Source organism: Niveibacterium sp. (genome assembly GCF_041909475.1).
In the GTDB taxonomy this organism is placed as follows: Bacteria; Pseudomonadota; Gammaproteobacteria; order Burkholderiales; family Rhodocyclaceae; genus Niveibacterium.
Genome location: NZ_JAYRDJ010000034.1, coordinates 1 through 42,849 on the forward strand (window position 1 = coordinate 1; position 42,849 = coordinate 42,849).

General features: G+C 65.0%; 33 protein-coding genes, 2 tRNA genes and 2 pseudogenes. 19 read left to right on the forward strand and 18 right to left on the reverse strand.

Annotated elements, in window-relative coordinates; translation table 11 throughout:
- Positions 1 to 233: 233 nt before the first annotated feature.
- Genes ACE3P0_RS17495 through ACE3P0_RS17505 form a run of 3 tightly spaced genes read right to left on the reverse strand, consistent with a single transcriptional unit; the run spans position 234 to position 5,966 of the window.
- Positions 234 to 1,661: an efflux transporter outer membrane subunit gene (locus tag ACE3P0_RS17495; protein ID WP_374404030.1), complete on the reverse strand. Its 1,428-nt coding sequence runs from the start codon at positions 1,659 to 1,661 to the stop codon at positions 234 to 236.
- The gene (locus tag ACE3P0_RS17500) at positions 1,658 to 4,771 is read right to left on the reverse strand and encodes an efflux RND transporter permease subunit (protein ID WP_374404031.1); all 3,114 of its coding nucleotides are present in this window, start codon (positions 4,769 to 4,771) and stop codon (positions 1,658 to 1,660) included. Before ACE3P0_RS17500 ends, ACE3P0_RS17495 begins: the two co-directional genes overlap by 4 nt.
- A gap of 10 nt (positions 4,772 to 4,781) precedes the next feature.
- Positions 4,782 to 5,966 (reverse strand): efflux RND transporter periplasmic adaptor subunit, encoded by a 1,185-nt coding sequence (locus ACE3P0_RS17505; RefSeq protein WP_374404032.1) that lies wholly within the window; start codon positions 5,964 to 5,966, stop codon positions 4,782 to 4,784.
- Between the two features lie 185 nt (positions 5,967 to 6,151).
- Between ACE3P0_RS17505 and ACE3P0_RS17510 the strand changes: the two genes are divergently transcribed.
- Together ACE3P0_RS17510 and ACE3P0_RS17515 are read left to right on the forward strand one after the other, a co-directional pair.
- Complete coding sequence (locus tag ACE3P0_RS17510) at positions 6,152 to 6,769, forward strand: TetR family transcriptional regulator (RefSeq protein WP_374404034.1); 618 nt, start codon at positions 6,152 to 6,154, stop codon at positions 6,767 to 6,769.
- Positions 6,770 to 7,015: 246 nt separating this feature from the next.
- The gene (locus tag ACE3P0_RS17515; RefSeq protein WP_374404035.1) at positions 7,016 to 8,047 is read left to right on the forward strand and encodes an ethylbenzene dehydrogenase-related protein; all 1,032 of its coding nucleotides are present in this window, start codon (positions 7,016 to 7,018) and stop codon (positions 8,045 to 8,047) included.
- 163 nt (positions 8,048 to 8,210) lie between these two features.
- Here ACE3P0_RS17515 and ACE3P0_RS17520 read toward each other — a convergent pair whose 3' ends face one another.
- Positions 8,211 to 9,089 (reverse strand): LysR family transcriptional regulator, encoded by an 879-nt coding sequence (locus tag ACE3P0_RS17520; RefSeq protein WP_374404036.1) that lies wholly within the window; start codon positions 9,087 to 9,089, stop codon positions 8,211 to 8,213.
- 99 nt (positions 9,090 to 9,188) lie between these two features.
- Between ACE3P0_RS17520 and ACE3P0_RS17525 the strand changes: the two genes are divergently transcribed.
- The 7 genes and pseudogenes from ACE3P0_RS17525 (at position 9,189) to ACE3P0_RS17555 (ending at position 18,843) form a co-directional block, all read left to right on the forward strand.
- The gene (locus ACE3P0_RS17525; RefSeq protein WP_374404037.1) at positions 9,189 to 10,760 is read left to right on the forward strand and encodes an NADH-quinone oxidoreductase subunit L; all 1,572 of its coding nucleotides are present in this window, start codon (positions 9,189 to 9,191) and stop codon (positions 10,758 to 10,760) included.
- Positions 10,761 to 10,786: 26 nt separating this feature from the next.
- Positions 10,787 to 13,357: a YbcC family protein gene (locus ACE3P0_RS17530; protein WP_374404038.1), complete on the forward strand. Its 2,571-nt coding sequence runs from the start codon at positions 10,787 to 10,789 to the stop codon at positions 13,355 to 13,357.
- On the forward strand, positions 13,357 to 14,199 hold the full coding sequence (locus tag ACE3P0_RS17535; protein WP_374404039.1) for a DUF6671 family protein: 843 nt from the start codon (positions 13,357 to 13,359) through the stop codon (positions 14,197 to 14,199). The genes ACE3P0_RS17530 and ACE3P0_RS17535 overlap by 1 nt, the downstream gene beginning before the upstream one ends.
- Positions 14,200 to 14,327: 128 nt before the next feature.
- Positions 14,328 to 15,860: a deoxyribodipyrimidine photo-lyase/cryptochrome family protein gene (locus tag ACE3P0_RS17540; RefSeq protein ID WP_374404040.1), complete on the forward strand. Its 1,533-nt coding sequence runs from the start codon at positions 14,328 to 14,330 to the stop codon at positions 15,858 to 15,860.
- 3 nt (positions 15,861 to 15,863) lie between these two features.
- A complete protein-coding gene (locus ACE3P0_RS17545) occupies positions 15,864 to 16,013 on the forward strand; it encodes a DUF2256 domain-containing protein (RefSeq protein ID WP_374404041.1) in 150 nt (49 codons plus the stop codon).
- On the forward strand, positions 16,010 to 17,305 hold the full coding sequence (locus ACE3P0_RS17550; protein ID WP_374404042.1) for a DASH family cryptochrome: 1,296 nt from the start codon (positions 16,010 to 16,012) through the stop codon (positions 17,303 to 17,305). The genes ACE3P0_RS17545 and ACE3P0_RS17550 overlap by 4 nt, the downstream gene beginning before the upstream one ends.
- Positions 17,302 to 18,843: pseudogene (locus ACE3P0_RS17555) on the forward strand (cryptochrome/photolyase family protein). The gene ACE3P0_RS17550 and the pseudogene ACE3P0_RS17555 overlap by 4 nt, the downstream one beginning before the upstream one ends.
- Before the next feature lie 90 nt (positions 18,844 to 18,933).
- Here the strand turns inward: ACE3P0_RS17555 and ACE3P0_RS17560 are convergent.
- A complete protein-coding gene (locus ACE3P0_RS17560) occupies positions 18,934 to 19,554 on the reverse strand; it encodes a TetR/AcrR family transcriptional regulator (protein WP_374404043.1) in 621 nt (206 codons plus the stop codon).
- A 183-nt stretch (positions 19,555 to 19,737) separates the two neighbouring features.
- On the opposite strand from ACE3P0_RS17560, the gene ACE3P0_RS17565 reads away from it, so the two are divergent.
- On the forward strand, positions 19,738 to 21,054 hold the full coding sequence (locus ACE3P0_RS17565; RefSeq protein ID WP_374404044.1) for a DUF4397 domain-containing protein: 1,317 nt from the start codon (positions 19,738 to 19,740) through the stop codon (positions 21,052 to 21,054).
- Positions 21,055 to 21,925: 871 nt separating this feature from the next.
- Here ACE3P0_RS17565 and bla read toward each other — a convergent pair.
- The 8 genes from bla to rsxA form a co-directional block, all read right to left on the reverse strand.
- Positions 21,926 to 22,837, reverse strand: coding sequence for a class A beta-lactamase (bla, locus tag ACE3P0_RS17570; protein WP_374404045.1), 912 nt, complete (start codon positions 22,835 to 22,837; stop codon positions 21,926 to 21,928).
- A 112-nt stretch (positions 22,838 to 22,949) separates the two neighbouring features.
- The gene (locus ACE3P0_RS17575; protein WP_374404046.1) at positions 22,950 to 23,231 is read right to left on the reverse strand and encodes an RnfH family protein; all 282 of its coding nucleotides are present in this window, start codon (positions 23,229 to 23,231) and stop codon (positions 22,950 to 22,952) included.
- A 13-nt stretch (positions 23,232 to 23,244) separates the two neighbouring features.
- Positions 23,245 to 23,952 carry an electron transport complex subunit E gene (locus ACE3P0_RS17580; protein WP_374404047.1) on the reverse strand — a complete coding sequence of 236 codons (708 nt, stop codon included), beginning with the start codon at positions 23,950 to 23,952 and terminating at the stop codon, positions 23,245 to 23,247.
- A complete protein-coding gene (gene rsxG, locus ACE3P0_RS17585; protein WP_374404048.1) occupies positions 23,949 to 24,566 on the reverse strand; it encodes an electron transport complex subunit RsxG in 618 nt (205 codons plus the stop codon). Before rsxG ends, ACE3P0_RS17580 begins: the two co-directional genes overlap by 4 nt.
- Positions 24,563 to 25,654, reverse strand: coding sequence for an RnfABCDGE type electron transport complex subunit D (locus ACE3P0_RS17590; RefSeq protein WP_374404049.1), 1,092 nt, complete (start codon positions 25,652 to 25,654; stop codon positions 24,563 to 24,565). Before ACE3P0_RS17590 ends, rsxG begins: the two co-directional genes overlap by 4 nt.
- Positions 25,651 to 27,138, reverse strand: coding sequence for an electron transport complex subunit RsxC (gene rsxC / locus ACE3P0_RS17595; RefSeq protein WP_374404050.1), 1,488 nt, complete (start codon positions 27,136 to 27,138; stop codon positions 25,651 to 25,653). The genes ACE3P0_RS17590 and rsxC overlap by 4 nt, the downstream gene beginning before the upstream one ends.
- Before the next feature lie 11 nt (positions 27,139 to 27,149).
- Positions 27,150 to 27,677, reverse strand: a complete 528-nt coding sequence (locus ACE3P0_RS17600; RefSeq protein WP_374404051.1) for an RnfABCDGE type electron transport complex subunit B — start codon at positions 27,675 to 27,677, stop codon at positions 27,150 to 27,152.
- An 11-nt stretch (positions 27,678 to 27,688) separates the two neighbouring features.
- Complete coding sequence (gene rsxA, locus ACE3P0_RS17605; RefSeq protein WP_374404052.1) at positions 27,689 to 28,270, reverse strand: electron transport complex subunit RsxA; 582 nt, start codon at positions 28,268 to 28,270, stop codon at positions 27,689 to 27,691.
- Positions 28,271 to 28,563: 293 nt separating this feature from the next.
- On the opposite strand from rsxA, the gene nifL reads away from it, so the two are divergent.
- On the forward strand, positions 28,564 to 30,144 hold the full coding sequence (gene nifL / locus ACE3P0_RS17610) for a nitrogen fixation negative regulator NifL (protein WP_374404055.1): 1,581 nt from the start codon (positions 28,564 to 28,566) through the stop codon (positions 30,142 to 30,144).
- 3 nt (positions 30,145 to 30,147) lie between these two features.
- On the forward strand, positions 30,148 to 31,668 hold the full coding sequence (gene nifA, locus ACE3P0_RS17615; RefSeq protein WP_374404056.1) for a nif-specific transcriptional activator NifA: 1,521 nt from the start codon (positions 30,148 to 30,150) through the stop codon (positions 31,666 to 31,668).
- Positions 31,669 to 31,736: 68 nt separating this feature from the next.
- Here the strand turns inward: nifA and ACE3P0_RS17620 are convergent, their stop codons facing one another.
- The 3 genes from ACE3P0_RS17620 to ACE3P0_RS17630 all read right to left on the reverse strand — a co-directional run bounded on the left by ACE3P0_RS17620 (position 31,737) and on the right by ACE3P0_RS17630 (position 34,871).
- On the reverse strand, positions 31,737 to 32,495 hold the full coding sequence (locus tag ACE3P0_RS17620; protein WP_374404057.1) for a hypothetical protein: 759 nt from the start codon (positions 32,493 to 32,495) through the stop codon (positions 31,737 to 31,739).
- A gap of 147 nt (positions 32,496 to 32,642) precedes the next feature.
- Complete coding sequence (ybaL, locus tag ACE3P0_RS17625) at positions 32,643 to 34,364, reverse strand: YbaL family putative K(+) efflux transporter (RefSeq protein WP_374404058.1); 1,722 nt, start codon at positions 34,362 to 34,364, stop codon at positions 32,643 to 32,645.
- Between the two features lie 138 nt (positions 34,365 to 34,502).
- Positions 34,503 to 34,871: a VOC family protein gene (locus ACE3P0_RS17630; RefSeq protein WP_374404059.1), complete on the reverse strand. Its 369-nt coding sequence runs from the start codon at positions 34,869 to 34,871 to the stop codon at positions 34,503 to 34,505.
- A gap of 252 nt (positions 34,872 to 35,123) precedes the next feature.
- Here ACE3P0_RS17630 and trmA point away from each other — a divergent pair, with 252 nt between their 5' ends.
- The 4 genes from trmA to draG all read left to right on the forward strand — a co-directional run bounded on the left by trmA (position 35,124) and on the right by draG (position 39,076).
- Positions 35,124 to 36,215, forward strand: coding sequence for a tRNA (uridine(54)-C5)-methyltransferase TrmA (trmA, locus tag ACE3P0_RS17635; protein ID WP_374404060.1), 1,092 nt, complete (start codon positions 35,124 to 35,126; stop codon positions 36,213 to 36,215).
- A 153-nt stretch (positions 36,216 to 36,368) separates the two neighbouring features.
- A complete protein-coding gene (gene nifB, locus ACE3P0_RS17640; protein ID WP_374404061.1) occupies positions 36,369 to 37,865 on the forward strand; it encodes a nitrogenase cofactor biosynthesis protein NifB in 1,497 nt (498 codons plus the stop codon).
- Between the two features lie 14 nt (positions 37,866 to 37,879).
- Entirely contained in the window at positions 37,880 to 38,125 is a 246-nt protein-coding gene (locus tag ACE3P0_RS17645; RefSeq protein WP_374404062.1) for a ferredoxin, read from the forward strand.
- Between the two features lie 9 nt (positions 38,126 to 38,134).
- Positions 38,135 to 39,076: an ADP-ribosyl-[dinitrogen reductase] hydrolase gene (gene draG / locus ACE3P0_RS17650; RefSeq protein WP_374404063.1), complete on the forward strand. Its 942-nt coding sequence runs from the start codon at positions 38,135 to 38,137 to the stop codon at positions 39,074 to 39,076.
- Positions 39,077 to 39,173: 97 nt separating this feature from the next.
- Here the strand turns inward: draG and ACE3P0_RS17655 are convergent.
- Positions 39,174 to 39,250: transfer RNA gene (locus tag ACE3P0_RS17655), tRNA-Met, on the reverse strand.
- A gap of 64 nt (positions 39,251 to 39,314) precedes the next feature.
- A tRNA-Thr gene (locus ACE3P0_RS17660) sits at positions 39,315 to 39,390 on the reverse strand.
- Between the two features lie 109 nt (positions 39,391 to 39,499).
- Between ACE3P0_RS17660 and ACE3P0_RS17665 the strand changes: the two genes are divergently transcribed.
- The 3 genes and pseudogenes from ACE3P0_RS17665 to ACE3P0_RS17675 form a co-directional block, all read left to right on the forward strand.
- On the forward strand, positions 39,500 to 41,002 hold the full coding sequence (locus ACE3P0_RS17665; protein WP_374404064.1) for a response regulator: 1,503 nt from the start codon (positions 39,500 to 39,502) through the stop codon (positions 41,000 to 41,002).
- Between the two features lie 2 nt (positions 41,003 to 41,004).
- On the forward strand, positions 41,005 to 41,646 hold the full coding sequence (locus tag ACE3P0_RS17670; protein ID WP_374404065.1) for a response regulator: 642 nt from the start codon (positions 41,005 to 41,007) through the stop codon (positions 41,644 to 41,646).
- A 73-nt stretch (positions 41,647 to 41,719) separates the two neighbouring features.
- Positions 41,720 to 42,849, forward strand: a pseudogene (locus ACE3P0_RS17675) (GGDEF domain-containing protein); the annotation flags it as partial.

Sequence of the window (42,849 nt, forward strand, 5' to 3'; positions counted from 1 at the left end):
CTGCCGGTCCGTTCTAACAGTGCAGTCAACCGGACACCAAACTGCTGCGCAGTTTGGTTCCCTCCGCCGCGCTCCGGTGCCGGTTACTTTCAACGTTAGCCACTTGCTGAATTTCCGTTCGTTCATGCTGCGGCCGCACCGTCAAAGCACAAAGCAAGCAAGGGGAGCCACGCGAGCGCCGCCGACAGGAAATAAATCGTGCTACAGCCCAGTTTTTGGGATTGCCGCCGCCTCTACTTCTGCACCACAGCCAGAGCAACGTTGCCCCATCCCCCGCCCAGCGCCTTGAAGAACGCGACGGATGCGTCAAGCCGTGCCTCACGCGCCTGGATGAATGCGATCTGTGCATCGTTGCTCGAACGTTGTGCGTCGAGCAACTCGAGGAACGCCGCCGAGCCCGCTTCGTAGCGGGCGCGCGAGATCCGTTCGGCGTTCGCGGCGGCCTTCATCTGTGCTTCGCGAGCTTGCTCGGTGACGCTGGTCTGACGCAGGCTCACCAAGGCGTCGAGAACTTCGCGGTAGGCCGTCTGTGCGGTTTTGCGGTACTGCTCAAGCGCCTCTTTCTGTACCGCCGTCGCCTGGTCGAGTTTGCCAAGGCGATAGCCTGCGTCGAACACCGGCAGGTTGACGACGGCGCTGGCCGACCACAGGCTGGAACTTGACTTGAACAGATTGGAGAGATCCGAACTCTCCCCGCCGAAGAGGCCGGTCAACGAGATGCTCGGGAACAGCGCCGCCTTGGCGACGCCGATCTGCGCGTTGTAGGAGATCAGCGATTGTTCGGCCTGGCGGACATCCGGCCGGCGATCGAGCAGATCTGCGGGCAGGCCAGCCGGAGGCACGGGCGGCAGCGGAAGGGTTCGCAGATCGTCGCGCGGCGCGATGTCGAGTTCGGGCGCGCCGACGAGCAGTCCCAGCTGATGCAACTGCAATTCGCGTTGCTGCGTCAGCACCGACACCTGAGCTTCCAGTGCAGCGCGCGCACTTTCAGCCTGCTGCACGTCGAGCGCGGAAACCTTGCCGGCTTCGTAGCGGTGCTGCGCAATCGCCACCGCCGCTTCACGCGTTTTCAGGCTCGCGCGGCTGCTGGCGAGTTGGGTATCAAGGCTGCGCAGGCTGACATAGCCGCTGGCGACGCTGCCGGCGAGCGTCAGCCTCACCGTATCGCGATAGAGCCGGCTGCCGCTCGCCTGCGCAATCGCCGCTTCGCGTGCGCGGCGGAACTTGCCCCAGAAGTCCAGCTCGTAGGCCACCATCAGGCCGTTGAGCTTGAAGTCGTTGTACGGGCGCGGGGTGAGTTTGTTGGACGTCCAGGTGCCGCGGCTTGGCGAGATGCGCGAGGCATTGCCGTTGAGATCGATCTCGGGGAACAGCGCGGCGCCGGCCTGCTGCATCACCGCATCGGCCTGTTCGATGCGAGCCAGAGCGATCCGCACATCGGCCGAATCCTTCAGCGCGCGTTCGACCAGCGCATTGAGTTCGGCGTCGCCGAAGGCCTGCCACCAACCGTCCGCGAGCGTCGGGGCATCATTGCCCTGTGCGGTCGGCGGCGTCGCGAACTGATCGGGCAACACGCCCTGCGGGCGCTGATAGTCTGGGCCAACGGCGCAGCCGGCAAGGCCAAGCAGCGCCGCTGCAATCACGGTCATCCGGGCGCTCATGCGTTGTCTCCGGCGTTGCGGGCGACCACCTTGTGACGGGCGGTCAGCCAGATGAAGAAAAGCGGCACAAATAGCGTCGCGATGAAGGTGGCGGCGATCATGCCGCCGAACACGCCAGTACCCATCGATCGGCGCGCCGCGGCGCCGGCACCGGTCGCGAAGACCAGCGGCACCATGCCAAGCACGAAAGCGAGCGAGGTCATCACGATTGGCCGGAAGCGCAGGCGGGCCGCTTCCAGCGCAGCGTCGATCGCGTTCATGCCGGCTTCCATCTGTTGTGAGGCGAACTCGACGATCAGAATCGCGTTCTTCGCCGCGAGGCCCACCAGTACGACGAGACCAATCTGGAAGTAGATGTCGTTCGGGAAGCCGCGCACCAGAATCGCGACCAGCGCACCGAGCATCGCGAACGGAATCGCCATCACGACGCCGAGCGGCAGCGACCAGCGCTCGAACTGCGCCGCGAGGATCAGGAACACCATGATCAGGCCGAACGCGAACGCGGCGATCGAGGTGGAGCCGGTGCGCTTCTCCTGGTAGGCCTGCCCGGTCCAGGCAAGCTGGTAGCCCTCCGGCAGCACCTTCGCGGCGGTGGCCTCGACGATGCGGATCGCTTCGCCGGAACTCACGCCCGGCGCGCCATTGCCCAGCACCTTGGCGGCGAGGTAACCGTTGAAGCGGTCCAGCGTTTCGGCACCGGTCATCCGCGTGGTGCGCGTCAGCGCGGAGAGCGGAATCATGTTGCCGTTATTCGCACGCACCCAGGCTTTGCCAACGTCTTCCGGCTTCATGCGGTACGGCGCATCGGCCTGCATCTGCACCCGGTAGGTGCGGCCGAATTTGTTGAAGTCGTTCACGTAGTAGGTGCCGATCGTGCTCTGCAGCGCGACAAACACCTCACCCACCGGCACGCCCAGTGCGAGCGCCTTGTCTTCGTCCACCTCCACATGCAACTGCGGCGAGGTCGGACGGAAGAAGGTGTTGATGCCGGTGAGCTGCTTGTTCTGCTTGAGCGCCTCGACGAACGCGCCCATCACCTCCTGCAGCCTCTTCGGGTCGTCCGAGCCGCGGCTCTGCACGTAGGCCTCGAAACCGCCTGCGGCGCCAAGACCACGAATGGCCGGCGGGTTGAAGGCGATCGCCATGCCGTCTTTCTGCATCATGCCGGCGCCGAAGATCGTCTTGACGATGTCGTCGGACGTTGCAGTACGGTCGTCCCACGGTTTCAGGCGAACGAACACGGTGGCCGTGTTGCTCTTGTTGCCGCCGCCGATCAGGTCGAAACCATTCACGACAAACACATGCTCAACGGCCGGATGCTTCTGCAGCGTCTGCCGCAGCGCCTCACCGGTTTTGGCGGTGCGCTCCAGCGATGCGCCATCGGGCAGGATCACCGAACCGAACACATAGCCCTGATCCTCCGGCGGCACGAAGCTGCCTGGGATACGGGCGAGCAGCAGCCCAGCGATCACGATCACCGCGAGGTAGCCCGCAACCGAGGCCACGCGGTGCCGCAGCGTGAAGGACACGGTATCGGTGTAGCTGCGCGTGAAGCGCGTGAAGAAGTGGTTGAAGCCGGCGAAGAAACCGCGCGTTTCCTCGTGCATGGGCTTGAGCAGCAAGGCGCACAGCGCGGGGGTAAGCGTCAGCGCAACCAGGCCCGAGATCACCACCGACACCGCCACCGTCACCGCGAACTGCTTGTACAGCTGGCCCGCGATACCACCAAGGAAGGCCACCGGCACGAACACCGAGCACAGCACCAGCACGATCGCGACAACCGCGCTGGCTACTTCGCGCATCGCTTCCGCGGCCGCCTCGCGGGGCGAAAGCCCCTTCTCGATCATCAGGCGCTCGACGTTTTCCAGCACCACGATCGCATCGTCCACGACGATACCGATCGCCAGCACCATCGCGAACAAGGTCAGCGTGTTGATCGAAAAGTTGAAGATCCACAAACCGGCAAACGCGCCGATCAGCGACACCGGCACCGCCAGCATCGGAATCAGCGTGGCGCGCCAGCTTTGCAGGAATACGAAGACCACCACGATCACCAGCAGGCTCGCCTCAAGCAGCGTCATCACGACTTCGTGAATCGATGCCTGCACGAACACCGTGGTGTCGTACGGAATCATGTAGGCGACGCCCTTCGGCAGCGTCTTCTCGAACTCCGACATCTTCGCCTTCACGGCGTTGCCGACATCCAGCGCGTTGGCGCCGGTCTGCAGGAAGATTGCCATGCCGATCGAGGGGTTGCCGTCGAGCGTCGTGAAGGCGTCGTAGTTCTGCGCGGCAAGTTCCACGCGCGCCACGTCCTTCAGGCGCAGGTAGCCGTCAGGCCCGCCGGCACGCAGGATGATGTTGCCGAACTGCGCGGGTTCCAGCAGGCGGCCGCGCGCGGTGACGGTGTAGGCGAGCTGCTGCCCTGGCACGGCAGGCGCTGCGCCGATCTTGCCGGCCGAGTACTGCGCGTTCTGCGCGGCCAGTGCCGCGGCAATGTCTGCGGTGGTCACACCCAGTTGCGCCATGCGGTCCGGCTTCAGCCACACGCGCATCGAGTAATCCTGCGCGCCGAAGATCGTGACGCTGCCGACACCCGGCGTACGCTTGAGTTCATCAACAATGTTCAACGACGCATAGTTGGACAGGAACAGCGCATCACGCGACTTGTCCGGCGACACCAGCGAAGCGACGAGCAGGATCTCGGTCGAGCTCTTCTGCACGATCACGCCGTTGCGGCGCACGTCGTCCGGCAAGCGCGGCAGCACCGCGTTGACCTTGTTGTTCGTGTTGATCGTTGCGTAGTCGGGATTGGTGCCGACCTCGAAGGTCGCGGTGATCGTCAGCGACCCGCTCGAACTCGCGCTCGAGGTGTAGTAGACGAGCCCTTCGACCCCGTTGAGTTGCTCCTCGATCGGCGCTGCGACGGTGCGCGCAAGCGTCTCGGCTGACGCGCCCGGGTAGGAAGCGATGATCTGTACGGTCGGCGGCGTGATCGCCGGATACTGCGAAATCGGCAGCGCGCGCGCCGCCACGATGCCCGCAATGACGATGACCAAGGAGATCACCGTTGCGAAAATGGGCCTTCGAATGAAGAACTGAGCAAACATCGATCAGCCCTCAGCCTTGCTTCTTGCCGGCGGCAGCACCGGGCGCCGCCGGAGGCATCGCACCAGGAGGCATCGGCTTCACCGGCATGCCGGGGCGCAGCTTGATCAGGTTATCCACGATCACCTTGTCGCCCGCTTTCAGGCCGCCGGTGATGATCCAGTCCTTGCCCTCCCAACTGCCCACCTGCACTGGCCGCGGCGCAACCTTGTCGCCCTCGCCCGCCGTCATCACGATGAAGCCCTGATCCGTCTGCACCACCGCCGACTGCGGCACGCGGAACACCCCGTCGCGGGTACCGACCTGCAGCTTCACGCGCACGAACTGGCCCGGCAGTACGGCTGCATCAGGGTTCGGGAAGGCTGCACGCAGGGAACGCGTGCCGAGCTTCGGGTCGATCTGGGTCGCCGCGAAGTCCAACGAACCTTTGCCGCCATAGAGGCTGCCGTCCGGCAACACGATCTGCACACCTTGCACCTTGCGCGGGTCGAAACGGCCGCCAGGGAAGCCCGCCTGATCCGAGTCGGACAAGGCAAAACGCACCTTGATCGGATCGAGTTGCACAACCGTCGTCAGGCTGTCGCCGACCGCCACGAGGTTGCCTTCAGATTTCAAGGCTCGCCCGCTGATACCGGACACCGGTGCCGGCACGGCCGCATAGCCGAGATTGAGTTCCGCGGTACGCAAGCTCGCCTGCGCTGCCTGTTGCTGCGCACGGGCAGTGGCTTCGGCGGTGACGGCGTCGTCCAGTTCCTTGCGCGCCACGGCATCCTGCGAGGAAAGGCCACGGGTCCGGGCCAGCTCACGCGTCGCCTGCTCCAGCTTGTTGGCCGCATCGGCGGCCTGCGCACGGGCGCTGGACAGGGTTGCCTCAAGCGGTGCGCGGTCGATCTCGAAGAGCGACTGGCCCTCACGGACGGCCACACCTTCCTCGTAACCGCGTTTGACGAGCACGCCGCCAACGCGCGCGCGCACCTCTACTTCGCGCGCACCTTCGGTCTGGCCAACCGCCTCCACCCATACCGGTGCGCTGGTCGCTTCCACTGCAATGGCGCCGACCGGCAACGGCCCCTGCGGCGGCCCACCGGCCTGGTCCTTAGGGGCGCAGGCCGACATCGTGAGCGCGAGCAAAACAGCGGAGAAAGCGGGTAGCGGCGTGCCGCGACGCTGCGGCGAAATCGTGCGACGGACGGACATCCGGAGCTCCTCGAGGGGTTTTATGCTTCAGGCCGCCCCGCGGGGGCTGAGCGATAGCTTCAGCCTAGCGGGTCAGATGCGGCGTTGCCGGCCCTTTGCGGGGTAGCGCATGGGCCGATCTGGAAAAGGCGAATTTATACATTCACGGATGTATAATTACAAGCAATCTCATCGGTGAGTCACACATGGCACGCAAGACCAAGGAAGACATGCAGCAAACGCGGCGCGACATCATCAACGCCGCGCGCAACGTGTTTTCCGAACGCGGCGTCAGCCGCACATCGCTGGAACAGATCGCGGCCGCTGCGGGCGTTACGCGCGGCGCGGTCTACTGGCACTTCGAGAACAAGGCGCAACTCTTCGTCGCACTGCGAGACGACGTGGCGATGCCGCTGATGGACGTGCTCGAAGCAGCGCTGCAGGTCGATGCCGGCTCCGATCCGCTCGGCGCCATCGAGTGCTTCCTGATGACCTACGTCGAGCGCCTGGAATCGGACCTGACCACGCGGCAAACGCTTGAAGTGCTGATCAATAAGTGCGAATACACCGGCGAACTCGGCGAAGCGCTCAAATGCGTGATGCGCCGCTCGCACGATCTGAGCGAACGCCTGCACATCGCTTATCAGAGAGCCGCTGATAAGGGCTGCCTGCGCCCCGGGCTTGCGCCAGATGCGATGGCGCGCGACACCTATGCGTTTCTGTTCGGTCTGGTTCGGCTGTGGATCGTCGACCGTGAAGACAACGAGTTCCGCACCTCGGCGCGCGACATGATCCGCACGCATATCGCGATGCGCCGGGCCTGACCGCCCCGCCGCTACGACAGCACAACTCGGGCTGCGTCTTGGCCGGCGTCAGCGCCTTCAGGCACCCCGCGATGTGCTGACGCATCAGTACTTTGCGTTGAACGACGCTCTGGTGCAGGCCCTACGTCACACGCAAACGCGCAAGCACATTGTCGTGCTCGTGACAATTGATGCCGCTCAACGTTCCGGTTCGACAAGGGCATAGCCTTGGCTGATCAGACTTCTCAGCCGACCGGACATTTCCAAATGAAAACGCTCCTCAAGCATTCCCTGGTTGCGGCATCTTTACTGATTTCTCTGGACGCCAGCGCAGAACGCTTCCTGCTTGCCCAGAAGGTCGAACAAGGCCCTGTTCTCGAACGGCTGGCTGCTGACCCCGCGTGGTCAGCGGCCAAGCCGGTGACGATTCACATGCACAGCGGATCGGGCTTTGCGGATGGCAAGACCACCGCGAACATCAAGGCGGTCTACACAAGCGACACGCTGTATCTGATGTTCACCTACGACGATCCGAGCCAGTCCTATCGCTACAGCCCTTACCAGAAGCAAAGCGATGGTTCATGGAAGCGCCTGACCGATCCGAACGACAAGGGCGGTGACAACAACCGCTACTACGAGGATAAGTGGGCCATCTTCTGGAACATCGACGAGTCGTCGATCAGGGGCTTCAAGAAGCGCGGCTGCTACGCCGCCTGCCACGACGAGGTGACGACGAAGCCCTACGGCAACAAGTACACGAAGAACGCCGGGGAGATCGGCGACATCTGGCAGATGCGCAGCGTCCGTGGCGGCGTGTCGCTCGGCCAGCCGGACAACCAGTATGTCGACAGCACCCGCTACGACAAGGACAAGGCACCCGACTCGGGCCGCAAGTCCGACGCCAGCACTGGCGGCGGCTATGACGAGGTCAAACTCGTCAACGGCAAACCGGAGTTCATGAACAAGGACGGCAAGGCAGCCAACAAGGGCGGCAGCTACTGGATCCGGCTTGAAGACCGCGTGCCGTTCGACGACGCGAAGTTTGTGGCCGGAGATGAAGTCGCGTCGGTCGTCGTCAGCAAATTCACCGGCGACCGCGGCAATCTGACCGGCGCCGGCGCGTGGGCGGACGGAAAATGGACCTATGTCGTCGCGCGCAAGCTGACCACTGCCTCGCCTTACGATGTTCAGTTCAAGGATCTCGATGCGGCCTACTACTTTGGTTTCGCCGCTTTCGACAATTCGCAGGTACGGCACGCGATCCACAAAGGGCCGGTCATCCTGCGGTTTGCCCGCTAGCCCGCGCCGGCAAACACAGCCTGAATCAAACACGGGGGCGGAGTGCAATCTCCGCCCCTTTTTGCTGGCGCTCGACTGGTACGCACCACCGCATTCGCGTGCGCGGCTGAGCGCGCCGAGCGGGTGACGATGCGGCATTGCCTCCCCCCTCTGCGTACAGCGCCTACTGGGCGAGCAGGCGCTCCAGGGCCTCGATGCGGTGTCGGCGCGGCGTGGTGATCGCGTAAAAGCGCTCCTGCAACTGCGTCGATTGGCCGACCGTTACCAGCACGCCAGCCCGCAGTTCATCCTGCACCACCACTTCCGGCAGCACCGTCAGCCATCCGCTGTCGCGCGCGATCAGTCGCAGCATCGCCATGTCGTCCACTTCCGCACGCAGCCGCGGCCTCGCGCCAGCAGAGGCACACAGCGCGTCGAACTGCGTGCGTAAAGCGTGTCGTGGCCCCGGCAGTGCGATATCGAGGCCATCGAGATCGTCCGGGATGCGCAGGGTGCGGCCTTTCCAGACGCTCGCGGGCCCGACCAGCGAGATCGATTGGCTGCCGAGAAAGCGGCAATGCAACGGCCGATCGGCATCCGAGGGCACGGTCTCGTTTGCCAGTACTACATCAAGCTGATGCTGCAGAAGACGAGTCAGCAGACCTTCCAGCACGCCCGACTCAAGCGTCAGCACAACCGTTGGATCAGCAAGCGCGGGGCGGATCCAGTTCTCCTGATAGTTCCGCGACAAGGTCGCCACGCTGCCCACGCGCAAGCGGATCAGCCCTTCGCTCCGCCCATCCAACCTGCCCAGCATCTCCTGGCCCAGGCCGAAGATGTCTTCCGCGTACGAAAGCACCAGCTGCCCGGTGTCGGTGAGCTGCAGGCGCCGCCCCTGACGTATGAACAAGGGTTCGCCGAGCCGGTCCTCGAACTGGCGGATCTGCGCCGACAGCGCGGACTGCGAGGTGTGGAGCTCAGCCGCCGCACGTGTCAGATGCCCCAGCCGCGCCACGCGCCAGAAGTAGAAGAGATGATGGAAGTTCAGCAGCTCAAGCTTCATTGTTCTGTTTTATCGATTATTTCGTTCGGATCATTGTAATTTACAGAACAACAACCACAACGCAAGATTCGGCAACGTTTTGGATCAAGAGACGCTGCCATGGAACTCCTCCCCCAAGTATTCATCTTCTGCCTGCTGTCGCCCCTCGCGCTGATGGTGCTGGGCATCGCGCTGCCCCTGCTGCCAAGCGTGTCTCGCGTGCGGGCATGGCAAGGGTTTCTCGCACTGTGCGCAACAGCATTGCTCGCCGCGGGCTGCGGGCTCGCGCTGCGCGGCATCGCAAGCACAAGCGCGGCAGCGTCGCCCCTGCCCTGGCTGGCTGCGCCATTGCTGGGGGGCTGGCTCGCTGTACTGGTGCAACTCCTCGGCACACTGATCGGTGCGTTCTCGTTCCGCTACCTGCAGGGTGAGTCGGGTCAGCAGCGCTATCTGGCCGCGCTCGCGGGCGTACTGGCGGCCGTGCATATGCTGTTGCTGGCGGATCACTGGATCGTCTTGATCCTGGCCTGGGCGATGGTCGGTGTCGCGCTGCAACAGCTGCTGTGTTTTTACCCGAACCGCCCGTTCGCCCAGTTGGCGGCGTTCAAGAAGCGGCTAGCGGATCGGCTCGCGGATGTTTTGCTGCTCAGTGCTGCGGCACTTGCCTGGTGGGTGGTCGGTAGCGGTTCCTTGTCGGATCTCTGGGCACACCTCGCCCGCGAGGGCGCCTCGACGGCTCTGCAACTCAGCGCGGTTTGCCTGGTGCTCGCAGTGGTGCTTCGCACCGCCCTGTTGCCCGTGCATGGCTGGCTGATTCAGGTCATGGAGGCGCCAACGCCGGTATCGGCCCTGCTCCACGCGGGTGTGGTCAACCTCGGTGGCTACGTACTGATCCGTTTTTCGCCACTGCTCGAACACGCCGCCGCAGCGCGCTGGCTGCTGGTTGCCTTTGGCCTTGGCACCGCCGTGCTGGCGGGCATGGTGATGCTGACCCGTATCAGCATCAAGGTTCGACTGGCCTGGTCGACCGCGGCGCAGATGGGTTTCATGGTGCTCGAATGCGGACTGGGGCTCTACACACTCGCGGCCCTGCACCTGATCGGTCACTCGCTGTACAAGGCGCACACCTTCCTGTCGGCCTCCGCCACCGTGCAGGACACCCGCATCCAGGCGCTCTACGACATGCGCTCGCCTGTAGCGTTGAGCCTGGCGCTCGCGCCCGCAATGGCCGCAGCAAGCGTGTTTGCGGTGCTCGCGGTGTTCCACGATAACGCCTGGCCATGGTGGTGGAGTGTCGTACTGGCCCTTGCCTGGGCGCCCCTGCTGTGGCTGCCGCAAGGGAACGGTCAAACCCTCCGCCAGACCGCGCTTCACTATCTGGCCGGCGTTTCAATGGTGGCGGGTCTCACCGCCGTGGCAATGCTGGCGCACGAACTGCCGCTAGGCACGGCGAATCGTCCGGATACCGCAGCGGGGCTTGTTGCCCTGCTCGGCATGGTTTGCCTGCACGGCTGGCTCGTTGCTGTTCAGCGCCGCCCCGCAGCGCTCGCACGCAGCCGGCGCTGGAGCTACGCCGGCCTCTATCTCGACGAGTCCTACACCCGCCTCGCCTTGAGGCTGTGGCCGACGCGCTGGGCGCCTGCGTCACACGACGGCCATCGCGCCGCCGCAACGGCCCGCGCCGAAGCCTGATCCCGATGCCCCTGCTGGAGACGAACATGGACACGCTGCAACTTCCCGGACCGACGCAGACAAGCCGGCAGAAGCCGGCTCCCGACACGCGGCGAGCGCCCGATTCGGCGCAAGGCGAACAGGCAATCAACGCGCAAATCGAAGCGGCCTGCGCACAGGCATGCAGCACCATCGCACCCGCTTGGCCGCTGGACCGCGCGATCGCGGTGAATCCGCACTGGTCGCGCATCGGTATGCCACTGCGGCGGGTTGCGGCACGCATGGCGGTGCTCGGCGGTATCCGTGTGTTCCCGTCACGCGAGGCGCAGCGGCAGGCTTGGGACGAAGGCCGCATCACACGCGCCGACCTCGATGCAGCGCTGGCCACCATAGGCGAAGTCGCCGGCTCGCTCACAGCCAAGCAGTGCATCGACGCCCTGCAGCGCAACGGCTTGCCGGCACGCCTGCCGCTGCTGATCGACACGCTCGACAATGATCCGGCGCGGCACACGCGCCTCTCCTGGCGCCAGGCGATCACCCACCAGGTCAGCCAGACCTGCGCTGCGTACTTCGATGCTCACCAGGCCGATTGGCAGCCGAGTCGCGATCAGGGCCTTTATGCTTTCTGGCGCGACACGCTGCAACACGACCACGGCATCGGCCTGCTGATGGGTCTGCCCGATCTGGGGCGGCGGCTCGATGTGCTGCCCGCCACGCGCCTGGACGCGGAACGCTGGGCACTGCGCCAACTGGGGCTGCCCGAATCGGTGTGGGCCGACTACCTGGAAGCGGTGCTGCTGACCGTGAACGGCTGGGCCTCCTGGTGTGCTTACCAGGGCTGGCAGGCCCGCCAGGAAGGGCGTGAAGACCCGAACCTGCGTGACCTGCTTGCGATCCGCCTCGCATGGGGTGCGGTGCTGCTCGACTGCAAGGACGACGCGAGCACCCGCCTTGCCTTCGCCGCCCTGCAGGCGTCCTGGCACCGTGCCGCCGCGCAGCTTGACGAAGCGGAAGCCGGTTTCGTGGTGGATGAAGTCTGGCAACTTGCGCTCGAAGCCGGCTACCAGCGCCAGCTCGCAAAGAAGCTCGCCACGGTGACAAGAACCGCGCCCACGCAGCCCGCGATCGAAGTCCAGGCCGCGTTCTGTATCGACGTGCGGAGCGAACCCATGCGCCGCGCGCTTGAAGCCGCCTCGCCTGCCGTGCACACGATCGGGTTCGCCGGCTTCTTCGGGCTGCCGGTCGCCTATACGCCACTCGCCAGCAGCGCGCGTCGCCCGCAACTCCCCGGCCTGCTGGCGCCCGCCATGGAAGTCACCGACCGCGTCTATTCGGCGCCCGGCGAAGCAGGCAGCCCCGACGATGCCGCAGAAGCCGCCGCCGCACGCGGCCGGCGCGAGCGCCTCGGGCTCACCGCCCAGTGGCAGGCAGCGAGCCGCTGGCCGGGCGCCGCCTTCTCGTTTGTCGAGGCCGCCGGCATCGCTTACCTCGGCAAGCTCGGCAGGTGGTTGCGGCCTTCGGCGCAAGCAAGGCAGCGCGACGACCTGAGCGGCCTGCCAAACCGCTATCGCGCCGTGTGCAGGCCCCTGCTCAACACGCTCGATGTCGATACCAAAGTCTCACTCGCAGCCCGTGTGCTGCATGCCATGGGGCTCGAACACCACTTGGCACCGCTGGTACTGCTGGTCGGGCATGGCAGTCAGTCGGCCAACAACGCACACGCTGCGGCGCTGGATTGCGGCGCCTGCTGCGGGCAGACCGGTGAGGTCAACGCACGCAGTCTGGCGCTGCTGCTCAACGAGAAATCGGTACGGGCTGGCCTGCTGGCGCGCGGCATCGCGATCCCCGCCGACACGCGCTTCGTCGCCGCCCTGCACAACACCACCACGGACGAGATCGAGGGCTTCGACCTCGACCTGCTCCCAAGCGAGGCCCGCGCGCGCTGGGACGGGCTTCAGGCCACCTTGTCCGAGGCTTCGGACAGCGTGCGCCGCGAACGCGCGCCAGGCCTCGGGTTTGATCCCGCCACGCCGCGTGACGCGCTGCTGACGCAACTGCGCCGGCGCGCCAACGACGGCGCCCAGACGCGGCCCGAGTGGGGGCTGGCGGGCAACGCAGCCTTCATCATCGCGCCGCGGGCGCGCACACGCGGGCTCACGCTGGAGGGGCGCAGCTTCCTGCACGACTACGACGCCACGCAGGATATCGATGGCAGCGTGCTGGAACTGCTGATGACCGCGCCGATGCTGGTCACGCACTGGATCAACTGGCAGTACCACGCCTCCACCTGCGATCCGGAGCATCTGGGCAGCGGCAACAAGGTGCTGCACAACGTCGTCGGCGGCACGATCGGCGTCTTCGAAGGTAACGGCGGCGATCTGCGCATCGGGCTGTCGCGCCAGTCGCTGCACGATGGCGAGCGCTGGGTACATGAACCGCTTCGGCTCACCGTCGTGATCGACGCGCCGCGCGCAGAGATCGAGCGGGTCATCGCCAAGCACGCCGTAGTACGCCAGCTGCTCGACAACGGCTGGCTGCACCTGTGGCACCTCGGCTCGCCGACGCTGCGTCGCTACGCACAGGGGCAGTGGAAAGCGCTCGGCCTGGAGGCAGCCTGATGGCGCCTTATGCAGGACAGCGGCTTGCCCTGCTGACACAGCACGGCAAGGAGGCGGTGATCGCACCGGTGCTCGAACCCGCGCTCGGCTGCAAGATCGAGCTCGTGACCGGTTTCGACACCGACCAGCTGGGCACCTTCACGCGTGACACGCCGCGCGAAGGCAGCCAGCTCGACGCTGCGCGGAAAAAGGCGCGCATCGGCATGTCGCTGTCCGGTTCACCGATCGGGCTCGCAAGCGAAGGCAGTTTCGGGCCCGATCCGTTCACCGGCCTCTTCACCTGGAACATCGAGATGTTGGTGCTGATCGACGACAGGCTGCAAATCGAAATCGTTGGCATCGCCCAAGGGCCGGGGCGGTGCGGCACGTTGAGCACCGGCGACTGGGCGGCACTTGAAGCGTTTGCCGCAAAGCATGACTTTCCCGCGCACCACCTCGTGTTGCGCCCACAGCGTCAGGACGATGCACGCCTGCACAAAGGGATCGCCAATTGGGCGACGCTCAAACACAGCTTCGAAGCATGCAAGGCCAAGGCAAGCAACGGCCGGGTATTCGTCGAGAGCGATTTGCGCGCCTTCGCCAACCCGAGCCGGATGCAGCAAATCGGCAAAGCGGCGGCGGATCTGTTGCAGCGTTTGCAATCGCTCTGCCCTCGCTGCGCCACCCCTGGCTACTGGGTCACCGCGCAACAAGCGGGGCTGCCCTGCGCGAGCTGCGGCTTGCCGACCAGCAGCTATCGCAGCGAATCCTGGCAGTGCCTTCGTTGCGAACATCAGGAAACACGGCCGCGCACCGACCGCCAGTTCGCCGAGCCGCAGCACTGCGGCTACTGCAACCCCTGAACACCGCGGGGTCTCGACCGCTTTGGCGTGTTCGGCGGACAGCAGCAACGCGCACCCTCGGTCAATACGCGAACCTGCGTACGAACATCGCTGTCACATGCACGCACGATTCGCCCCGGAGCTTTCATGTGAGCTACACCGTCGTCTGGTTCAAACGCGACCTGCGGATCGCGGACCACGCGCCGCTGGCGCACGCAGCGCAGCAGGGCCCGGTGCTGTGCCTGTATGTGCTGGAGCCGAGCCTCTGGGCGCAGCCGGACGCTGCGCAGCAGCACTACCTCTTCCTGCAGGAAAGCCTGCGCGACCTGGCCCGCGCCCTGCGAGCACTCGGCGCCGACTTGCAACTGGCGATCGGCGAAGTGCCCGAGGAGCTCGCCCGGCTACATGCGGCGGCGCCCTTCCACACGCTGGCCTCGCACGAGGAAACCGGCAACGGCCACACCTTTGAACGCGACAAAGCGGTCGCACGCTGGTGCCTCGCAAGCGGCGTGGTGTGGCGTGAATGGCCACAGCATGGCGTGGTGCGCCGGCTGCCGACGCGCGATGTGTGGCATGCGCGCTGGCAGGCCCAGATGTATTCGCCGCAGGTGCCCACGCCGGCCTGCATCGAAGGCCGGCTTCTGCCCTGGCCCACCGAACGCTGGCCCGCCGGCAGCAGATTCGGGCTCGCCGAGGACGCGCCACCGCAGCGCCAGCACGGCGGCCGCAGCGAGGCGCTGGCCGTGCTGCACGCGTTTCTCGATGAACGCTGCCGGCAATACCGCGGCGGCATCTCGTCGCCCTTGGGGGCGCCCTCCGCCTGCTCGCGGCTCTCGCCCTATCTCGCGCTGGGCTGCCTCGGCATGCGCGAAGTGGTGCAGGCCACCCGCGCGCGTATCGAGGCGCTGAGCGGGCCGGACGACGGCCGTCAGCGCCAGGGCCTTGCAGCCTTTCTGAGCCGGCTGCACTGGCACTGCCACTTCATCCAGAAGCTCGAATCGGAACCGGAACTGGAATTCCGCAACCTGCATCGCGGCTACGACGGCCTGCGCGAACCGGAGTGGAGCGAGGCCCACTTTGCCGCGCTCACCGCCGGCCGTACCGGCTGGCCGATGGTGGACGCCTGCGTGGCGATGCTGCGCGAAACCGGCTGGCTCAACTTCCGCATGCGCGCGATGCTGGTATCGGTGGCCGCCTATCCGCTTTGGCTGCACTGGCGGCCGGTGGGGCTGTGGCTGGCACGCCAGTTCATCGACTACGAGCCCGGCATCCACTGGAGCCAGATGCAAATGCAGGCGGGTACCACCGGCATCAACACGACACGCATCTACAACCCGATTAAACAGGCGCGCGACCACGACCCACAGGGGCGTTTCGTACGCCACTGGCTGCCAGCGATGCGCCGCGTGCCGGATGCCTGGCTGTTCGAACCCTGGCGGATGCCGGCCGATGTGCAGGCACGCTGCGGCGTGCGAGTTGGCGAAGATATTCCGTCGCCGCTGCTGGATCTGGAAGGCGCCATGCGCGCCGCCAAAGCCCGTGTGCATGCGCTGCGAGCGCAAGCCGAGGTGCGTGAGGCGAAGGCCACCATCGTTGAGAAGCACGGCTCCCGATTGCGCCGGCCAGCAGCCCGCAAGCCCAGGGGCGCCGCTGCCGCGCGGCAGCAGGAACTGGATTTCTGAGCGATGCGCAAGAAACACGATCTGCCGCACAAGACCTGCACGTACTGCGGCCGGCCGTTCAGCTGGCGCAAGAAATGGGCGCGCGACTGGGCGGCGGTGAAGTTCTGCTCCGAACGCTGCCGCCGAACCCATCACGGCGGGGCAGCCGCATGAACACGGTGATCGTCTGGTTCCGCAACGATCTGCGCCTGCACGATGCGCGTGTGCTGCACGCCGCGCTCGCACGACGCCCCGACCGGCTGCTGCCGGTGGTGCTGCATCTGCCCACGGGCACCGTAACCCGCTGGGGCATCCCGCGTGTCGGACGGCATCGTCAGCACTGGCGTGGTGCCGCGGTGCGCGCGCTGGCGACGCAGCTGTCGGCGTTGGGCTGCCCCTTGCTCGAATGCGCTGGCTCGCCGGCCGAAGTGCTGCCCGCGCTCGCTCGCGCCGTTGGCGCCGACAGCGTGTGGTGCGAAGCCCATGCGGCTCCGGAGGAAGGCGACGAGGAGGCCGCGCTGCGCGCCGCTGGGCTCGATCTGCAAGTGGTCTGGCAAGGCAGCCTGCTCGCCCCCGAGCACTTGCCCTGGCCCGTAGCCCGTTTGCCCGCGCACTTCACCGCGTTCCGGCAAGCCGTTGAGGCCGCGGGCCTTGAGCCGGCCGCGGCACTGCCTGCACCCATGGCGCTGCCGCCGTGGCCGGAAGCGGCGCGCGATCTTCATCCGGCAGCGCCCGCGCCCTTGACGGAACAGCCCGCAAACGACCCGCGCAGCGCCTTTCCCTACGCCGAGCCCGCCTTCGACGGCGGCGAGCCTGCGGCGCGGGCGCACCTCGCGCAATACCTCGCACGCCGTCTGCCCCACACCTACAAGGCCACTCGCAACGCGCTGCAGGGTATCGACAGCTCCAGCAAATTCTCGCCCTGGCTCGCCACCGGCGCCCTCTCGCCCCGCTGGATCATGGCCGAGCTGCGGCGCTTCGAAGCCAAGGCCGGCGCCAACGAGAGCAGCTACTGGCTGTGGTTCGAGCTGCTGTGGCGCGACTACTTCCGCTTCCTGCATCTGCAGCACGGCCGGCGGCTCTACCGGGCGCGCGGCCTCGCAGATCAGCCGCTGCCACCACAGAATGCCGACGCCTTCGCAGGCTGGTGTGCCAGCGAGACCGGTGAACCCTTGGTCGACGCCGGCATGCGCGAACTGGCTGCCACTGGCTACCTCAGCAACCGCATGCGGCAGATCGTCGCGAGTTACCTGATCCACGACCTCGGCGGCGATTGGCGCGCCGGCGCCGCCTGGTTTGAAGCCCAACTGATCGACTACGACGTGTACAGCAATCACGGAAACTGGCTCTACATCGCCGGCCGCGGCACCGACCCGCGCGGCGGACGGCGCTTCAACCCGGCAAAGCAGGCCGAGACCTACGACCCCGACGGCTACTACCGACGCCAGTGGGGCAGCCTGCCATGAGCGCCCCGGCCCGCACGCTGCGCCTGATCCTTGGCGATCAGCTCAATCCCGAACACAGCTGGTTCGCACAGCGCGATCCGGGTGTCGTGCATGTGCTGATGGAGGTGCGGCAGGAAACCGACTATGTGCTGCACCACGCGCAGAAGATCCTCGCGATCTTCGCTGCGATGCGCGACTTCGCGCGCCTGCTGCGCGAGGCCGGCCACCGCGTCCGCTACATCACGCTGGATGACGCGAGCAACCGGCAGTCCGTGACCGACAACCTTGCCGCGCTGATGCAGCACTACCACGCAACCCGCCTCGAATGGCAGGCGCCGGATGAATGGCGGCTGGATGCACAACTGCGCGAATGGGCCGCCGAGCAGCCTTTCGAGACCGCCATGGTCGACAGCGAACACTTCCTCACCGCGCGCGACACCGTGGCGCAGCAGTTTCGCGGGCGCAAGCAGTGACTGATGGAACACTTCTACCGGGCGATGCGCCAACGCCACCGGGTGCTGCTCACCGCCGCCGGCGAGCCGGAGGGCGGCCAGTGGAACTTCGACGCCGAGAACCGCAAGCCTTGGCCCGGCACGCCACCAGCACCGCCCGACAGACGCCCGGAGCACGACCACCGTGCGTTGTGGCAGATGATCGAAGCCGCCGGCGTGCACAGCTTCGGCGCCCCGCAGGCCGAACACTTCCGCTGGCCGCTGAATCGGGCCGAAGCGCTCGCCTGGCTCCGGCACTTCATCGACGAAGCGCTGCCACACTTCGGCGATTTCGAGGACGCAATGAGCAGCGGCAGCCCCCGCCTCTTTCACTCGCAACTCTCCTTCGCGCTGAACCTGAAGATGCTGCACCCGCGCGAGGTGATCGCCGCCGCTGAAGCCGCCTATCGCGCCGGCCACGCACCGCTCGCGGCAGTGGAAGGCTTCGTGCGCCAGATCCTCGGCTGGCGCGAGTATGTGCGCGGCTTCTACTGGGCCCACATGCCCGGCTACGAAGCGCAGAACACGCTCGACCACCACGCGCCGCTGCCCGAATGGTTCTGGACCGGCCGCACCCACATGCGCTGCATGCAGCACGCGATCGGCCAGTCGCTCGACGGTGCCTGGGCGCACCACATCCAGCGGCTAATGGTGATCGGCAACTTCGCGCTACTCGCCGGGCTGGACCCCGCCGCACTGCACCGCTGGTACCTCGGCATCTACATCGACGCCTTCGAATGGGTTGAGCTGCCCAACACCGTGGGCATGAGCCAGTTCGCCGACGGCGGCCGCCTCGCCACCAAGCCCTACGTCAGCAGCGCCGCTTACATCGACCGCATGAGCGACTACTGCAAGGGCTGCCACTACGACAGGAAGGAGAAGCTCGGCGAACGCGCCTGCCCGTTCAACGCGCTGTACTGGGATTTCTTCGCGCGGCAGTCGGAAAGCCTCGGCCGAAATCCACGACTGGCCTTGGTCTATCGCCAACTGCAAAAGATGCCTGCGCCACAGCTCGACGCGCTGCGGACGCAAGCCGCTTCAGTGAAGGACAGGCTCGATACCTTGTGACGCGAGGCGACGCATTCAACAGGGCACGCCCCCTGCACATCGGCAATGTTGCTGTCGGCGCGTCTTCAGCTCGCGCGCAGTTCAGCGCAATCAGGCGCTTCGCCGAATCCCGTCGAAGAAGACAGTCAGCAACGACTGGACGATCGCCTCGTCGTCCAGCGAGCCGCTTTTCTTGAGGAAGTCGATCGTCGGATCGCAGGTTCGTGCGTAGAACGAGAGCAGGATGACTTCATCCGGCAAGTCTGCGCGCAGCTTGCCAAGCGCCTTGCCGAACTGCACCCAAAGTCCGAGCCGGCCAGTCAGCTCGGACACCAGCGCCACATAGGCTTCGTCCTGCGTAAGCGCTGTCACCAAAGCCGAGTTGCTCGACGGCAAGGTCGGCAAACCACCCGCCAGGCGCAAACGCAGCGCCCACTCAAGCACCGCACGTAAGGCCTCATCGGCCGCCAGCGTCGGCGACAAGGTGTCGATGAACGCCAGCGCGCGCTGGATCGTGCGCTTCATCGCCGCCGTCGCAAGCGCCTCTTTCGACGGAAAGTGCTTGTAGAGGCTCGCCTTCGCAATCCCCACCTCGGCCGCCACCTCATCCACGGTGGTCTGGTCGTAGCCCTTCGTCGCCAGGAGTAGGTGCGCCGCGTCGAGGATCGCGTCTTCACGCGCTTCGAACTGGCGTTGCTTGAAACTGGGGCGGGCCGCGGCGGGTGCGTTCATGGCTCGATTGTAGCGCGCAGCCGGTCAACTTTCACCCACGCAGTCACATAAACACCTACTTGTATATTTTGTGACTGATTAGTATAACTACATCCGTACCGGTACTTCTGTGAATTCTTGAGTACACAGCCGAGGCGACGGCCTCACTCAACCACACCGAAACACCAACGGAGAGTGCCCAACATGATTTCGATCCGTTCCTGGCTTATCGCCGCAGCGTCGGTGAGCGTACTGGCCGCCTGCGGCGGCGACGACGACCCCGCGCCGCCCCCAGCAAAGTCCGAGGCGCGCCTGCGCGTCGTACATGCAAGTGCCGATGCACCGAAGGTCGACATTTATCTTGCGGGCGCCAAAGCGCTCAGCGGCGTGGCTTACAAGGACGCCACCGGGTTCCTCACGGTCGACGCGGGCAAACCAGAAGTCATCGTCACGCCCGAAGGCGCGACAACACCTCAGGTAATCAAGGCCACGCTGGATCTGGCCACCAACAGCTACACCACCGTCGTTGCCGTTGGCAGCCTTGCGGGTGGCACGGTGGAGCCGCTGGTCATCTCCGAAAGCGCAACCGCGCCTGAGAGTGGCAAGTTCAAGCTGCGCGCCGGCCACGCCTCGCCCAATGTGCCTGCCGTCGACATCTATGTGACGGCCCCTGCCGCAGACCTCGCCAGTGCAACGCCGGCAGTCGCGAATGCTGCGTACAAGGCGGTCAGCGACGCGCTGCAGGTTCAAGCGGGCGACTACCGCATCCGCGTGACGCTCGCAGGCACAAAGACCGTAGCCTACGACTCCGGCACGGTGAGCTTGGCTGCAGGTATGGATCTGGTCGCTCTCGCAGTGCCCGACAGCACGGGCAACTCACCGGTCAGCCTGCTTGTGCTGACCCGCGATAGCGCGACGCCAAAGCTTGAACTGCCGGATGCCACAGCGCAGCTACGGGTGATGCACGCTTCACCCGATGCACCGGCTGTCGATGTGCTGGTCAACGACGCGAAGACCTTGAGCAACGTGCCCTTCCCCGCTGACTCCGGCTACCTCAGCCTGCTCGCTGGCAACTACAACCTCAAGGTGAACGCTGCCAACACGACCACCACGGTGATCAACGCCGACACCACGCTCACTCGCGGCAAGTCGTACTCAGTATTCGCCGTGGGTCTGCTCGCCGGCATCGAACCGCTGGTGCTTGAGGACGACCGGACAACCGTCGCCGACAAGGCACGGATTCGCGTGATTCACGCCTCGCCCGATGCGCCGAACGTCGACGTACTGGCCAACGACGCCAAGGTGCTCAGCAACGTCCCGTTCAAGGCCGCGAGCACTTACCTGGAGGTGCCCGCCGGAAACTACGTCTTCAAACTCAACGTTGCCGGCACCGCAACTACCGCCCTCACCAGCCCCAGCATCGCGCTCCAAGCTGGCAAGGTCTACACCGCCATCGCAATCGGTTCCACAGCCCCCAGCGCCAGCAATCCGCTCGCCCTGAAGCTGCTCACCGACCGGTAATCCATCTTCGACGGCCAAACGAACCCGGACGCAATATGCGTGGCGTCCGGGTTTCGTGAGCGGCCCCACGAAATTCGTCTCCCGACGTCGTCGCATGGCCAATGCAGTGATAGGAAGAATGACGTGAAACGTATGCCATAACGAGAGTGCACGGCGGAGTTCAAGGAACGGGCGGTCGAGCGAGCCGACGCGGTCGGCAGCATCGTCCAAATCGCCCAAGAGTTGGAGCTAGTTGCGCAGGGGCTGCGCAACTGAGTCGAGGCGGCAAAGGCTGGCAAGTTGAATCCGGTCGGCGAAGCCAATACGCCTGCCGTGCTCATCAGGCCCGCCTAGCAACCAGCGGGATGCACGGGTCGATATCGCACAAAGGCTACTGCCGGAACACTGCCCCGACCGAGAGCTTCTTCACCAGCCTAAGGAGGGAACGGGTTCATGACGTCAGCCATGTTCGCCGCACTCAGGCTACGAGCGATGTATCTCAACTAGTCGCCGTGTTCTACGCAACCGAAGTCCCTGCCACTCCAATCATCCTTGGGATAGCTCGTCCCCCGCGACCTGCCTACGGAAGTGGATCGAACGACAGAATCAGAAGGTACTGGCGACATGATGACTGACGTTTGGAAGGCGGAAAACGTGGGGCGGCTCAATCGTCAAACGGCCAGACACCGCCGTTTGTCGCAGGAAAAATCCTGAATGCGGTTTGCTCCGGCAGCGGCTGCTGGTTTCTCAAACTTCAGTGTCTGAGCAGATACTGGCGAAACGCTTAGCTTGCTTTGCAACGCTGCCGCTAACAAGTCCGAATACGGGAACTTAAATGCTGCACCTCGGTGCCGACTAGCTTTACGTTGACGCAACTCGCGAACCATGCCGCTCACACCGCCGGCGTCGTGCCGGGTTCGCGTGCCCAGCGACCCACTTCGGCGATCACGGCTTCCTGCTTGGTCCGGTCGACCGTGGCTTGGGTGAGATACACGGTCACGACGATCGGCTTGCCTTCGGGCGTCCAGTAGACGCCGACGTCGTTGGCAGTACCGGTGGAGGCATTGCCGGTGCCGGTTTTGTCGGCGAGCTTCCAGCCCTCCTTCAGGCCGGCGCGCAGGCGGTAGTCGCTGGTCTTGGTGGCGAGCATCCATTGCATCAGCTGCGCGCGTGAAGCCTCGCTCAACTTGTCTTCAACCAGCAAGCGACGCAGATCGACCGCCATTGCGGCCGGGGTTGTCGTGTCGCGCACGTCGTCGGGCAGCGCTTCGTTGAGTTCCGGCTCGCCGCGGTCGAGCCGGGTCAGCGTGTCACCGATGCCCCGGACATAGGCGTTCCATTGCGGAATGCCGCCGATCTCGCGCAGGATCAGGTTGGCTGCAGTGTTGTCGCTCTCGGTGATTGCGGCCTCACACAACTCGCCCAAGGTGAGGCCTTCACCACCGACATGGTGCTTCGTCACTGGCGCCCATTCGAGCAGATCGCCCTTCGCAATGGCGATGCGCCGATCCAGCCGTTCCTGGCCGGCATCGACGCGCCCGAGCACAGCCGCCGCGGCTAGCCACTTGAAAGTGCTGCACATCGGAAAGCGCTCACCTTCGCGGTAGCCGGTAATACGCCCACTCTCCGCATCGATGCAGCACACGCCGAGCCGCCCGCCGATTTTGGCTTCGATGTCCTCGAACGGGCTGTGACGATTGCGATGATGCGGCTTCTTCTGATGTGACTTTTTCTTCGCGCTGGCGTCTGACGCGAACGCAGCAAGCGCGACACTGCTTGCCCAGATGAAAGCCCTTCTATCCATTGCTGCCCGATCCAAAAAAATCCTGGACCGGGCATGTTAGTCGGCACGCGGCGAATTTCCGCCGCCGAATTGTTTCGGAAGGTGAAGGGCTGTCGCGCACGCGCGAGCGGTGTCAGGCCTCGTCGTCCAGTTCGAAACCGGGGCGGCGCGGCACGGCCATCGGGTCGCACTTGATCGGGCGATAGATTTCGACCCGGTCACCGGCGCGTAGCGGCGCATCGAGCTTCACTGCCTTGCCGAAAATCCCGACCCGCTGGCTTGCGAGGTCGATATGCGGAAACTGTGCGTAGATACCGGATCCCTCGATCGCGTCCTTCACGCACGCATCGTCCGGCACCTCGATCGTGTGCCAGGCGTGCTTCCCCGCTTCGGCGTAGGCAACGGCAACCTTCATGGCTTTCCCTCCTTCAAACACTACAGGCGCGGTGCGCCGGCTGGGTGGAACAGGTTCGGGCTGCGCGCCGCGTTTCGATGAGTCGGCGCAGTGCTAGCAAACACCCCAGTACGAGGAAGCCGCCCGGCGGCAAGATCATCATCAGTGCCCCGGAGTAACCGGGAAGCACCCGCACTTCAAGAAAGGAGAAGGCCGGGCCAAGCAGCAGGCTTGCCTGGGCAAACAGCGTGCCCGCACCGATCAGCTCCCGCACCAGCCCCATCACCGTCAGCGCGAAGGTGAAGCCCAACCCCATCGCCAGGCCATCCACCGCAGACGCCAGCACGCCGTTCTTCGATGCAAAGGCCTCGGCTCGCCCGAGGATCGCGCAGTTCACGACGATCAGCGCGATGAACAGCCCCAGCACCTTGTGCAACCCATGCAGCCAGGCGTTCAGCGACATATCCACCAGCGTGACGAGGGTTGCGATCACGACGACGAAAACTGGAATCCGTACCTGGCTGCTGACGAAATTCCGGATGCTCGCGATCAACATGTTCGACACCACCAGCACAGCCGTCGTCGCCAGCCCCATGCCCAAGCCATTGGTGCCGGAAGTGGTGACCGCCATCGTTGGGCACATGGCCAGCAACTGCACGAACACGACGTTCTGATCCCACAGGCCATCGCGCCAGACGTGCGCAAGTGAGGTGGTATCGCATGCACTGCGCAGCTCGCTCATCGTGCGTCTCCCGAGATTTCCGCGCGATGCGCGTCGTAGAACTGAAGCCCCTCGCGCACCGCCTTCACCACTGCGCGCGGGGTGATCGTGGCGCCGGCAAACTGGTCGAACTCACCGCCATCCTTCTTCACCGCCCAGCGCGCAACCGGCATGCCGGCGAGCGACTTGTTCGTGAAGCTGTTGATCCAGCCCGATTTGGCAGCATCGATCTTGTCGCCCAGGCCAGGCGTTTCAGCATGCCGCAGCACACGCACGCCACTCACCACGCCGGCCGCATCCACGCCGATCAGGACCGCGATCTCGCCCGCATACCCGCGGGCGCTGAACTCGAACACCGCCGCGCTGAATACGCCAGCCTTGGTGCCGCGATAGACGGTGACGACACGCCCGCTCGCAGCCTTGATGACGCGAGCGTCGGCAAGCAGATCGTTGTCGACACACCCTGGCGGCAATACCTGCACCAGCGATTGTTTAAGGTCGTCCTGCGCCGCCTGCGTGATCGGTTCGCGCGTTGCTTCGTTAGCGAGCACCAACGCTGCGCTGGTGATGAAACTCGCGAACGCGAGCAGGATGCCCTGATAGGGAATACGGTCCCGCCATAGCGCGATGTTCATGAACGCCGCTCCTTCCCACTGGAAATCGGCGCGCCGCGCCAGGTACGCCCGTAAACGCGGGGTTTGATGACGCGGTCGATCACCGGCGTCAGGGCATTCATCAGCAACACTGCGAACGCCACGCCTTCCGGGTAGCCGCCGTAGGTGCGGATGAGCCAGGTCAGCAGCCCACAACCTGCACCGAACACAAGTTGCCCGCCGCGCGACGAGGGCGAGGTCACATAGTCGGTTGCGATGAAGAAGGCGCCAAGCACCGCACCGCCTGACAAGATGTGTGTACCCGCATCAAGGTAGCGTGCAGGGTTCGCGCCATGGGCGATCACGGCAGGCAGTGCAATGCCCAGCAGCATCGCAACCGGGATATGCCAGGTGATCAGCCCCATCAGCATCATGGCGAGCCCGCCTGCGGCAATCAGCGCCACGGCCGTTTCGCCCAGGCTCCCCGCGCGCAGGCCGGACCAGGACCACTGCGCCCCGTCGGAGAGCAGCTGGATCAGGCTCGCACCGCGCGACAGTTCTGTCTTTGCGTGGCCCAGCAGCGTTGCGCTCGTCATCGCGTCCGGCGCAGCGCCGCCGAAGGTGAGCTGCAGTGCATCGAACCAGCCTGGCGCATGAGCGACGCCAGCGGTCGGTGCCACCCAGACGGTCATCGCAACCGGGAAGGACACCAGTAACGCGACCCGCGCGACCATCGCCGGGTTGAACAGGTTACAGCCGATGCCACCGAACATCTGCTTTGCCACCACCGTTGCGAACAGCCCGCCGACGACACCCAGCCACCACGGCGCCCACGGCGGTAGTGACAGCGCGAGCAGCCAGCCGGTCAGCAGCGCAGAACCGTCCATCAGCGTAGGCAGCACCGGTTTGGCCATCAGGCGAAGGCTGACGGCTTCGCCCATCAGCGTGGCGACCACGGTGATCAACCAGACGTTGACGGCCGGCCAGCCGAAAAACCAGAAGCCACAGAGCGTTGCTGGCGCCAAGGCCAGCATCACCTTGAGCATCACCTTACCCACCGAGCCCAGCTCCCCCGCGTGAGGCGACGCCGCCACCGATGGCAGGCTGGCGGAAGCAATCATGTTCATCATGGGGTCTCCTGTGTGCCGGCCGCTGCGGCGGCTTGCTGGGCTGCGCGCGCAGCCTTGCGGCGCGCGGCCGCCTCGGCACGTTCGCGCGCTTCACGTTCGAGCCGGGCATTGCGTGCTTCGGCCAGTTCTCGGGTGAAGGCCAGCCGTTTCTTCTGCTGCGCGCGCGACCAGATCTCACCCTTCGCGTGCTGGAACGACTGCACCAGCGGCACACTGGACGGACACACATAAGCGCAGCAGCCGCACGCAAGGCAGTCGTCAAGCTGCAAGGCAGCGGCGCCGTCGTAGTCGCCCACGCGGATGCGCGCTGCGATTTCGAGTGGCTGCAAGCCCATCGGGCACGCTTTCACGCATGATCCGCATCGGATGCAGGCCGAAGGCGCCGGCCGTGAAATTTCGGCCGCGGTAAGTGCGAGCACGCCGCCACAGGCCTTGACCGTGGGCACCTGCGCGTGCGGCAAAGCGAGCCCCATCATCGGCCCACCCATCACCAGCCGTGCCGGCGCTTCCTTGAGGCCGACAAAGGCCAGCAGATCCTCGACCAGTACGCCCACCGGTGCGAGCACATTGCCAGGCCGCGCCACTGCGCCGCCGTTGACGGTGACAATGCGCCGATAGAGCGCCTCGCCATGGCGAAGCGCACGGTGGATCGCCGCGCAGGTGCTGACGTTGTTTACCAGCACGCCGATGCTGGCCGTGCGCGCGCCAGCGGGTACCTGGCGGCCTGTGAGCACTTCCACCAGCTGGCGATCCGACCCCATCGGGTAACGTGCGGGCACCGGGCAGACCCGGATTTGCGCGAACGGCGCCGCCGCCGCGCGCATCGCGGCAATTGCCTCCGGCTTGTTGTCCTCGATCCCGACCAGCGCGCTGGCGGCGCCGACCGCGTGCATCAGGATGCGCACGCCGTCGACCACCTCGTCGGCGCGGTTGCGCATCACGCTGTCGTCGCTCGACAGGTAGGGCTCGCACTCGCCACCGTTGATCACCAGCGTTTCGACGGCCAGCTTGCGACCAAGCTGCGCTTTGGGGGCGGACGGAAACGTGGCGCCCCCCAGGCCGACGATGCCGGCATCGGCGATGCGCCGCGTCACTTCGTCTGGCGGCAGCGCGAAGGGGTCGTCTGCTGCGCAGGCTTCGATCGCCTTGTCTTCGCCGTCGAGCGCAATCGTGATCGCATCGAAAGGCAGCCCCGAAGGGTGTGGTGCCGTGACCGGGCCAATTGCCGTGACCACCCCGGAGGATGGCGCATGCACCGGCGCCGACACGGTGCCCTGCGCAGCGCCGATCAACTGACCGCGCAGCACTTTGTCGCCCGGTGAGACTACCGCCTTCGCAGGGGCTCCAACGTGTTGCAGCAAAGGCACGCGCAGCGTGGCCGGCAGCGGCATCACCCGCAGCGGCTCGTCGGCCGCAGGGCGCTTGTGGTCGTTGTGCGGATGCACACCCCAGCGGCCACCGTTGATTTTGTCGAGAAGTCCCATGCGAGTGTTCCTCAGGCGAAGGCCGGCAGGGCCCAGTTCCAGTCCTGCAGGGTCTTGGGCTTTGCTTGCAGCCCGATCGCGCCGGTCGGGCAGGTTTCAACGCAAGCGCCGCAGCCAGTGCAGGCTTCGTGCAGCACACCATGAATCTGTTTGCTGGCGCCGAGGATTGCGTCGGTCGCGCAGGATCTGAGGCAACGACAGCAGCCGATACAGATTTCTTCCTGGATCGCAGCGAGCCGCGGCCCTTGGTCGGCGATACCGGCCATGTCGAGCGGGATCCCCAGCCTGGCGGCAATCGCCTGCGCCAGTGCGGCGCCGCCGCCGGGGCACACGGTGGCCGGCGCGTTGCCGGCAGCCAGCGCATCCGCAGCCGCCGCGCATCCAGCCAGGCCGCACTGGCCGCAGTTCGTGCCGGGCATCATCGCGGCAAGCTCCACCGCCAGATCGTCGGCCTCCACCGCAAAAACCCGCGCGGCAAGGCCCAGCAACAGGCCGAGCACCAGCCCCAGCGTGGAGAGAATGAATACGGGAGCGAGCATGGCAACCTCCGTCAATTGAAGTTGAGACCGGCGAAACCCATGAAGGCGAGCGCCAGAAGGCTGGCGAGCACGAAGCTCAGCGGCGGGCCTTCGAGCGCCTTCGGTACGCGCGCCAGCGCAAGGCGTTCGCGCAGGCCCGAGAACATCAGCATCGCGAGCGTGAAACCGAGTGCCGAGCCGAAGCCGTACACCACGCTCTTCACGAAACTGTTGCCGTCCTGCACGTTCAGCAGTGCGAGCCCGAGCACCGCGCAGTTGGTGGTGATCAGCGGCAGGAAGATGCCAAGCGACTGGTACAGCGCCGGCATCGTCTTCTTGATCACGGCCTCGATAAACTGCACGGTTGCGGCAATCACCACGATGAAGGTGAGGATGCGCAGAAATTCCAAACCGATCGGCTGCAGAATGAAGTGATCCAGCACCCAGCTGGCCGCCACCGCCACAGTGATCACGAAGGTGGTTGCGAGCCCCATGCCAAAGGCGCTTTCCATACTTTTGGAAACCCCCATGAAGGGGCACAGGCCAAGAAACTTGCTCATCACCACGTTGTTCACCAGCGCGGTGCTGACCAGAAGAATCAGGTATTCGCTCATGCGGTTCGAAGCCTCCTGCCCTGGATCCGCATGGAGCGTGCCAAGTCGATGCACGCCGCACCGGGGCAGTGCGCGAAGGCCGCGCCATCGGGCGCCGCAGCCGGATTTCCGCATGCGTTGATGGCGTCCGGAAGCGCCGATCGGCGTGTCGGGGATGCAACAAACCGAGCTTGTGTTGTGATGAATCCTCACAACGACGCCGGCATTTGATGTCGCTCAAGCGTGGCGATGGGGCGCGAGAATTCGGCACGGTTGCTGCATCGAAGCAGACGAGCGTTCAAACGAGGCCCGCCATGCCAGAGCAGAAGAAAACCGCCGAGAAGAAATCCGCGCGCCCCGCTGCCCGGAAGATCCCCGCCGCCTTGTTCCGTGCCGCGGTCGAGCAAGCAGACATCGCGATCTCGATCACCGATCCGCGCGCGCGGATCGAATATGTGAACCCGGCCTTCACGCGCGCAAGCGGCTACAGCGTCGCGGACGCGGTGGGCCAGCATCAATCGATCCTGTCAAACCACAGCACACCGCCCGAGGTGTACAAATCGATGTGGCGACAGATCACGGGTAAGGAAACCTGGAGCGGCCGACTGGTGAACCGGCGCAAGGACGGCGCGCCCTACCTTGCGGATCTGACCGTCACGCCGGTGCTCGATGAGGCGGGCCAGATCAGCCACTACTTGGGCTTGCATCGCGACATCACCGCGCTACACAAGCTCGAATGTGCGGTGCGCAACCAGAAGGCGCTGATCGAATCGGTGGTCGACGGGGCTCCGCTGGTGCTCGCGCTACTCGACATCAGCGACCGCGTGGTGCTCGACAACCTTGCGTACAAGGCGCTGATGTCGGATCTCGGCATGGCCGAACCGGCCAAGGTGCTGCTGGACGCGATTCGCAACGAACTGGGCAGCGGCTTCGGCCCCTTCAAACCAGGCAGCCACGCCTTCCTCGACCGCCAGGTGCGGCTCGACCGCCCCCACTGGCGTTCGCCGCGCTGGTTCTCGTGCTCGGCGGTATGGGTGGCTGCCGACAGCGACGAAGCCGACCACTTCTACGCCAGCAAGGGAGAGGCCTTTCTGCTGCTGGTCGCAACGGATGTGAGCCGTCAGGTACAGGAGCAGGAGAAAGCCCGCATCGCTGCGCTGCAGGCGGTGATGGCCGAGGAGAGCCGTCAGCAGGCGCTGCGCGAAAGCCTGTCGGCCGCCGTCTATCAGATGGAGGGGCCGCTCAACATCCTCGGCTCGGTGGTCAACATGATGGGCCGCCGCGGCTGCGACCCTGCGCAGGCGGCGCTCGCCGATGCGCTCAAGGCTGGCCAGGCTGCGCTCGAAACGCTGCGTGGGACGATTCCCGCGCGTGCGCCTGAGGCCAGCACCTCGGTCAACCTCAACGAGGTTGTGCGCGACGTACTGGACCTTTCCGCGGTGCGCCTGCTTACCGCAGGTGTCTCGGTCAGTTGGCAGCCGCAGCTGGTGCTGCCCGGCATCCAGGGCTCGCCCACGCGGCTGCGCGCGCTGCTCAAGGCGTTGGTGGACAACGCGATCGAAGCGATGAACGTGAAGGGCTGGCAACAGCGCGAGCTCAGCATCAGCACGCGCACCCGACACAACAGCCTGGAGGTGCGCGTGGAGGACAGCGGCCCGGGTTTGCCCGAGGCGCTTCGCCTGAAAGCCTTTGAGCCCTTCTTTAGCACCAAGAAGCAACTCGGTAGCCATCTGGGAACCGGGCTTCCCGCGGCACAACAAGTCGCGGTAGATCACGGCGGCAGCATCGAGTTGGGCAACGCTGCCAGCGGCGGTTGCACCGCCCTGCTGGTGCTGCCGCTACCCCCGCAGACGCGCGCCCCGGCGCCGATGCACGACAGTCGCGAGATCGGATAAGCCATGGATACCGAAGGCGCACTCCACCGCATCCAGCTCGAAACGCTCTACCGTGTGAGCGTAATTCTTTCGCGCACACTCGACGTCAAGCAAGCCCCGCAGGAAGTGCTGCGCGTGCTGGAGGAATCCGCTGGTCTTACGCGCGGCATGATCAGCGTGCTCGATTCCGACAGCGGCGAACTGGTTGTCAACGCCTTGCAGGGTGTAGAAGCCGACGAGTTCGAGCCGGTTCGCTACCAGTCCGGCGAGGGGGTGCTGGGCCTGATTCTTGAAGAGGGCAAGACGGTCGCCCTGCCCTCGATCGCCAGCAACCCGCGCTTTCTGAACCGGCTCGGCATCTACGAGCGGCGTCTCCCCTTCATCGCGGCGCCCATTCATGTCGGCGGTACGCTGCATGGCGCGCTGGCGGTTCAGCCCAACCGGCTGGACGACGGCCAGCTGGCGGTGCGCGCCCGCTTCGTGGAAATGGTCGCCAACCTGATCAGCCAGAGCGTGAAGCTCTCGCTCGATGTGGCGCAGGAAAAAGAGACTATCGCCGAGGAGCGCGACACCCTGCGCCGTGCCGTGCGCGGTCAGCATGGTTTCGACAACATGGTCGGCCACTCCACCGCGATGCGACGCATCTTCGAGCAGATCCGCATGGTGTCGAAGTGGAACACCACGGTGCTGATCCGCGGCGAGACAGGCACCGGCAAGGAGCTGATCGCCAACGCAATCCACTACAACTCGCCGCGGGGCCGCGGGCCTTACGTGAGGCTCAACTGCGCCTCACTGCCCGAGAACCTGCTCGAATCCGAACTCTTCGGGCACGAAAAAGGCGCCTTCACCGGCGCCGTAGCGTCGCGCAAGGGCCGATTCGAGATGGCCGACGGCGGCACGATCTTCCTCGACGAAATCGGCGAGATCTCGCCCGCCTTCCAGGCCAAGTTGCTGCGCGTACTGCAGGAAGGCGAACTCGAGCGCGTGGGCGGTGGCCGCACGATGAAGGTGGATGTGCGCGTCATCGCGGCAACCCATCGTGACCTCGAAGACGCGGTCGACGACGGCAAGTTCCGCGAGGATCTTTATTTCCGCCTCAACGTGATGCCGATTACCGTGCCGCCACTGCGCGAGCGCCTGGAGGATGTGCCTGAAATTGCCCGCCACCTGATCGGCCGAATCGGCCGGCAACAAGGGCGCCCGCTCGATCTGAGCGAATCTGCAATCACGCGGCTGATGCAATACAGCTGGCCTGGCAATGTGCGCGAACTCGAAAACTGCCTGGAGCGCGCCGCGGTGATGTCGGAGAGTGGCCACATCGACTGCGAGTTGATCCGCATCGACCGCCAGCGCGAACTCTCTGCCGCTGCTGCGGCCAACCGTATCGATCTGGACGACCCGAATCTCGACGAGCGCGGCCGCGTGATCGCCGCGCTTGAACAGGCCGGCTGGGTTCAGGCCAAGGCGGCGCGCCTGCTCAACATGACCCCGCGGCAGATCGCCTACCGCGTGCAGACCCTGGGCATCGAGGTGAAGCAGTTCTGAGCATGACGGCTGCGAAGCGGCCCGAGCAGGGTGCCTCGCAGTCCGTCGTTAAACGCGCAATCAGGCGCTCAGATCACCAGGTGATAGCGCAGGTTGTCGAAATACGACTTGTTCGGCCACTGTGCAGCATCTGCCTGACAAGAGAAGCGCACCCGAGCAATGGTGCGGGACGGCATGCTGACTGCCAGCGTCTTCCAGCCATCGCCCGCCGACGCCCCTGGCAACGTGCCGACGTAATACGACGCGGCAATGCGCTTGCCTTGACGGTCATAGGCCTCCAGAAAGGGCCGCCCGGTGGTGTTTATCATCTCGCCCGGACATGGTGTCTCGCATACCGGATAAGCGTCGATCGACACCGTATCGGTCGGCCTGTCGAACAGCACATCGATCGCGCCTTCCCGCGCATAGAAGCAGGGCGTGGTGCCCGGCGCATGAATCGACACGCCGTTCGAGCCACCCACGTAAACCTGTTTGCGCACATAGGCCGGGCCGCTGGTGAGCGGGTTGATCATCGTGAGCCCATACACCTCGCTGGCCAGCGCCCCCTCGGGTACCGGTTGTCCTGCCAGATCGGTGTCGAAGTCCATCAGCACCATCACATCGATACGAGGAATATCGGGGCCAACCTTGATCGGCGGGCGCAGTTTCGGTCTATCAACCACTGCCGGGTCCCCCGCCCCTTGCGAGCGGAGCCACTGCACAAGCGCCGGAGTCGCTTCGGCCGCCGGATCGCGGATCAGATCCGCAAGCATGCGGTTGCTGCGGGCAAGGACTGGTTTGCCCGTGTCGGGCCCTTGCGGGCGCAGTTTTTCAAGAATCGCGTTCATGATGTCCCCCTTGCAGATCAGAAGAGGGCAGCGCGGCGGCTGTAACGCTCACAACGGTCGACGCGTGCCCTTGGCAACACGCCATTTCTGCTACCAGTGTAGACCCGGCATCGCGTCGGCGCCGGCTTACTGCTTGGCGGGATTGCGCTAGGGCCGCGCCGTCGAGATTGCGCCACGATAGCTCAAGCGGATGTGCTCACTCATGCCATGGGCTAGTTCGCGTTCGCCAAGGAACACCTTGGCGCGACTCTCGCTGGCAAGCAGATCAGCCTCTTCCTCATTATGACTGCGCAGCACCACGGCGATGGTCGGATTGAGCGTCTGCGCGATCTCGACCATCTTGCGTACGCTCACCGCATCCGGCACTGCAATCACCAGCATTGCGGCGCGCGCAATGTGGGCCTGGATCAGCACCTCTGGGGTGCTGGCATCGCCGCTCACCGCCGGGATGCCATCCTTGCGCAGCGCATCGATACGCTCGCGGTTCTCATCGGCTACCACGAAGGGGATGTGCTCTTCGCGCAACATCGCAGCGATGCGGCGGCCGACGCGCCCATAGCCGACCAACACCACCTGCCCGGTCAGCAGCGCCTGGTCGGTGGACATCGGCAATTGCGCGAGCGGATCGTCACGCTGGTCGAGCCGCCGTGCCAGCGCCGAGCGTTTGCGCACCCAGGCCTGCAGTGGCTCCAGCGCGGCGAAAATCGCGGCGTTGGCGGCGATCGAAATCAGCGCGCCTGCGAGTACCAGGCTCTGGCCCTCAGCCGGCATCAAGCCGAGTGCCACGCCGAGCCCGGCGAGAATGAAGGAAAACTCACCGATCTGCGCAAGGCTGGCGCCTACCGTCAACGCGGTATTGAGCGGATAGCGGAACAGCAGCACCAGCGCGACCGCCGCAATCGTCTTGCCCACCATGATGATCGCCACCACGGCAAGCACCTTGAGTGGCTGCGCCCATACCACAGACGGGTCAAACAACATGCCGACCGATACGAAGAACAGCACCGCGAAGGCGTCGCGCAGCGGCAGCGATTCGTCAGCCGCGCGATGGCTGAATTCCGACTCGCGCATCATCATGCCGGCAAAGAACGCGCCCAGCGCGAACGAAACGTCGAACAGCTTGGCCGCACCGAAGGCTACGCCGACCGCCGTAGCCACCACACTGAGCGTGAACAGTTCCTGCGACCCGGTGCGCGCAACCCACCACAACAACTTAGGCAGCACGCGGCGCCCCACCACCAGCATCAAGGCGATGAAGGCGCAGACCTTGAGCAAGGTGACGGCCACCGTTTGCCAGATATCGTTCGTTGCGACACCCGCCGCGCCGCCGCCTTCGACCCCGCGCAGCACGCCGGCCAGCGCCGGCAGCAGCACGAGCACCAGCACCATCACAAGGTCTTCCACCACCAGCCAGCCCACCGCAATCTGGCCGTTGACCGACTTCAGCAGCCCCCTGCCCTCCAGCGCTCTCAACAGCACCACGGTGCTGGCAACCGACAGACACAGCCCGAACACCAGCGCACCACCAAGGCTCCAGCCCCACAGCAGCGCTGTCGTCATGCCGAACGCAACCGCCACGAGGATCTGCACGATCGCGCCGGGCACCGCGATCCGGCGGACCGCCATCAAGTCGCTCACCGAGAAATGCAGGCCGACGCCGAACATCAGCAGCATCACGCCGATTTCCGCCAGCTGACTCGCAAGCCCCACATCGGCCACAAAGCCCGGCGTCGCCGGCCCGATCATCACGCCGGCAAGCAAGTAGCCCACCAGCGGCGGCATATGCAGGCGCGTGGCGGCGAATCCAAGCAGCAGTGCAAGGCCGAACCCCGCGGCAATGGTGGCAATCAGGCTGACGTCATGGGGCATCGTTCGGGCTGTTCCTCGTGAGGTATGGCGCGCCACGGGAATCGCAGCGCCAAGTAAGGGAGCGCGCGCGGCGCAAAAAGGTTCCGGCGGAACAAGATTTGTTCAGGCAATGCCCGACGCGCCCCGGTGCGTGGCGTTTCACTGCATCGAGTGCAGGCCGATCATGTTGCCGTCCGGGTCGCTCACCAAGGCGATGAACCCGTACTGGCCGATCGCGAACTTCTCCTTGAACACGCAGCCACCGCCCGCCTTCACCCGCGCCGCCTCAACGGCGCAGTCCGCGCAACTGAAGTACACCAGCGTGCTGTTACCGCCGGACGGACAGCCATCCATCTTCACCAGTGCCCCCGAGGCGCCCGGCACATCGGCCATCGGGAAGGCCAACATCTCCATGCCAGGGCTCTCCAACGCCTGCAGGGACACACCGAATACGCCCTCGTAGAACGCCTTGGCACGGGCCATGTCCTGCACATAAATTTCGAACCAACCAACCGGATTGCGTTGCATGTTTGCCTCTCCTTCAAAGATCTGGGACGGCCACCGTCGCACTTTGGCCTGAACTAAGCATCGGATACCGTCGCCCCCGCTTCAAGCCAATCGTGCCCCTGTTTCATTGCAGGGGGCGCCGTTGCTTCATCTCATAGAGGCTCGGCAGGTCCGCTTGCGCGCGAAGTAGCACCAGCCGGGGTCGTTCCGCCCCATCATGGCCGCCAACGCGGTATCGTTGCGCCCTTTGTTTCATCCCGGTTTCGCATCGCCATGTCTCAGCCCAGCTTCACCCCCGACAGCTACGCCGCCCAACTCGCCCCCAAGGTGGCGCAATTCAAACGTGACTTCGCGCCTTTCGGCCTGCCCGAACCCGCGGTGTTCGAATCGGCGGCGCAGCATTACCGGATGCGGGCCGAGTTCCGCATGTGGCACCACGGCGACCGTGTCGACTACGCAATGTGGGAAGCCGTGGACCCGAAACAGCCGGTGCTGCTGGAAGACTTTCCGACCGCTTCGGCCGCGATCTGTGCCGCGATGCCAGTGCTGCGCGACGCGGTGATCGCCTCGCCCGAGCTCAAGCGCAAGCTCTTCCAGGTGAATTTCCTTTCGACGCTCAGCGGCGAGATGCTGATCACGCTGATCTACCACCGCAAGCTCGACGAAGCCTGGGAGGCCGCCGCACGCGAACTGGCGGCGAAGATGCAGGTACTGCTGATCGGCCGCAGCCACAAGCAGAAGATCGTGCTGGAGCGCGACTGGGTACTTGAGGCCTTTGAGGTGGATGGCCGCCCGCTACGCTACCAGCAGATCGAGGGCAGCTTCAGCCAACCCAACGGCGGCATGAACCGGCAAATGCTCGGCTGGGCCTGCCAGCAAGCCAAGACCCTCGGCGGCGATCTGCTGGAACTCTACTGCGGCAACGGCAACTTCACCGTCGCGCTGGCGCCGCACTTCGAGCGCGTGCTGGCCACCGAGGTCAGCAAGTCCTCGGTCCGCGCAGCCGCGTACAATCTGGAAGCCAACGACGTCGGCAACGTCGCCTTCGCGCGGCTTTCGAGCGACGAAATGAGCGACGCGCTGGCGCGGGTGCGGCCGTTCCGCCGCCTCAAGGACATCGACCTCGACAGCTATCGCTTCAGCACCCTGTTCGTCGATCCGCCACGCAGCGGCCTTGACGAAACCACGCTGAAGATGGCGGCGGGCTTCGATCGCATCCTCTACATCTCGTGCAACCCGCAAACGCTGCGCGACAACGTCGAGGCGCTGCACGCAACCCACCGGATCGACGCCGCCGCGGTGTTCGACCAGTTCCCCTACACCCATCACCTCGAATGCGGTTTGCTGCTCACACGCCGGGGCTGAGCACGACCCGACCTGTGCGCTTTCCCACATCGCACTGTGTAGGCTAAGCGACACTGCGGCGGGCCAACCGCGCGGACGGCCCGCCGCAGCACTGTTCGCGCAGATCGGCACGGCAATTGCTGAACCGGAGACACACATCCTCCGGAGCGCCTCATGCCGACGCCTACCCCCCCGAACACGGCCACCAAGGCCAGCGGATGCGCCAGCGGGCGCTGCGGCTCCAGCGCGAGTCAGATCGACGAATTGGATGCCAGCGTCGCGCAGCGCGTGCAGGACCACCCCTGCTACTCCGAAGAAGCACACAAGTACTTCGCACGCATGCACGTCGCAGTCGCCCCGGCCTGCAACATCCAGTGCAACTACTGCAACCGCAAGTACGACTGCAGCAACGAGTCGCGGCCTGGCGTGGTGTCAGAGGTACTGACCGCGGCGCAGGCGGTGAAGAAAACGCTCGCAGTGGCGGCCGCGATTCCGCAGATGAGCGTGCTAGGCATCGCCGGCCCCGGCGATGCGCTCGCGAATCCCGAGCGAACCTTCGCCACCTTCGCCGAACTCTCGCAACGTGCGCCGGACCTGAAGCTGTGCCTCTCCACCAACGGGCTGATGTTGCCGCAGTACGTCGACCAGATCGCTGCGTATCACGTTGACCACGTCACGATCACGATCAACTGCATCGACCCTGACATCGGCGCGCAGATCTACCCGTGGATATTCTGGCAGCACCGCCGGATCACCGGGCGCGAAGCCGCCGAGATCCTCATCGCGCAGCAGCTGCGCGGGCTTGAGATGCTGGTCGCACGCGGCATTCTGGTGAAAGTGAACTCGGTGATGATTCCCGGCATCAACGACCGGCACCTGAAGGAAGTCTCACGCATCGTGCGCGCAAAAGGCGCCTTCCTGCACAACGTGATGCCGCTGATATCCGACCCAGCGCACGGCACGCACTTCGGCCTCACCGGCCAGCGCGGCCCTACCCCGCAGGAGCTCAAAACCTTGCAGGACGAATGCGCCGGCGACATGAACATGATGCGCCACTGCCAGCAATGCAGGGCTGACGCGGTGGGCATGCTCGGTGAGGATCGCGGCGCCGAGTTCACGCTCGAGAAAGTCGAGGCGATGCAGATCGACGAGCACGCCGCGATGGGTCGCCGGCTCGCACTACGCGCCGCAATCAATGCCGAACTGGCCGAAAAGCGCGCGGCGCGCCATGACGCCAGCGCGCAGGTGATCGCACTTCACCGTCCGGTCGCAAACATCGGCCGGGCTGTACGCATGGCCGTGGCAAGCAGCACCGGGGCGGAAATCGACACCCACTTCGGTCACGCCAAGCACTTCCATATCTTCGAGGTCAGCGCCGAGGAGATCCGGGCGCTGGGCACTCGCGCCGCCGCGCAGTACTGCGGTGGCGAGGCGGACTGCGGCGAAGCCGACAACACGCTCGCCCGCACGCTGGCCGCGCTGTCCGACTGCGAAGTGATGCTCTGCGCCCGGATTGGTATCGAACCCTGGAGCAAGCTCGAAGCCGCAGGCATCCGCCCCGACGGCGCCCACGCAATGGAACCCGTCGCGTCAGCGCTGCACGAAGCGTGGAAAACGATGCTCGACAACGGGCAACTCGCGGCTGCGCCCGCCAGCCAGCGTCGCGCTTAACCCGGGGTAGCGGCATGGCACTCGAAATCGTTGCGGGCTGCGTCAATTGCTGGGCCTGTGTCACGCTGTGTCCGCACCAGGCAATCTTCGAAGCCCGGCCACATTTTCTGATCAACTCCGATCGCTGCACCGAGTGCATCGACACGCACGCCACGCCGCAGTGCGCCGCGATCTGCCCGATCGAGGGCGTGATCATCGACGAACTGGGCACGCCCCTTAACCCGCCCGGCTCGCTGTCGCCGGCTGCCCGCGACGGATGAGTCCGCATCGTGGCTCACCCGGACGAAGCGCGGGAAATGCCATGGCCGACGCCACAGATCGCTTGGCCGCCAGCCGAAGCAGCCGCGCGCGTTCGCGCGCACGCGCGGGGCGCACTGCTCGGTCTGGCGCTCGGCGACGCGTTGGGCGCCACGGTGGAATTCATGACGCCGCGCGAGATTCGCACGCAGTATGGCCGCCACACGCAGATCCGCGGCGGCGGCTGGCTCAAGCTGGCGCCCGGTCAGGTCACCGACGACACCACCATGGCCTTCGCCGTCGCCGAAGCGCTGATCCGCAACCGCCATCCGACTGCAGAGGACTACGCCCGCGCGTTCGACGCATGGATGCGCAGCAAGCCGGTCGACGTCGGCAACACGGTACGGCGCGGCATCACACGCTATCGGCGCACCGGTGAAGCCTGCGTGCCACCTTCCGATGACGCAGGCAACGGCGCCACCATGCGCTGCGCCCCGGTCGCAATCGCACTGCTCGGCGCGCCCTCAGAGTCGTTGCACGACGCCGCAATCGCGCAAGCACGCGTCACGCATCACAACCCACTCACCGACGCCGCCACCGTCTGCGTCGTCCGCATGATCCAGGCGGGCATCGTCGGCCACGGCATCCGCGGCGTGATCGCCCTCGCCCATGAACTCGTGAAGACTCAGCCCGCCTTCCACTTCCGTGGCAAGCCAGCACTCAACCCGAGTGGCTACATCGTCGACACCATGCGCGCGGTGTTGCAAGCCATCGACACCACCGACAACTTCGAAGCAGCGCTGATCGACGTCGTCAACCGCGGCGGCGACGCCGACACCACCGGCGCCATCACAGGCGCAATACTCGGTGCGCTGTACGGAGAGCAGTGCTTGCCGGGCTACTGGCAATCAGCCCTGCAAGCCACCATTGCCGCGCAATGCCGAACCTACGCCGACCGGCTCGCCAAAGCCTGATGCACGGCGATTTCCGAACCGCAAAAGCGCGGGGCGAGAACGCCTGGCACAAAGCAAAAAGCCCAACCACTTTCGTGATTGGGCCTTCGCTTCAAACTGGTTGCGGGGACAGGATTTGAACCTGTGACCTTCGGGTTATGAGCCCGACGAGCTGCCAGACTGCTCCACCCCGCGTCGGAGAAGAAGAATTATGGATTAACGCGTTTTTAATGTCAACCCACGAATTCAATAAATTTTTTGGTGCCGACAGTAGGACTTGAACCCACGACCTTCGGTTTACAAAACCGCTGCTCTACCAACTGAGCTATGCCGGCGCCGGAGGTGGCGGATTATACATATTCGCGCTGCGGATGCTACGACTGTCGTGCTATCTTTTTCCGCTGCGCACCATTTCCTTCATGGCGGCCTCAGGAAAGCACATTGATGACGCGTCAGACACTCCGTGTTCTGTTGGTGGAAGACAACGAGGACGACGCGATCCTGCTACTCGCGCGCCTGCGCCGTGCCGGTTTCGATGTGATCTCTGAACGGGTCGAGACACCACAAGCTCTGGATGCGGCGCTGAGTCGAGGCTCTTGGGATCTGATTCTTTCGGACTACAAGCTTCCGGGCTTCTCGGGCATCGCCGCGCTCGAGCAGGTGCAGGCGCGCAAGATCGACGTGCCGTTCTTCATCATCTCTGGAACGATCGATGATGAGACGGCCTCGTCTGCGATGCGTGCAGGGGCTCAGGACTACCTCAGCAAGGACCGGCTTGATCGGCTGATTCCAGCCGTCGAGCGCGAGTTGCGTGAGGCGCGCATGCGTAGCGAACGCCTGGCGGCGATCGAAGCTGCGCGGGATCATGAAGCGAGACTTGGCGCTCTCGCCGCGAACATTCCGGGCGCGGCATTCCAGATGACCCGCAACGACGACGGGCGCATTTCAATTGAGTACCTGAGTGAAGGCGCGCTGTTTTTGTTTGAGGTACCGCTCGATGCGCTGATCGGCGATGGCGCCCAACTGCTCGGGATGGTGCTGGCAGACGACAGGCCCGGGCTGGATGAAGCGCTGGCGGAGTGCTCCGCGCGACTCGCGACGCTGAACTGGGAAGGCCGTATCCGCGTCCCCGGACGCGACGTCAAATGGATCAACCTGCGCGCAACGCCAACCCGGCTGGATTCGCAATCAACGCGCTGGGAAGGCGTGATGTGGAACATCACCCACAGCAAGCAGTCTCAAGCCGATTTGTCGGCATCGCGTGCCCAGCTGGCCGAGTTGTCGAACCACCTGCAGAGCGTGAAGGAGGAGGAGCGGGAGCGCATTGCGCGTGACATCCACGATGTGCTCGGCGGCCTGCTGGTGGGCATCAAGATTGAACTGTCGTTGCTTGCGAGCCGACTTGAGAGCGATCCGGCGCAAGGGGCGCGCGCCAAGCGCATCGCAGGGCTGGTCGACGAGGCGATCACCACGGCGGGCCGCGTTGCGCGCGAGCTGCGCCCGGGCATCCTCAAGGAATTCGGGCTTGCCGCAGCAATTGAGAGCCATGCAGAGGATTTCTCCCTGCGCACCGGGCTTCGCTGCAACGTGCTGTGTGCGGACCACGATATCGAATGCGCCGAGGACGCCAGCATTGCGATCTTCCGCGTCTTTCAGGAGACCCTCACCAACGTCGCCAAGCATGCCCAGGCGAAAGAGGTTACGGTGCGGTTGATGCAGGAAGGTGACGAAGTGCTGCTGCAGGTGACCGACGACGGCGTCGGCATCCGCAGCGCGGACTTTTCGAAACCACGCTCTTTCGGCTTGCGCGGCATGCGTGAGCGTGTAGCAAGCCTTGGTGGCAGCGTTGACATCCGCGCCTTGTCGCCCCACGGCACTCAGATGGTTTTGCGCGCCCCCGTTGCGCAGCCGGGTACCCATTCGCTGCAGGAAAACGCCCGAGGTTGAGCATGAACGCACCGACGATACGTGTACTGATAGCCGACGACCACGCCATCGTGCGCCAGGGCCTGCGTGCGATTCTTTCGGATACCACCGACATGATTGTGGCGGGCGAAGCGGAAAATGGTGTCCGCGCCCTGCAACTGTTGCGCGACGGCGCATGGGATGTGGTGCTGATGGATGTGAACATGCCCGACCGCAACGGCATCGACACACTGAAACTGGTGAAGAAGGAATTCCCGAAACTGCCGGTGCTGATGTTGTCGATGCACCCGGAAGAGCAGTACGCGGTGCGGGCACTCAAGGCCGGCGCCTCGGGCTATCTGTCAAAGCAGAGCGCGCCGGAACAACTGGTGCTCGCAATCCGCCAGGTCGCATCGGGCAAGAAGTACGTCAGCGCCGAGGTGGCGGAGCAGCTGGCAACGGCCATCACAGAAGACGACCGCGCGCCCCATGAAAGGCTGTCCGATCGCGAATACCAGACCCTCTGCATGATCGCCTCGGGCAAAACACTCACGCAGATCGGCGAAGAACTCAATCTCAGCGTCAAGACAGTCAGCGTCTATCGAGCACGCTTGCTTGAGAAGATGAAGCTGAAGAACAACGCGGAGCTAACGCATTACGGGCTCAAGCACGGCCTGGTTGAGTAGCGACTGCGGGGCACTCAAGATGTGCCGGCAGATGCCGTAGGCACTGCATGCCCCTCGACACTCCGGGTACCCCATGAACCAGCCCGCCCAAAGCCCTTCCGAGATTGCCCGCGAGGTGCTCAAGCGCCTTGCAGTGAGCCGCGTTCCACCAACGCCAGACAACTTCCGTTCGATCTATCACCAGATTGCCGGTACCACGCCGGACGAGGAATTCCCGGCGCGCGAGTTCAAGAACTTCGCCGCCGAGTTGCCGCGCGATCGCCCCGAACAGCTGCGTTTGGCGCGTCGGTTCGAGGGCGCAGTCAGCGAAGGCAACTGGGATAGCTTCCACAGCCGCATGCTGCAGCTGTTCCAGGAAATCACCGAAGAGACACCTCCTTGGGCGAGCCTGATCCGCGATCTGCTGACACAACTGGAGCGCCGCCACGCCAACCTGACGCCCAAGCGCAAGGCAGAAGCGCTCGAGCATGTCCTCAGCGCAAGTCAGGCCGACGCGCAGCAGTTGTTCAACCGCTTGCAGGGCCTGATTCGCGGCTGGTCCGCCGATAGCACCGCCGACTCCATCGTCCTCGTCGACAGCCCTGCGGAGGCGGCGGCCGAGACCGCAAGCGCCATGCCCGCCCCGCAAGCAGCGGCGGCAAGCGCGAAATCCGTTGCGCATACGGCGAGCCTTGCAGACAGCCTCGATGTTCGTCGCCTGATCGCGCAAGTGCTTGAAGAAGCCATCGGCGGCCTGTTGATCGAGACACCCGAACTCAGCTCGATGGCCGGTCAGCTTGCGACGGAACTACGCCAGCCGAGCAAGGACTTCGATGCAGAGGGATTTACGAAGCGGCTGCGCGCATTTGCCTATAAGGTTGAATGGGTCGTGCGGGATCAGGCCGGCATTCGCCAGGCACTGCTTCGGCTGCTGCAACTGATTATCGAGAACATCGGCGACCTTGTGGCCGACGACAGCTGGGTGCACGGCCAAGTCGAGGGCGTGTTGCAGGTAACGAATGGCCCGCTCGATCGTGACGCGATCGACGAGATGGGCAAACGGCTGCGCGATGTCATCCTAAAACAAGGGGTGCTGAAGAAGAGCCTGACGGACGCCCAGGAGCGGCTCAAGGCAATGCTCTCGGGCTTCGTTGATCATCTATCGGACATCTATGTCTCCACCGGGGGCTATCGCGACCGGATGGAGCATTGCGCAGCACAGGT

Bases quoted from the DNA above. Each gene is read 5' to 3' on its own strand.
- rsxA (WP_374404052.1), bottom strand. From the start codon at position 28,270: ATGAGCGAATACCTGATTCTTCTGGTCAGCACCGCGCTGGTGAACAAC.
- ACE3P0_RS17535 (WP_374404039.1), top strand. From the start codon at position 13,357: ATGGCGCCTTATGCAGGACAGCGGCTTGCCCTGCTGACACAGCACGGC.
- ACE3P0_RS17645 (WP_374404062.1), top strand. From the start codon at position 37,880: ATGGCACTCGAAATCGTTGCGGGCTGCGTCAATTGCTGGGCCTGTGTC.
- ACE3P0_RS17565 (WP_374404044.1), top strand. From the start codon at position 19,738: ATGATTTCGATCCGTTCCTGGCTTATCGCCGCAGCGTCGGTGAGCGTA.
- ACE3P0_RS17665 (WP_374404064.1), top strand. From the start codon at position 39,500: ATGACGCGTCAGACACTCCGTGTTCTGTTGGTGGAAGACAACGAGGAC.
- nifL (WP_374404055.1), top strand. From the start codon at position 28,564: ATGCCAGAGCAGAAGAAAACCGCCGAGAAGAAATCCGCGCGCCCCGCT.
- ACE3P0_RS17580 (WP_374404047.1), bottom strand. From the start codon at position 23,952: ATGAGCGAGCTGCGCAGTGCATGCGATACCACCTCACTTGCGCACGTC.
- ACE3P0_RS17525 (WP_374404037.1), top strand. From the start codon at position 9,189: ATGGAACTCCTCCCCCAAGTATTCATCTTCTGCCTGCTGTCGCCCCTC.
- ACE3P0_RS17520 (WP_374404036.1), bottom strand. From the start codon at position 9,089: ATGAAGCTTGAGCTGCTGAACTTCCATCATCTCTTCTACTTCTGGCGC.
- nifB (WP_374404061.1), top strand. From the start codon at position 36,369: ATGCCGACGCCTACCCCCCCGAACACGGCCACCAAGGCCAGCGGATGC.
- ACE3P0_RS17515 (WP_374404035.1), top strand. From the start codon at position 7,016: ATGAAAACGCTCCTCAAGCATTCCCTGGTTGCGGCATCTTTACTGATT.
- ACE3P0_RS17545 (WP_374404041.1), top strand. From the start codon at position 15,864: ATGCGCAAGAAACACGATCTGCCGCACAAGACCTGCACGTACTGCGGC.
- ACE3P0_RS17575 (WP_374404046.1), bottom strand. From the start codon at position 23,231: ATGAAGGTTGCCGTTGCCTACGCCGAAGCGGGGAAGCACGCCTGGCAC.
- ACE3P0_RS17600 (WP_374404051.1), bottom strand. From the start codon at position 27,677: ATGCTCGCTCCCGTATTCATTCTCTCCACGCTGGGGCTGGTGCTCGGC.
- ybaL (WP_374404058.1), bottom strand. From the start codon at position 34,364: ATGCCCCATGACGTCAGCCTGATTGCCACCATTGCCGCGGGGTTCGGC.
- ACE3P0_RS17510 (WP_374404034.1), top strand. From the start codon at position 6,152: ATGGCACGCAAGACCAAGGAAGACATGCAGCAAACGCGGCGCGACATC.
- ACE3P0_RS17670 (WP_374404065.1), top strand. From the start codon at position 41,005: ATGAACGCACCGACGATACGTGTACTGATAGCCGACGACCACGCCATC.
- ACE3P0_RS17495 (WP_374404030.1), bottom strand. From the start codon at position 1,661: ATGAGCGCCCGGATGACCGTGATTGCAGCGGCGCTGCTTGGCCTTGCC.
- ACE3P0_RS17620 (WP_374404057.1), bottom strand. From the start codon at position 32,495: ATGAACGCGATTCTTGAAAAACTGCGCCCGCAAGGGCCCGACACGGGC.
- ACE3P0_RS17550 (WP_374404042.1), top strand. From the start codon at position 16,010: ATGAACACGGTGATCGTCTGGTTCCGCAACGATCTGCGCCTGCACGAT.
- bla (WP_374404045.1), bottom strand. From the start codon at position 22,837: ATGGATAGAAGGGCTTTCATCTGGGCAAGCAGTGTCGCGCTTGCTGCG.
- ACE3P0_RS17500 (WP_374404031.1), bottom strand. From the start codon at position 4,771: ATGTTTGCTCAGTTCTTCATTCGAAGGCCCATTTTCGCAACGGTGATC.
- ACE3P0_RS17530 (WP_374404038.1), top strand. From the start codon at position 10,787: ATGGACACGCTGCAACTTCCCGGACCGACGCAGACAAGCCGGCAGAAG.
- nifA (WP_374404056.1), top strand. From the start codon at position 30,148: ATGGATACCGAAGGCGCACTCCACCGCATCCAGCTCGAAACGCTCTAC.
- rsxC (WP_374404050.1), bottom strand. From the start codon at position 27,138: ATGGGACTTCTCGACAAAATCAACGGTGGCCGCTGGGGTGTGCATCCG.
- ACE3P0_RS17505 (WP_374404032.1), bottom strand. From the start codon at position 5,966: ATGTCCGTCCGTCGCACGATTTCGCCGCAGCGTCGCGGCACGCCGCTA.
- ACE3P0_RS17560 (WP_374404043.1), bottom strand. From the start codon at position 19,554: ATGAACGCACCCGCCGCGGCCCGCCCCAGTTTCAAGCAACGCCAGTTC.
- rsxG (WP_374404048.1), bottom strand. From the start codon at position 24,566: ATGAACATCGCGCTATGGCGGGACCGTATTCCCTATCAGGGCATCCTG.
- ACE3P0_RS17630 (WP_374404059.1), bottom strand. From the start codon at position 34,871: ATGCAACGCAATCCGGTTGGTTGGTTCGAAATTTATGTGCAGGACATG.
- trmA (WP_374404060.1), top strand. From the start codon at position 35,124: ATGTCTCAGCCCAGCTTCACCCCCGACAGCTACGCCGCCCAACTCGCC.
- ACE3P0_RS17590 (WP_374404049.1), bottom strand. From the start codon at position 25,654: ATGATGAACATGATTGCTTCCGCCAGCCTGCCATCGGTGGCGGCGTCG.